The 57,671-nt window shown below is 72.1% G+C and carries 47 protein-coding genes (1 of these 47 running past the window's edge); 13 read left to right on the forward strand and 34 right to left on the reverse strand.

Annotated elements, in window-relative coordinates:
• Positions 1 to 43: 43 nt before the first annotated feature.
• Complete coding sequence (locus tag IT293_00085) at positions 44 to 1,105, forward strand: sulfatase (protein ID MCC6763035.1); 1,062 nt, start codon at positions 44 to 46, stop codon at positions 1,103 to 1,105.
• Here the strand turns inward: IT293_00085 and IT293_00090 are convergent.
• The 8 genes from IT293_00090 to IT293_00125 all read right to left on the reverse strand — a co-directional run bounded on the left by IT293_00090 (position 1,093) and on the right by IT293_00125 (position 14,128).
• Entirely contained in the window at positions 1,093 to 3,321 is a 2,229-nt protein-coding gene (locus IT293_00090; protein MCC6763036.1) for a hypothetical protein, read from the reverse strand. The genes IT293_00085 and IT293_00090 overlap by 13 nt on opposite strands.
• Positions 3,311 to 4,963, reverse strand: a complete 1,653-nt coding sequence (locus IT293_00095; GenBank protein MCC6763037.1) for a glycosyltransferase family 39 protein — start codon at positions 4,961 to 4,963, stop codon at positions 3,311 to 3,313. Before IT293_00095 ends, IT293_00090 begins: the two co-directional genes overlap by 11 nt.
• Positions 4,964 to 5,013: 50 nt before the next feature.
• Positions 5,014 to 5,751 (reverse strand): glycosyltransferase, encoded by a 738-nt coding sequence (locus tag IT293_00100; GenBank protein ID MCC6763038.1) that lies wholly within the window; start codon positions 5,749 to 5,751, stop codon positions 5,014 to 5,016.
• Entirely contained in the window at positions 5,748 to 6,854 is a 1,107-nt protein-coding gene (locus IT293_00105) for a hypothetical protein (GenBank protein MCC6763039.1), read from the reverse strand. Before IT293_00105 ends, IT293_00100 begins: the two co-directional genes overlap by 4 nt.
• Before the next feature lie 25 nt (positions 6,855 to 6,879).
• Positions 6,880 to 9,183: a YfhO family protein gene (locus IT293_00110; protein ID MCC6763040.1), complete on the reverse strand. Its 2,304-nt coding sequence runs from the start codon at positions 9,181 to 9,183 to the stop codon at positions 6,880 to 6,882.
• Positions 9,184 to 9,307: 124 nt separating this feature from the next.
• Positions 9,308 to 11,641, reverse strand: a complete 2,334-nt coding sequence (locus IT293_00115) for a YfhO family protein (GenBank protein MCC6763041.1) — start codon at positions 11,639 to 11,641, stop codon at positions 9,308 to 9,310.
• A 133-nt stretch (positions 11,642 to 11,774) separates the two neighbouring features.
• A complete protein-coding gene (locus IT293_00120; protein ID MCC6763042.1) occupies positions 11,775 to 12,353 on the reverse strand; it encodes a Uma2 family endonuclease in 579 nt (192 codons plus the stop codon).
• 332 nt (positions 12,354 to 12,685) lie between these two features.
• Positions 12,686 to 14,128, reverse strand: a complete 1,443-nt coding sequence (locus tag IT293_00125; GenBank protein ID MCC6763043.1) for a UbiA family prenyltransferase — start codon at positions 14,126 to 14,128, stop codon at positions 12,686 to 12,688.
• A gap of 99 nt (positions 14,129 to 14,227) precedes the next feature.
• On the opposite strand from IT293_00125, the gene IT293_00130 reads away from it, so the two are divergent.
• From IT293_00130 to IT293_00145, 4 genes are all read left to right on the forward strand, one after another.
• On the forward strand, positions 14,228 to 14,815 hold the full coding sequence (locus IT293_00130) for a hypothetical protein (protein ID MCC6763044.1): 588 nt from the start codon (positions 14,228 to 14,230) through the stop codon (positions 14,813 to 14,815).
• Positions 14,812 to 17,367, forward strand: a complete 2,556-nt coding sequence (locus tag IT293_00135; GenBank protein MCC6763045.1) for a GMC family oxidoreductase N-terminal domain-containing protein — start codon at positions 14,812 to 14,814, stop codon at positions 17,365 to 17,367. Before IT293_00130 ends, IT293_00135 begins: the two co-directional genes overlap by 4 nt.
• Positions 17,364 to 18,398, forward strand: coding sequence for an NAD-dependent epimerase/dehydratase family protein (locus IT293_00140; protein ID MCC6763046.1), 1,035 nt, complete (start codon positions 17,364 to 17,366; stop codon positions 18,396 to 18,398). Before IT293_00135 ends, IT293_00140 begins: the two co-directional genes overlap by 4 nt.
• 103 nt (positions 18,399 to 18,501) lie before the next feature.
• Positions 18,502 to 19,482, forward strand: coding sequence for an acyltransferase (locus IT293_00145; GenBank protein ID MCC6763047.1), 981 nt, complete (start codon positions 18,502 to 18,504; stop codon positions 19,480 to 19,482).
• A 498-nt stretch (positions 19,483 to 19,980) separates the two neighbouring features.
• On the opposite strand, the gene IT293_00150 is transcribed toward IT293_00145, so the two are convergent.
• The 9 genes from IT293_00150 to IT293_00190 all read right to left on the reverse strand — a co-directional run bounded on the left by IT293_00150 (position 19,981) and on the right by IT293_00190 (position 30,907).
• Positions 19,981 to 23,691, reverse strand: coding sequence for a hypothetical protein (locus IT293_00150; GenBank protein MCC6763048.1), 3,711 nt, complete (start codon positions 23,689 to 23,691; stop codon positions 19,981 to 19,983).
• 245 nt (positions 23,692 to 23,936) lie between these two features.
• Positions 23,937 to 25,034 carry a glycosyltransferase family 4 protein gene (locus IT293_00155; protein MCC6763049.1) on the reverse strand — a complete coding sequence of 366 codons (1,098 nt, stop codon included), beginning with the start codon at positions 25,032 to 25,034 and terminating at the stop codon, positions 23,937 to 23,939.
• On the reverse strand, positions 25,031 to 25,972 hold the full coding sequence (locus IT293_00160; protein MCC6763050.1) for a glycosyltransferase family 2 protein: 942 nt from the start codon (positions 25,970 to 25,972) through the stop codon (positions 25,031 to 25,033). The genes IT293_00155 and IT293_00160 overlap by 4 nt, the downstream gene beginning before the upstream one ends.
• A 3-nt stretch (positions 25,973 to 25,975) precedes the next feature.
• Positions 25,976 to 27,175 carry a glycosyltransferase gene (locus tag IT293_00165; protein MCC6763051.1) on the reverse strand — a complete coding sequence of 400 codons (1,200 nt, stop codon included), beginning with the start codon at positions 27,173 to 27,175 and terminating at the stop codon, positions 25,976 to 25,978.
• Positions 27,172 to 28,194, reverse strand: a complete 1,023-nt coding sequence (locus IT293_00170) for a glycosyltransferase family 2 protein (GenBank protein MCC6763052.1) — start codon at positions 28,192 to 28,194, stop codon at positions 27,172 to 27,174. The genes IT293_00165 and IT293_00170 overlap by 4 nt, the downstream gene beginning before the upstream one ends.
• Before the next feature lie 153 nt (positions 28,195 to 28,347).
• The gene (locus IT293_00175; GenBank protein MCC6763053.1) at positions 28,348 to 29,052 is read right to left on the reverse strand and encodes an HAD family hydrolase; all 705 of its coding nucleotides are present in this window, start codon (positions 29,050 to 29,052) and stop codon (positions 28,348 to 28,350) included.
• Complete coding sequence (locus IT293_00180) at positions 29,049 to 29,648, reverse strand: hypothetical protein (protein MCC6763054.1); 600 nt, start codon at positions 29,646 to 29,648, stop codon at positions 29,049 to 29,051. The genes IT293_00175 and IT293_00180 overlap by 4 nt, the downstream gene beginning before the upstream one ends.
• An 18-nt stretch (positions 29,649 to 29,666) precedes the next feature.
• Entirely contained in the window at positions 29,667 to 30,551 is an 885-nt protein-coding gene (locus tag IT293_00185; protein ID MCC6763055.1) for a hypothetical protein, read from the reverse strand.
• The gene (locus IT293_00190) at positions 30,548 to 30,907 is read right to left on the reverse strand and encodes a hypothetical protein (protein MCC6763056.1); all 360 of its coding nucleotides are present in this window, start codon (positions 30,905 to 30,907) and stop codon (positions 30,548 to 30,550) included. The genes IT293_00185 and IT293_00190 overlap by 4 nt, the downstream gene beginning before the upstream one ends.
• 16 nt (positions 30,908 to 30,923) lie before the next feature.
• Here IT293_00190 and IT293_00195 point away from each other — a divergent pair, with 16 nt between their 5' ends.
• A complete protein-coding gene (locus IT293_00195; GenBank protein ID MCC6763057.1) occupies positions 30,924 to 31,205 on the forward strand; it encodes a hypothetical protein in 282 nt (93 codons plus the stop codon).
• Here the strand turns inward: IT293_00195 and IT293_00200 are convergent.
• On the reverse strand, positions 31,151 to 31,864 hold the full coding sequence (locus tag IT293_00200) for a hypothetical protein (GenBank protein MCC6763058.1): 714 nt from the start codon (positions 31,862 to 31,864) through the stop codon (positions 31,151 to 31,153). The genes IT293_00195 and IT293_00200 overlap by 55 nt on opposite strands.
• Complete coding sequence (locus tag IT293_00205; GenBank protein MCC6763059.1) at positions 31,857 to 32,144, reverse strand: hypothetical protein; 288 nt, start codon at positions 32,142 to 32,144, stop codon at positions 31,857 to 31,859. The genes IT293_00200 and IT293_00205 overlap by 8 nt, the downstream gene beginning before the upstream one ends.
• Positions 32,145 to 32,246: 102 nt before the next feature.
• Here IT293_00205 and IT293_00210 point away from each other — a divergent pair, with 102 nt between their 5' ends.
• Complete coding sequence (locus IT293_00210) at positions 32,247 to 35,516, forward strand: sulfatase (GenBank protein MCC6763060.1); 3,270 nt, start codon at positions 32,247 to 32,249, stop codon at positions 35,514 to 35,516.
• Between the two features lie 10 nt (positions 35,517 to 35,526).
• Here the strand turns inward: IT293_00210 and IT293_00215 are convergent, their stop codons facing one another.
• From IT293_00215 to IT293_00235, 5 genes are read right to left on the reverse strand one after another with little or no spacing between them, the layout of a single operon-like run.
• Entirely contained in the window at positions 35,527 to 36,630 is a 1,104-nt protein-coding gene (locus tag IT293_00215) for a hypothetical protein (GenBank protein MCC6763061.1), read from the reverse strand.
• Between the two features lie 9 nt (positions 36,631 to 36,639).
• Complete coding sequence (locus tag IT293_00220) at positions 36,640 to 38,199, reverse strand: leucyl aminopeptidase (GenBank protein MCC6763062.1); 1,560 nt, start codon at positions 38,197 to 38,199, stop codon at positions 36,640 to 36,642.
• Positions 38,196 to 38,489: a hypothetical protein gene (locus IT293_00225; GenBank protein MCC6763063.1), complete on the reverse strand. Its 294-nt coding sequence runs from the start codon at positions 38,487 to 38,489 to the stop codon at positions 38,196 to 38,198. The genes IT293_00220 and IT293_00225 overlap by 4 nt, the downstream gene beginning before the upstream one ends.
• A 56-nt stretch (positions 38,490 to 38,545) precedes the next feature.
• On the reverse strand, positions 38,546 to 39,034 hold the full coding sequence (locus IT293_00230) for a 6-carboxytetrahydropterin synthase (protein ID MCC6763064.1): 489 nt from the start codon (positions 39,032 to 39,034) through the stop codon (positions 38,546 to 38,548).
• Positions 39,031 to 39,747 carry a haloacid dehalogenase-like hydrolase gene (locus IT293_00235; GenBank protein MCC6763065.1) on the reverse strand — a complete coding sequence of 239 codons (717 nt, stop codon included), beginning with the start codon at positions 39,745 to 39,747 and terminating at the stop codon, positions 39,031 to 39,033. The genes IT293_00230 and IT293_00235 overlap by 4 nt, the downstream gene beginning before the upstream one ends.
• Before the next feature lie 104 nt (positions 39,748 to 39,851).
• On the opposite strand from IT293_00235, the gene IT293_00240 reads away from it, so the two are divergent.
• Together IT293_00240 and IT293_00245 are read left to right on the forward strand one after the other, a co-directional pair.
• Complete coding sequence (locus IT293_00240; protein ID MCC6763066.1) at positions 39,852 to 40,523, forward strand: alpha/beta fold hydrolase; 672 nt, start codon at positions 39,852 to 39,854, stop codon at positions 40,521 to 40,523.
• A gap of 7 nt (positions 40,524 to 40,530) precedes the next feature.
• Positions 40,531 to 40,809 carry a hypothetical protein gene (locus tag IT293_00245; protein MCC6763067.1) on the forward strand — a complete coding sequence of 93 codons (279 nt, stop codon included), beginning with the start codon at positions 40,531 to 40,533 and terminating at the stop codon, positions 40,807 to 40,809.
• A gap of 381 nt (positions 40,810 to 41,190) precedes the next feature.
• Here IT293_00245 and IT293_00250 read toward each other — a convergent pair whose 3' ends face one another.
• Together IT293_00250 and IT293_00255 are read right to left on the reverse strand one after the other, a co-directional pair.
• Positions 41,191 to 41,451, reverse strand: a complete 261-nt coding sequence (locus IT293_00250; GenBank protein MCC6763068.1) for a hypothetical protein — start codon at positions 41,449 to 41,451, stop codon at positions 41,191 to 41,193.
• Positions 41,452 to 41,460: 9 nt separating this feature from the next.
• On the reverse strand, positions 41,461 to 42,933 hold the full coding sequence (locus IT293_00255) for a glycosyltransferase family 39 protein (GenBank protein ID MCC6763069.1): 1,473 nt from the start codon (positions 42,931 to 42,933) through the stop codon (positions 41,461 to 41,463).
• 88 nt (positions 42,934 to 43,021) lie between these two features.
• On the opposite strand from IT293_00255, the gene IT293_00260 reads away from it, so the two are divergent.
• Complete coding sequence (locus tag IT293_00260) at positions 43,022 to 43,879, forward strand: hypothetical protein (protein ID MCC6763070.1); 858 nt, start codon at positions 43,022 to 43,024, stop codon at positions 43,877 to 43,879.
• On the forward strand, positions 43,876 to 44,670 hold the full coding sequence (locus IT293_00265) for a glucose 1-dehydrogenase (GenBank protein ID MCC6763071.1): 795 nt from the start codon (positions 43,876 to 43,878) through the stop codon (positions 44,668 to 44,670). Before IT293_00260 ends, IT293_00265 begins: the two co-directional genes overlap by 4 nt.
• Here the strand turns inward: IT293_00265 and IT293_00270 are convergent.
• The 5 genes from IT293_00270 to IT293_00290 all read right to left on the reverse strand — a co-directional run bounded on the left by IT293_00270 (position 44,657) and on the right by IT293_00290 (position 49,991).
• Positions 44,657 to 45,196 (reverse strand): DUF1232 domain-containing protein, encoded by a 540-nt coding sequence (locus tag IT293_00270; protein ID MCC6763072.1) that lies wholly within the window; start codon positions 45,194 to 45,196, stop codon positions 44,657 to 44,659. The two genes, IT293_00265 and IT293_00270, sit on opposite strands and share 14 nt — an antisense overlap.
• Before the next feature lie 85 nt (positions 45,197 to 45,281).
• Positions 45,282 to 47,027, reverse strand: coding sequence for a hypothetical protein (locus IT293_00275; GenBank protein ID MCC6763073.1), 1,746 nt, complete (start codon positions 47,025 to 47,027; stop codon positions 45,282 to 45,284).
• Positions 47,028 to 47,115: 88 nt separating this feature from the next.
• Entirely contained in the window at positions 47,116 to 48,129 is a 1,014-nt protein-coding gene (locus IT293_00280) for an agmatine deiminase family protein (protein MCC6763074.1), read from the reverse strand.
• 123 nt (positions 48,130 to 48,252) lie between these two features.
• On the reverse strand, positions 48,253 to 48,993 hold the full coding sequence (locus IT293_00285) for a dienelactone hydrolase family protein (protein ID MCC6763075.1): 741 nt from the start codon (positions 48,991 to 48,993) through the stop codon (positions 48,253 to 48,255).
• 5 nt (positions 48,994 to 48,998) lie between these two features.
• Entirely contained in the window at positions 48,999 to 49,991 is a 993-nt protein-coding gene (locus tag IT293_00290) for a carbon-nitrogen hydrolase (GenBank protein ID MCC6763076.1), read from the reverse strand.
• Between the two features lie 244 nt (positions 49,992 to 50,235).
• Between IT293_00290 and IT293_00295 the strand changes: the two genes are divergently transcribed.
• Both IT293_00295 and IT293_00300 read left to right on the forward strand, forming a co-directional pair.
• On the forward strand, positions 50,236 to 51,831 hold the full coding sequence (locus IT293_00295) for a glycosyltransferase (protein MCC6763077.1): 1,596 nt from the start codon (positions 50,236 to 50,238) through the stop codon (positions 51,829 to 51,831).
• Complete coding sequence (locus IT293_00300; GenBank protein MCC6763078.1) at positions 51,828 to 53,339, forward strand: hypothetical protein; 1,512 nt, start codon at positions 51,828 to 51,830, stop codon at positions 53,337 to 53,339. The genes IT293_00295 and IT293_00300 overlap by 4 nt, the downstream gene beginning before the upstream one ends.
• A 36-nt stretch (positions 53,340 to 53,375) precedes the next feature.
• Here IT293_00300 and IT293_00305 read toward each other — a convergent pair whose 3' ends face one another.
• From IT293_00305 to IT293_00315, 3 genes are all read right to left on the reverse strand, one after another.
• Positions 53,376 to 55,670 (reverse strand): hypothetical protein, encoded by a 2,295-nt coding sequence (locus tag IT293_00305; GenBank protein MCC6763079.1) that lies wholly within the window; start codon positions 55,668 to 55,670, stop codon positions 53,376 to 53,378.
• Complete coding sequence (locus IT293_00310) at positions 55,667 to 56,566, reverse strand: class I SAM-dependent methyltransferase (protein MCC6763080.1); 900 nt, start codon at positions 56,564 to 56,566, stop codon at positions 55,667 to 55,669. Before IT293_00310 ends, IT293_00305 begins: the two co-directional genes overlap by 4 nt.
• A gap of 182 nt (positions 56,567 to 56,748) precedes the next feature.
• Positions 56,749 to 57,671 carry part of the coding region annotated (locus tag IT293_00315; GenBank protein MCC6763081.1) for a hypothetical protein on the reverse strand (this coding region is incomplete at its 5' end). The annotated region continues 145 nt past the right edge of the window, so 923 of the 1,068 annotated nt are shown.

Here is a 57,671-nt window from a genome sequence, read left to right on the forward strand (position 1 = left end):
AATCACGGCCGGCGTGGAGGTTCTCGATCCGGCGATCCTCACGGTGACCGAGCAGGTCCGCACCGCGGGCGTAGCGACGGGCGCCGTGACCGAAGACGGCTGGCTCGCCGCGGGGACCGGCTTCGAGAGAGGTTTCGACGAGTACAAGGAAGACAAGAGCGCGGACATCATGGTTCCCGCAGGCCAAGTCGCCAAAACGTTCGCCGCAGCGAAGGCATGGCTGAAGCGTCACGCGGACCAACGGTTCTTCTTGTTCCTGCATACCTTCCAGGTCCACGATCCCTATGCGCCGCCCACGAAGTACGCGAGCCTGTTTCCCGCGGACGACCACGGCAACGTGATCGGCGCGGCCGCACCGTCGCATGTCCGAGAAGCCAGGGACTACGATCGCGAGATTCGCTACGTGGACGACGAGCTCGGCTCATTGCTGGGCGCGATGGATGATCTCGGCCTCGGCGACAACACCGTATTCGTCGTCGTATCCGATCACGGAGAGGCATTTCTGGAGCACGGCTTCCTCCGTCACAGCTCATTCGTCTTCGAAGAGGTCAGCCACGTGCCCTTGCTGATGCGGGGCCCCGGCATTCCGCGCGGGGTGCGCGTCACCGCGCCCGTCGGTCACGTCGATCTCGCGAACACGATCGCATCGTTCTTCGGTGTCGAGCCGCCGCGTGGCTCGCGTGGCGTCGACCTGCGACGAACGTTTCGCGAGGGGAACTCCGCCGTCGACGGCGCCTTCTACTTCACCGAGTCATGGGGCAGCGTCGTTACCGGCCCGAGCGGCACGCTGACCGCATTCTTTGCACCCGCATTCTCCGTTCGCCAAGGCTCGCGCAAGACTGCGCGCTACAACGGCAACGGTGGATCACGGTGGTCCGAATGCTACGACCTCGCCAAGGACCCCGACGAACGAGTGAATCTATGCGCGGGCACGACGCCGGAGCCGGCGGATCTCGCGGCGACGCTCGACGCCTACCGGGAGGTGGCAGCACGACACCGCGCCCATCTCCTCCCCGCCGACGATGCGCAACCCGAAGGGCCGCGAAAGGCGCCCCTGGATCCCGCGCAGGAGGAAAAACTGCGCGCGCTCGGCTACATCCGGTGAGCTACGATCGAGTGGCGACCGGTGAGGTCGGGCTCCTCCCCGATTCGGGACGCTGCGAGCGGCGGCGACTCGATCACCGGCCCATCCCATCCGACGGCGAAGCCCCCGGGCGCGAATGGGTTCATCGTCACCTCACCTCCGAGAAGCCGTGACCGAAACACCAAGACCACCTGCTGACCGGCATAACGACGCAGATCGACCGTGTCTTCGGTCGCAGGCCGACCCACCCAACCACTGATCGGTACCACGGGTTGGTCGGCCTCGAACACGCGCGTGGCCGGCAGCGCCGTGCCGGTTTCCGGGAGGATCCAGATCTCCGCGACGACGTGCGCATCGGACGACGCCGCATCCGGCGTCCGCATCCCGAGAGCGAAACGGAGCTCGCCGTCCTCCGGTACGGTCGTTCTACATAACGTGTCGGCGAAGGGCTCCGCCGACGAGATGCTCTGGTAGAGCGAACGCAGCAGCACGTGCTCGGCGACGAATCCCGCTTCTGCCGGGACGGTCGCCGTCCAACAATCCGCCAGCAGATGGGACCGCCGCCGGACCGGCAACGGCTCCTGCCGCCGGACGAGAAACGACTGCTGCCGGGGGGGCGCCGAGAAGACCTCGTGGAAGTTCGTTCGAACGTACTCCGTCAGCAACGGGGCGTAGGTCAGCATACCGACCGGATCGGAGAAGAAGTTGCCGTAGCCGCTCACGACGAGCTTCGTGTGGTCGACCTCGGCCTCCGCTGCGGCCCGTGCGCCGGCATCGTGGCCGATGTGCACCGCGTAGTAGTTGTAGTAGCCCGTCGCCATCGGCCGCTCCGCCAGAAACGGGAGCGTCGCCAGCCCCGGCATCGCGAGCACCGAATCCCCCGCGGCCGTGAGGGCGCGGATGGCGCCGACCTGGTAGTTCACCAGCGACGCCGTCAGGGGATCGACGAATACGCCGCCACGCTCGGAGGCGAGGGGAGCCGAGAGCATCCGGCGAACGTCGCGCAGCCACACCGCACCGAATGCGCAGTAACAGCCGAAGAGCAGCACCACCGGCGCGATCACGGCCGATCGCATCGGCCAGTCGACCCGCGCCACGAGCCGCTGGACCAACACGACGGACAGAATCAGGAAGGGCTGATACACGTTGGCGAGGTGATTGAAGTCGGCGCGAGGAAAGACACCCAAAAAGAGAAACGCGGCGAAGACGACGATCACGAGCAGGGACCAATCGGGCTCCTCACCACGATGGCGCCTGAGCCCCACCATGACGCCGCCAGCCAGAAGCGCCACGGGCAACCAATACAGCAGGACGTCCAGGGCCTTGACGACCGTGAGGACCCACGCCGGCCATGCCAGCAGGCCTCCCGTCACGAAGAGCAGCGGGGGGAGGTACACGAGCCCTCCTGCCGCCATGATCTGCCGCTGGCGCCAGAGCTCACCGAAAGGCGGGTAGGCGATCGCGTGATGCTCGGCAAAGCCGTGGAAGGGGCGGATCAGGAGCGAGTCGATCATCGCCGGCCCCGCTCCCGCTGCAGAAAGGTACGCCACCAGCGGCAGGACGACACAGAGACCGCCCAGCGCCACGACGACGAGGCGACTCACGACGCGGCGGCTCGCCTCGCGCATCGTGCCGGCGTGCGCGATCGTCACCGCGGCGACGACCACGGTCGCGGCGGCTCCACCATAGACGCCGTAGTTCTGTTTGAAGGCGACGCCGAAGCCGACGGCCACTCCCGTCGCGAAGAGCTTTCCCGCGGTCGGACGTCGCACCCACGCGAGCTGCAGCGCCAGCGCGACCACCACAGACAAGGCGGCGAAGGGCGAGTAGAACGAGAACGACCAGGCCGGGAACGCCCAGAGGAGGAACGCGACGAACAGCGCCACCACCGCAAGCGCCCACGTTCGTCCGCTCGTGGTTCGTACGATCCAGTACGCCGTCGCGATGGTGAGCAGGTAGCACACGGCGACCGGAACGCGCGACAGCAGCACCGACGGACCGAGCGCCTTGAAGAGCGCCGCGTTCAGCAACCAGATGCCCGGCGCGACGAACATGTCGAGATCCCGGTACGGGACCTTCCCGCCGGCGACCGCAAGCGACTGACCGAGAATGTAGCCCTCGTCGCCCAGCAGAAGGCCACGGCGGAATACGATCACCGAAACGGCCAGGACGACCAGCCCCGTGGCGGGCAATGTCGCGAAACGCCAGAGCCTGCTCACACGCGCCTCACGCACCATCGCGCGCTTCCTTGCGCTCCAGGCCCAACCACCCACCGGGTCCCGAGCCTATATGCCGCTTCACCTCGAACGCGGTCGTGAAATAGGCCGCCGTTTCGGGAAACAGCCGGTCGAAGGAATCGAACTGCGCGTACATCCGCGGGTTGTAGACCACGCACCGCGTCCCCGCCGCCCGCATCCTCGCCACGATGACGTCATCCTCGACGTTTCCCGGAATGATGAGGTCGAACGGCGTCGGGTTCCGCTTCCCCGTCACCACGTAGAGGAGCGGCATGTCCGGCGCGACGAATATCGTCGCGTCACCGTGCGCGCAGGTACCCAGGAAGTCCGCGGCATCGCGCCAGAGATCGGCCTGATACGGATCGACCCGAACGGAAGCGCCGGCGAGATTCATCGGTTCGGAGTGCCATTCGCGGAGGTTCTTCGATCCTTTGATCACGATGGCCAGCGCGCCACATGCGATGGCGACGATCGCCGCACGGCGCACCCAAACGCTCCCTCCGCCGATACGGTCCGTGCAATCGCCGACACGCTTGGCCAAAAGAGCGAGAACGATCAGCAATGGGACCAAGACGACGGCGAGATGCGACCAGATCGCCGACGGAAAGAGGCCGACGAAGAACAGGCAAGCAAACGGAAGCACGACGCGCGCGGCATTGCGCGTGTCGGGATCGAACGACCGGAGTCGATCTACGAGCAACACCGGGGCCGCGGCCAAAGCCAGGAGCGCGGCCCCATAGCCGACGCGGATGCTCCCGCCAATCAGCTCGAGGATGGTTTCGGGCTTGGCGTAGGACGTCCCCCGGAGGAGGTAGTTGAAGAGCAATGGCGGCGAGTACAAGAAGATGAAGCGGCCGTCCTCCATGGGAAGAAGACCGAAAATCGAAGGAATCGGCTGGTGATATGCGTCGAGCTGCGAACGCGCGATGACGAGCAGCGTATCGAAGAGGAATGCGCCGAAGGTGCCGGCCCAGGCCAGATATCCGATGACGGGCAAACCGACGACGAGCCCGGCGGCCACCGGCACCGCCAACACGCCGCCGATGGACCGCCGTCCGAGCACGCTGTCCCGCCGGCTCCACAACAACGAGACGAGACCGGAGACCAACACGAGGCCGCCGTAGTTCTGTTTGAAGACACCACACGACACCACGAGCGCCCCGACCGCGGCGCCGTCGCGGACCCGCCCGAGCTCGAGATAGCGAAGCAGGAACAGCAAGGCGGCGAGCGCGCAGAGCAGCGAGACGGAGGAATACGCCAGCATCGTGAACGCGGGGAAGCTCATGATGGCGAGGGCGAGGTACAGCAGCGTCGTCATCCAGGCCCAGCTCCTCCCCGCGAGCCTACGCGCGAGATCCCATACGACCACCGTCGTCGCCGTATTGACGCCGACCGCGGCCCACCTCGTGACGACGACGTCCGCTCCGAACACGCGCAGGAGGCCGGCTGCCATCCAATAGATGCCGGGAAAGATCCCGGTGTAGATGTCGCTGTAGAGGCGGTCGCCGTTCAGAAGGCGGTAGCCGATCTGAACGATCTGTCCCTCGTCGAGAGCGACGTGGCTCAAGGCATACGTCGGAAGCTGTGCTGCGGTGGCGACGACGGCCACCAGCACGACTTCAGCCCGCGATCGAGAGAGCATGCCGATCGCTAAATCTATTGGGTTCCGTGGCCGCCTCACAACAACCGAAATCAGGAACGATCCCGCCAGAGTCGCAGCAGGTCGCGCAGCGCCACGAGCATGTGGCGCGGGCCGAGCTTCGAACCGGGGACGTCTCTCCAGGCGGCCAGCGGCTGCTCGTAGAACAGTCGCTCCGCCTGAGCGTCTCCGATTCCCGACCGGAGGCGGGCAATCACCTCGACGTCGAATGCCCAGCGACTCGCAAACGCGGAGGCGAACGCATCGCGGACACGCGCATCCGCGCGGAAGAGCTTCGCGCCGCATTGTGTGTCGTAGACCGGCAGCCGGAGCACGATCGACGCTCCCGTCGCGAAGACGCGCCCCAGATAGTGGCGTACGTTCCGCCGGCGCACGTCGGCTCCCAGACGCCGGACCCGACATCCGAGGACGGCGAGGACCGCCGGATTCGTCCGTAAGACCTCGCGGAGGCGCGTGATCTCGTCGAGCGGCGTGGAGAGGTCGGCGTCCCAATAACCGACGGATTCACAACCCAAGCTCAGCGCCACGAGCATACCGGTGCGTACCGCCTCGGCCTTGCCGGCGTTCTCCGCCATGTGATGGACTGCAATCGCGCCCGGCTCACTCGACCGAAGCTCGTCCAGCCGCTCGGCGGTGCGATCCCGGCTGCCGTCATCGACGAAAAGGAAACCCACGTCGGGATGCCGGCGCGCATGGTCGAGGAACGCCGCGCCATCCAAACGCGCTTCCTCGTTGAAGCACGGCACGACGATGACGGTCGGGCGGGTCATGATGGCCCGCCTGGACTTCGAGGCAGCCGTGGAACATCCCGTCCGCCCGACCGAGCGGCGACGACGCGAATGGCCTCCTCCGCCAGCCGGGCAGCCAGCAGGTCGCTTCCGTGATCGTTGAGATGCAATCCGTCACACGCGCGATACACGCCCGGCAGAAAGCTCTCTGGACCGAGTTCGTTCGTCAGATCGACGAGTGGGACGCGTTCACCGACGACGCGCGCCAGATACGCCTTGGTATCGTCGACGATCCCCGGCTCGAATTGCACGGGACATTCTGGGTTCAAGGGCGTCTCGTAGAAGAGGCAGCGGCCGGTCTCGCGGCAAAGCCCCACCAGCATCTCGAACGCACGCGTGTTGGCATTCGCGAGGTCGAGCTGCGTCCGATCGAAGACATATTCGCGGACGACCGGCGGAGGCTGAATGGGTGGCTGGATGACAGGCGGTCGGACGAGCTTATCGCAGAGATATGCAAGGGACATCCACGGGTGCTCCTGACAGGACTCCCACAGCAGCTCGCGTATACGCGGCGCGAATCGCGAGATCGACAGATGCGACGTTGAAAAGCTGGCCGCGATCTCTTCGAGCCCGTACCGTCGGACCAAATACGCGAGGGGAAGGTACCGCAAGCTTCCCTCGGAGCCGACCAATGGCGCGGCCCGGTTGGCGGTGAGTAGGGCTCCACCATCCATTCTGCCAAAAATTCTCGGATTGACCGCATAGATGACCAGGGCCGGCGAGTACGTCATCGCCGCGGCGACGAGAACGAGCGCATCCTCGGCATGCAACCCGATGTGACTGAGGTCGACGACCTCGGCCGAAGGCAATCCCGCGCGGCGGAGCGCCCGCTGCAATTGAAACGGGAGGTTCGCCCCCGGCTTCGGCATGGCGTGGGCCACGGTCGAGTCGCCGACGATGAAGAAGTACGGTGCATCCGACCGGTGCGCCACATCGAGAATGTCGAATACGTAATGCATGTGCTGTCCGCCCGTCCGATCTCGCAGCGGATCGCTCGGGTGTTCGTATGTCGGTCGAAGCAGCTCGGTGGTGAGTCGGGGCGCAACGATCCCGTTGCTGGCTACCAAGATGATCGCCACCAGCATCCAAGCTTCGATCGATCTCGAGCGTTCATGCCTCATCGCGTTGCACGCCCATCCATCGGTCGGTGACCGCCAACGCGCCGATCGCGCAGAGGGCCGCGAGGCTGATGAGAAGCCCCGTTCTCACGCTCGCCGGCTCATAGCGAAAGGTCACGACATGGTGGCCCGCCGTGACGCGCACGGCGCGGACGACGTGGTTCGCCGCATAGATCGGTGTCGCCATGCCGTCGACGGTCGCCTGCCAACCCGGATAGTAGGTGTCCGTCAACACGAGGTATCCCGGCGCGTCGACGTCCGCCTCGATCTGCACCTCTCGCGGTTCGTAGCGCACGACGCGCGCCGGCGTGACGGCCGTCGCGATCGTCCCCCTGGGGTCAGACTCCATCGGATCGGGCTCTCGTTCGACGACCACGGTACTTCGCGGATCGAACGTGGGCATGAGAACGGCCGCGAGGCTGGCCGCTGCGTCGGCGACATGCACGAAATGCGTGGCCACGTAGGCGCGCGGGAGCGGCGCCGCGTGCTCGTACAAGAGATAGTCCAGGCCCGCCACGTCGGGCACGAGACGCCACGGCGAGGCAGGTGCGCCGAGCGCCAGATGCCCGCCGCTCGCCCGGTGTTCGACCCAGTACCTCAGGCTCAACACGTCGAGCGCCTTGCGCATCGGACTCGACGGCTCGACGTTCAGGAATCCCGTGAAAGGCACGATCCTTTGCGTCTGCGCGATGGAATCGAAGAGATCCTCGAAGCGCACGAGACTCAGTGGCTCGTAATCGGTGATCGCGTAGACTTTGCGTAGCGTGCCCTGCTTCGCCGTCACCGAGTAGTCGAACCCTATGGGGTCGTGAAGATAGGTTCGACCGAGCCCCTGGTTGGCGCGGATGTAGTCGAAGATCGGATCTTGCCGGTGGAGTATCTCGACGCCATGGAACGGGTGCCGAAACACGTTGGTGGAGCCGTGCACGAGGTCGGCAACCGCGCAGCCTACGGCGATCATCACGAAAGCGCGGCGCCGGCGAACGTCCGGCGCGAAGAAAGCCGCGCCGATCGCACATGCCGCACCGATGGCCAAGACGAGATCCACCGTCGCCAGGGACGATCGACGCCACAAGAGTGTTGCTCCGAGGCCGAGCAATCCCCATCCCAACATGAGCCTCGGAACACGGCGCGTGGGCCGATCTCCGGAGAGCGCATCCATCCCGAAGGCCGCGAGGAGGGCGGCCGAGAACGCGACGAGAAAGGAGATCCGCCGCGGCTCGCGAAACAGGCGCGCGCCGGGCAAATGCAAATACACGTGCTCGAAGAACGGAGTGTGCGGCCCGAGGGCGATCAGCAAGCTCGCGACGAGAACGACCCAGAAGACGGCGCGCGGCATCAGCCGCCGGCTCGCGGCCAGCGACGTGGCGACGAGAGCGAGCACGATCGGCCCCAGGAAGAAGGGGCCGATGAACGGTTTGGTGGTGCGCCAATCGAGCATCTCGTCGACCAATCGCTGCGGCGACAACGACATGAATGGGATGAGCTGCTGCATCGTGAGCCCGCCGACCCGCCGGGGTCCGAGCATCTGAAGCTCGCGCGCCGGTAGGAGCTGCACCGCCGCCGCGGCGACGCCGAGGCCGAGGCCGAGCCCGAGTAGGACGACCATCCTCACGAGCGCCGCTCTCGTCACGCCCGTCCACGCGAGAGCGGCGATCCGCAGGCCCGCGTAGAGCACCACGACGTACGTCGTATAAAGCCAGAAATGCGTCCACCCGCTGAGCAGCGCCAGCGCGATCGGCACCGCAAGCAGCGCCGCATGCGACGCACGACCCGACACGACGATCCGTTCGACGGCGATCAACGCGAGCGGCAGCCAGGCCGCCGAGGCGATCGCTGGCGTGAACCAGCTTGCCAGGCCCGCCATGAAGCCGCAAAACATATAGACGGCCGCCGCGCCGAAGCACGCGACGGGCGCGAGCCCGATCTCGGCCGCGTAGCGATGGGTAAACCATCCCGCGAGCGTCAAGTGCAGCACGATGACAGCCTCGATCGCGACCGCCGTCGGCAGGAAGAGGTACAGAACGTTCGGCGGGTAGCAGACACCGTACAGGGTCGTTGCGAGGAAGGGATGACCCGCGAACTGGTACGGATTCCAGAGCGGGAAAACACCGTCGCGGATCCACGCCGCCGCCCGAAAAGACATCGGGTAGATCTGCATGAAGAAGTCGGCATTGCCGAACCCCGGGGCGAACGGATGGTCCCACGCGGGACGGATGATGCGAAAGTACCAGAACATTGCCGCGCCGGCGGTAATCAGCGCGGCGCCGCCGGCGCGTCGCCACCGCCCTGCCACGGCTTTCATTGCCGCCCCACGAACGAGGCAGCCGCAATCAGGGCGCTCACGATTCGCATCGCGGTGCTCGTATGCGTTGGATTCGCCTTCTCGACATCGATCTCGCTCCCTGGGGCGACAAGCTCTAAGGTCGCGGGGTCGCCTTCTCCGCGGGGCATGATGGCGCGCGCGGCCGGACGCCTACCACGAGAGTCGCGAGCACCAGCAGCGCGAGGCCGCTGACGAGCGCCCCGCGCTGCACGCTCGCGGGCTCGTAGCGGAACGCGACGACGTGATGGCCGGCCCCGACCGGCACGGCCCGTACCAGGTGATTCGCGGGATGGATCGCAGCCGGCGCCTCATCCACCGTGGCGCGCCACCCGGGATACCAGGTGTCGGTCAGCACGAGCACGCCGGCCGCTGGTGCGTCCACCTCGACTCGGACCATTCGCGGCTCGTAGCGCGTGATGCGCGCCGGAACCACGGGGGACGGAGCGGCGCTCGACCCACGCGGCGCCGCCAGATCCGGCACGTCCTCGACGATCACGCTCCGGCGCGGATCGAATCCGGGCGCGAGCAGCGCGCCGAGACTCGCGGCGGCGTCGGCGACGCCCACGACGTGCGTCGCCACGTACGCGCGCGGCAGCGGCGACGCGTGCTCGAAGAGCTGGTACCTCTGGGTCGCGACCGCTGGCACGGGCCGCCAGGGTGATCCCGGCGCGCCCAGCATCCGTCGCATGTCGGCGTTCGCGTTGGCCACGACCCAATATTTCAGGCTCAGCACGTCCAGCACGCCGAGGTGCGGACTCGCCGGGTCGACCTTCAGCCACCCCGTGAACGGCGCGATACCGCGCGGCATGCCGATCGCGTCGTAGACCTCCTCGAACCGCAAGAGATTCAACGGCTCGTAGTCGGTGATCGAGTAGATCTCGTTGAGCGTGCCCTGCTTGTTCATCACCGAGTAGTCGAAGCCGATCGCGTCGTGCAGATACGTGCGCCCGAGTCCCTGGCGTGCACGCACGTAGTCGAGGATGCGGTCCTGCTCGTGCAGGATCGCGACGCCGTGGAACGGGTGGCGAAAGACGTTTCGCGTCGCGTACGCGAAGTTCGCGACGACGAGGACGGTGACCACCGCCGCCACGTTCGCACGCAAGCGCGCGCCGCGCGCGCGGACCGTCGCGACGAAGAGGCAGGAAGCGATGCCGATGAGCCCGAGCTCGACGCCCGCGAGCGGTGCTCGTAGCGCGAGGCCCGCCGCTCCGCCCGCGAGGACGATGATGCCGACCGCGGCCGCGAGCGCGCGGCGAGCGGCCGAGCCGCTCCGCAGCACGTCCACGCCGAATCCGGCCAGTGCCGCCGCCGAGAACGCCACCAAGAACGCGATCCGCTGCGGCAGCCGGAACAGTCGCGCGAACGGCAGACGCAGGTAGACGTGCTCGAAGAACGGCGTATTGAGCGCGACGGCGACGAGAGCACTCGCCACGAGCATGATCCACATCGCGGCGGCGGCGACGCGGCTCCGCAGCGCGCAGAGCGACATGCCGACGAGCGCCAGGACGATCGGACCGAAATAGAAGACGCTGATGAACGGTCGGGTCGCCCGCCAGTCGATCGCTTCGAACGCGAGACGGGCAGGCGGCAGCGACATGAACGGCACGAGCTGCGCCATCGTGACCCCGCCGAGTCGCCGCGGACCGAGCGCCTGGAGCTCGCGCGTCGGGAGCAGCTGCACCGCGGTGAGCGCCGTGCCGACGCCGACCGCGGCCACGAGCAGCGCAATGACGCCCGCGAGCACCGTAGGCGGTGTCCCGTGCCAGGCCAGCGCCACCAGCCGCACGCCGGCATACAACCCGACGGCGTACACGGTGTAGAGCCAGAACTGCGTCCACCCACCGAGAAGCGCAAGCGCGAGCGCCGTCGCGAGGAGGGCCGCGCTCCGCGCGTCGCGGCGCGCGAGCAGGCGCTCGACGGCGATCAGCGCGAGCGGCAGCCACGTCGACGACGCGACCGCGGGCGTGAACCAGTTCGCCTGGCTCGTCATGAAGCCGCAGAACATGTACACGGCGGCGGCCGCGAGGCGCGCGATCGGCGCGAGACCGATGATTTCCGCGTAGCGGTACGTAAACCATCCCGAGAGGATGAGGTGGAGCACGACCACGGCTTCGATGGCCGCGGCCGTCGGCAAGAGCAGGTACAGGACGTTCGGCGGGTAGCACAGGCCATAGAGCGCCGCCGCGTGGAACGGATGACCCGCCAGCTGGTAAGGATTCCAGAGCGGGAAGACGCCGTCTGCGATCCACGCCGCGGCGCGGAACGACATCGGGTAGATCTGGGCGAAGAAGTCGACGTTCCCGAGACCGGCGGCGAACGCTACGTCCGCGGCGGGGCGGATGAAGCGGAACCACCAGAACGCGACCGCGCCGACGGCGATCAGCGCGAAGGCCGCGACACGCGGGAGGCCCCGCTCGCCGCCGCTCATGGGAGGCGCGCGAGCAGCAACACCGCGATGAGCGAGCCCATCTCACCGAAGAGCGGAACGAAGGCGGGTGAACTCTTCGCCCACGACGCGCCGCCAGTCATGCGGCCGCCTGCGCTCGTCCGATCCCGCGTGGTCAACCTTGCGGACCTTCGTCGGCTGCCGGCAGGCCGAGCCGGTCGATCTCTGTCCACAGCGCGTCGAGGTCGAGCACGAGCCCATCGCAACCGGGGATCGTCGAAAGGCGTCCTTCGCCGGCGGCGAGCGCCCGTACGTATCGCCCGTCCGCGCCGAGCTCGAGCAGCTCGACGGTGCGCTCCACCGGATCGACGATCCAGTAGAACCGGATACCGAACGTTGCGTAGTCGGAGACCTTCTCGACGCGGTCGCGACGCGCGTCCCGGGGCGTCGGCGAGACGATTTCGACCGCGAGATCGGGAGGGGTGTACACGGCGCCGCGAGCTTCCGGCACCGCGCCGCCGGGCACGTACACGCTGACGTCGGGTTTCCGCCCACGTCGCGCGGCCACGGCGAACTTCGCCTCCGAGCCGATGACGAATCCGCCCCGGTCCGCCAGCCACGAGCGGAAGGTCCAGACGAGCCACGTCACCACGATCTCGTGCACGACATCGGGCACTTCTTCCTCCACGAGGCGTCCGTCGACGAGCTCGCCCGATTCGTCCTCGGGGAGAGCTGCCCACTCGGCGATCGACAGCAGGCGTTCGTCCGGATCGTGCCCGCGCAGTTCCTGGCCCACGATCTCGGACGGTACCACGGCGTTCCAGGTACGAGCCAGGCCGTTCGCGCGCTACGCTACGAGTAGGGGTATGCCCATTCGGCTGGCGGTATCGCCAATGGCTCGTTGCTCGAGGTCCGTGAGAGGGGCCGCGGATCCAGCTGCAACACTCGCGAAATCATTGGTTTCGATTGTCATGATTATCGAAAGCTACCCCTCTCACGATTTGCTTCGCCCACCCGGCCCGAGCGTCGCCGTCGGCGCGCCGATCGACCCCGAGGAACGCCAGCGCGGCGCCCCTCGCCGCCCGTTCACAAGAGGCGCGCGAGCAGCAACACCGCCGCGATCAGCGATCCCACGATCCAGCTCTCGCGGTCCGTGATCGCGAACAACACCGGGTCGTCGTGCAGCTGGCCGCGGAACGCGAGCATCCAGATGCGGCTGATCCAGTAGAGGAGCAGCGGGCAGATCAGCCAGAGGAGCTCCGGACGGGCGTAGACACCGACGACGCGGTCGCTGTTGATGTAGAGCGCCGCGACCAGCACCGCGATGTAGCCGCTCACCGCGCCGTTGACGGCGACGAGCTGGAGGTCGGTCGGGTAGTAGCCCCGCACGCGGAGCTCCGGCGGCTCGCCGCGCAGCACGTAGAGCTCGGCGTAGCGCTTCACGAAGGCCAGGCTCAGGAAGAAGAACAACGAGAAGCCGAGGATCCACGGCGACGGCCAGACGTGCGTCGCCGCGGCGCCCGCGATCACCCGGCCGGTGTAGAGCAACGCGAGCACGATGACGTCGACGAGCGGCACGTGCTTCAAGCGGAACGAGTACGCGGTGGTGACCGCCAGATAGACCGTCAGCACGCCGAGGAACGCGGGCGGCAGGAAGAGCCACGCGATCCCGAATCCCGCGACGAGACACGCCGGAATGAGCGCGAGCCCCGCCGCGAGCGGCAGATCGCCCGCGGCGAACGGCCGGCGGCTCTTGGTGCGGTGGCGGCGGTCGGCGGCGAGGTCGAGGAGGTCGTTGGCGACGTACACGGCCGACGCGCAGACGCTGAAGGCGGCGAAGGCCAGGGCGGCGTCGAGGAAGAGCGGCAGCTCGCGCGCCTCGGGCGCCATGAGCAGCGGGACGAAGACGAGGAAGTTCTTGACCCACTGCGGCACGCGGAGCGCCCGGGCGAGCGCCGACACCCGCCGCGCCGGAGAGGTGAAGATCCGGTCCACACGCGGTCCGGCGCGGCGCGCGAGGTCCGCATCGTTGCTGACGACGATCGCCCGCCGCGCGGCCTCCCAGACGGGCACGTCGGCCGGGCTGTCGCCGGCGTAGTCGAAGCCGCCCGTTCCGAAGCGCTCGACGAGCGCGGCCCGCTTGGCGGCTCCCTTCAGGTTCGTCGCGGCGTCGGTCGCGATCACGTCGTCGAAAAGGCCGAGGTGGCGGGCGACCGCGCGCACGATCGACTCGTGGGCAGCCGAGACCAGGAGGAGCGACCGCCCCTTGGCGCGCTCCACGCGCAGGAACTCGAGTAGCTCGTCGCGGTAGGGCAGCGCCGCGGGATCGAGCGTGACCCGCTTGGCGACCTCGTCCTTCAGCACCGCCTTGCCGCGCAGCAGCCAGATCGGCAGCAGTAGAACCGCGGACGGGGCGCCCTTGAGGAGCAGCAGCGTCGCCTCGACCAGGGAATCGGTACGCAGCAGCGTGCCGTCGAGGTCGACGCAGAGCGGTACGTCGTCGGCCGGCACGCGCGTTCCCGAGACCATCTGCACCTTCGGTGCGTCGTAGCATGGCCCTTCGGGGGCCTACCAGCCGCAATCAGGCCCCGGGGTTCATTGTCGTCGCCCTCACGTCGACGTGCTACGGTGGCGCCTCGGTTCGAGGCCGTCCCGGCCCGCCAGAGCCACCACGGCATCGTGACGCACACCGACCCCCAAACGATCGTCCCGGATCTTCCGGCGCCCACCCTGCGGCGGAAGCTCGGCCACATCGCCGCGCTCGCCACCGATCGGACGGTCGCGGCCATCGCCGAGTGTCTCGCGCCCGACTTCCCCCGGCTCGACGCCGCGACCCGCGCCGCCGTGCTGTCCGACGTGACCGCCTTCACGGCGTCCCAGGTCGGCGCCCTGCCCGACTTCCTCCGCTATCCGTATCGCCTGGTACTCATGGCCTTCGAATGGCTCGCCGTGCCGCGCTACGGACGGCCGTTCGTCGCGCTCGATGCCGAGCGCCGCCGGGCGTGGGTCGACCTCTGGGCCGAGTCGCCGCTCGGCGCGACCCGCAACTTCGTGAAGCTCGTCCGCAGCTGCGCGCTCCTCGCGTTCTACGACCATCCCGCGCTGCAGGACGCCTTGCGCCTCCAGGCGGGCCAGGACGCCGAGCCTCCGAAGGACGCGCCGTCCGCGATCGACGCGCTCGCCGCGCCGGCCCCGCGCGTGGGAGCCGCCTCGTGACGCGCGGCATCGTCCGCGACGCGGCATGCACGCTCACGACCGAGATCCTCGTCATCGGCTCCGGCGCGGGCGGCTCCGTCACCGCCGCCGCCCTCGCGGAGGCCGGCCACGACGTGCTCCTCCTCGAGGAGGGACCCGCGGCCGACACCTCGCACATCACGAGCAACTCGGTCGACGCGATCACGACCCTCTACCGGAACGGCGGCATGACGCCGATCCTCGGGCGCCAGACCGTCGCCTACGTCGAAGGTCGCTGCGTCGGCGGCTCGACCGAGATCAACAGCGGTCTCTGGCACCGGCTCCCGGACGACGCGTACCACCGCTGGCGATCCGACGTGCTGCTCGCGGACTTCTCGCCGGAGCGGATGGCGCCCTATTTCGAGCGTATCGAGCGTGATCTCTCGGTGTCGCTCATCCCCGACGACGAGATTCCGAAGAGCTCGCGCCTCTTCCGCAAGGGCATCGAGAGCCTCGGCTGGGCCTACCAGCAGGTGCCGCGCTGCCAGAAGAACGGCGGCAGCCAGTTCGCGCCGGGCGCGAAACAATCGATGCAGCGCACCTACATCCCGCGCGCCGTCGCGGCGGGCGCGCGCCTCGTCGCCGACTCGAAGGCGACGAAGCTCGTGACCGAAGGCGACCGGGTCGTCGGCGTCGAGGTGCTGCAGCGGCCGGCCACCGAGCGGCGCCGCTGCGAGATCCGCGCCGACACGGTCTTCCTCTGCGGCGGCGCCATCCAGACCCCGGCGCTGCTGCGCCGCAGCGGCATCAAGCGCAACATCGGCAACAGCCTCCGCATCCACCCGATGATCAAGGCGGCCGCGCTCTTCGACGAGGAGGTCGAGGCGCACGAGGACGCCCTCCCCGTCTATCAGGTGAAGGAGTTCTGGCCGACGATCACGATGGGCGGCGCGGTCTTCACGCCGGGCTTCCTCGCGATGATCCTCGCCGACAGCTGGAAGGCCTACCGGCACGCGATGCGCGACTGGCCCCGCATGGGCCTCTACTACGCCGGCACGCGCGCCATGGTGCGCGGCTCCGTGCGCGCGATCCGCGGGCTCGATGACGGGGTCGTGATCCGTTACCGGCTCTCGGAGGCCGACCGCCGGAACCTGAGCACCGGGCTCGGCCTCCTCGGCGAGCTACTGTTCGCGGCGGGCGCGCGTGCCGTTTATCCCTCGCTCACGGGGGCGCCGATCCTGCGCTCCGCCGATCAGTGCCGCGGCATGGTGCAGGCGCCGATCCCCCTCGGCTCGATGGCGCTCTCGAACGTGCACGCGTTCAGCACGTGCCCGATGGGCGAGAACCGCGATGTCTGCGCGACCGACTCCTTCGGCAAAGTGCACGGCTTCCGCAACCTCTACATCAACGACGCGAGCCTCGTCCCCGACGCCCCGGGCGTGAACCCGCAGGGCACGACGATGGCGATCGCGTTCCGCAACGCGGAGCACTTCATGGACGAGCGACGTTCGCTTCCGGCGCGCCGGCGCGCCGCGACGACGGAGCGCCCCGCGCTCCTCCTGACCGGCGCGCCGGGCTGGCTCGGCACGCGGCTCGCCGAAGTCTTGATCCAGGGGCTGCCGAGCGTGCCGTCGCTCGCGACGCCGCGGGCCGGCGTGCTGCGCTGCCTCGTCCGCCCCGCCGACGACGCGCGCGGCCTCGAGCGGCTCTCGGAGCGCCTCGCGCTCTCGCCCGGCGACCTCACCGACGCGCCGTCGCTTCGCGACCTCTGCCGCGACGCCGAGGGTGCGACGCTCTTCCACGTCGCGGGCCTCATCCATCCGCGGCTCTGGACGAGCGACTTCGACCGCGTCAACGTCGAGGGCACGCGCGCGCTGCTCGCCGCCGCCGAGGAGGCGGGGGTGCGGCGCGTCGTCGTCGTCTCGTCCAACTCGCCGCTCGGCTGCAATCCGCCGATCCCGGGCCACGTCTTCGACGAGTCGTCGCCTTCCAACCCGTACATGGGCTACGGCCGCTCGAAGGCGCGCATGGAGGCGCTCGTCCGCGAGGTGCAGGCGCGCGGCCGCCTCGAGACCGTCCTCGTCCGCCCGCCGTGGTTCTACGGACCGCACCAGCCGCCGCGCCAGACGCTCTTCTTCACCATGATCAAGGACGGCAAGTTCCCGGTGCTCGGCGATGGCACGCAGCGGCGGTCGATGGCCTACGTCGACAACATCTGCCAGGGACTGCTGCTCGCCGCCGCCGCCCCGCGGGCGAACGGCGAGACCTACTGGATCGCCGACGCCCGCCCCTACACGATCACCGAGATCGTCGAGACCGTCACCGAGGTGCTGGAATCGTTCGGCTTCGCGTGCAAGCGGAAGCAGACGCGGCTGCCGCGCGCGGTCGGGGAGGTCGCGCGCGTCGTCGACGGCGCGCTCCAGGGCCTCGGCCTCTATCAGCAGAAGATCCACGTGCTCGGCGAGATGCACCAGTCGATCGCCTGCTCGATCGCGAAGGCCGAGCGCGACCTCGGCTACGCGCCGACGGTCGCGCTCCGCGACGGCATGCGGGCGTCGATCGAGTGGTGCCTCGCGAACGGACACCACATCTGATGCGCGCGCTCATCACCGGCGGATCCGGGTATTTCGGCTGTCTGCTGCGCGACCGGCTCGTCGCCCGCGGCGACGCGGTGCGCGTCTTCGATCTCGTCGACGTCGACGACCGCCCCGCGAGCGTCGCGTACGTCGCCGGCGACATCCGCGACGCCGCCGCCGTGCGACGCGCCTGCGAGGGCATCGACGTGGCTTACCACAACGTCGCGCAGGTCCCGCTCGCGAAGGACCGGGCGCTCTTCTGGGCCGTGAACCACGGCGGCACCGAGAATCTGCTGAGCGCGGCGCGCGACGCGCGCGTCCGCAAGGTCGTCCACACCTCGACGAGCGCGGTCTTCGGCGTCCCGAAGAAGAACCCGGTCGACGAGACCACCGAGCCGACCCCCATGGAGGAGTACGGCAGGGCGAAGCTCGCCGGCGAGCAGCTCGTCGCCCGCTTCGCCGCCGAGCACGGCCTCGACGTCACCATCATCCGGCCGCGCACGATCGTCGGCCACGGCCGCCTCGGCATCTTCCAGATCCTCTTCAACTGGGTCGAGGAGGGCCGGAACATCCCCGTGCTCGGCGCGGGTGACAACCGCTACCAGTTCGTCCACGCCGACGACCTCGCCGACGCCTGCGTCCGTGCGGCCGACCGGCCGGGAAGCACCACCTACAACATCGGCGCCGAGAAGTTCGGGACGATGCGCGAGGTGCTGGAGGCGCTCTGCCGCCACGCCGGCACCGGCAGCCGCGTGTACGCGGTGCCGATGGGCCTCGCGACCGCCGCCATGCGGCTCACGAGCGCGCTCGGCCTCTCGCCGCTCGGCCCGTACCATTCGCTCATGTACGGACGGAGCCTCTACTTCGACGTCGGCAAGGCGAAGCGCGAGCTCGCCTGGAGCTCGCGCTGGTCGAACGACGAGATGCTCTGCCAGTCCTACGACTGGTACCGCGCCCACAAGACGGAGATCCTGAGCGCGAAGGACGCCTCGCCCCACCGCTCGGCGCTGAAGCAGGGCGTGCTGGCGCTGGTGCGCCGGCTGTCCTGACGCCGCCCCGACCCGGCCGCCGAGTGTTCTCGGCAGCCGGGCGGCGCCCTGTCGGCCTCCGGCCTCGACGATCCGGGCGAGACGTGCGATTCGGTCCGGCGCAATGACGCCGTCCGATCGGCTGCCCGCTATCGACGTCATCAAGGCCGCCTCGATCGTCGCGGTCCTTCTGACCCACGGCGTACCGGGGTTCTTCGACCGCCCCCTCACGCCGAGCGAGCTCGCCGCGCTGCTCCTCACGGGGTTCCACGTGCCGGCGTTCCTCTTCGTCGCCGGCCTCTCCTCGCACGCGGACTCGCCGGTCGGCTGGAGGCGCGTCGCCGATCGCTGGCGGCGCCTGCTGCCTCCCTACTTCGTCGTCACGGCAGTCACGTGGTTGGCTGGGCTCGTCGAGTTCCCGACGCCCCGTCGCTTCGTCTTCAAGATCGTGACCGGCGCGACCTTCGGGCATTTCTACTTCGTTCCCGTCCTCGCATTCTGCTTTCTCTGTCTGCCCGTCTTGTCACGCCTGAGCACCAGGGGATTGCTCGTACTCGCGGGAGCGATCGCCATCGGCGCGGAGATGCTGTGGGCGCATCCGGCATGGCGCCTGAGCGACATGCTGTTCTGGCAGGTCCGGAACCCGATCCTGCAGTTCCATCTCGGCTATTTCGTGCTCGGCGTGGCAGCCGACCGGCACCGGAGGCGGATCGCTCGGATCGATAGGCACGCGCGGCCGGCAGTGCTGGCCGGCAGCATCGTCGGGATCTCGCTCTTCGTGTGGCTCGCGGCGACGACCCCGGAATCCGTGTCGCACCCCACGGTGCGCGTGGCGTACAACCTCACGGCAATCGCGTTCCTCGCGTCGGTTGCACGCCCACGAATCGTTCCGGCGGCCGTCCGCTTCTTGAGCGACGCCACATTGACGTTCTACCTGTACCATTGGTTCGCCTACCTCGCGCTCATGCCGTCGCTGGAGGAATCCCTCCCGCTCGTCGCGCGGATGCTCATCCTGACCGGCACTGGTCTCGCATTCAGCACCGTGGTCACGCTCGTCGGCCGGTGGACGTTGGGTCGATACAGCCGGGTGCTCTTGGGTGTATGAGGTAGCGGACCCCACCCGGCAAAAAGGTCGTCTGGGGCGATGACTGGGACGACCTCCTCGCCCGCGACACCGACGGTCTCCTCGTGCGCCGCATGGGCGAGGTCGTCGACGGCGACTACCAGAAGTACACGGTCGAGTCGGGGGCCTACATCCGCGAACATTTCTTCGGCATCGATCCCCGCCTCGCGGCGCTCGTCGCGAGCCTCACCGACGCGAAGCTGAAGCGCCTGCGGCGCGGCGGTCACGACCCGGAAAAGGTCTATGCCGCCTACGCGGCCGTGACCGCGCATCGCGGCGAACCGACCGTGATCCTGGCCAAGACGATCAAGGCGCTTCTTCGAGGTCGATGCCGAGAGCGTCTGCGTCGCCGCCCTCGCGGAGCTCGTCCGCCGGGGCCGGGTCGAGGCCGGACGGCTCCGGGAGGCGATCGCCGCGTTCGGAATCGCGACCGACGGGGCCGACCCGTCGGCCCTCTGATCCCGACGCCGATCGCTCGCGCTACTTGCAGGCGAGCCTCTTGCCCTTGCTCTTCAACGCGCAGGTCTCCTTGCCGACGGCGAAGTGCGTTGCGCCGCACGTGCCGATCGCCGGGAGATCGAGGATGACCGCGACCGGTGCGGTCGCGGCGAACGTTCCGGCTGTGCCCTTGACCGACACCGCGAGCGTCGCCTGCCTGACGTGCACTGCGAGCGTCGCCTTGACGATTCCCGCCGGCGCGCCGGCCTTGGGGTGGCTCCAGGTCCATCTGGTCCGCTTCTTGTCGACCTTCCAGCCGATCTTGGTCGCCTTGTCGTACGCTCCCGGCGGGAGCGTCACGTCGACGACGGAGCCCGCGCCGTCGTCGAGGCGGAACGCGATCCCCGCCACGTCGGCGTCGGGCGGGCTCGGCGGTGCCGGTAGGATCCCCACGAACGCGAGCGTGTCGTCGCCGCCGGGCGCGAGCATCTTGCCGAGCGTCAGCCGGGGTTTGGCGAACGTGGCGCAGACCGGCGGCGGCGACCCCGCGAGCGCGAGCTCGCTGAACGACAGCACGTGGAAGCTCCACTGGTTCAGGGTGCGGTCGCAGCCGGCGTCGGTCGCGCAGGCGCCGATCGGAACGCCGTCGTGGCGGAGCGTCATGCCGCGTTCCGCGACGTTCGTCCCGTCGACGATGCCGTCGCCGTCGGCGTCGGGCCAGCGGAGCGTGATGGTGACGCCCGGCAGCGCGAACGCCGCCGAAGGCTCGAAGCGCGCGGCGAAGACGAGCGTCGTCGCGTCGCCGATGCCGAACGCGCTCGTCGCGAGGTGAGAAGCGATGGCGTAGTTGCCGCTCGGCGCGACCCCGGGCGGCACGGTGAGCGATGCCGAGCCGTCGGGTGTCGTGATCGCGCCGCCGGCGGCGCCGTCGATCCAGCCGTTCGTCGAGGTCGCGGCGCTGCAGCCGGTCGTGTCCACCGGATCGAGGCGGCACTGGGTGCCGCCCGCGCCGTTCGCTTCGCATGCGCCGCCGCTGCACGCGTCGGAGCACGCGCCGAACGTGGTGTGCCGGCACGTCGGCGTGCAGCAGAGCGACTGCGCGTTCGGCCCGTCGCATTCTTCGAGGTCGGAATCCAGAGCGTCGTCGCCGCAGGTGTCGGAGACGCACTCGTGCGCGGCGTTGCACGTGCCGGGTCCGGGATCGTGGTAGCAGGCGGCGCCGGGCGGGTCGTACGTGCAGTCGAGGTTGCAACACGCGTCGCGGTACGGATCGTACGGCGAGGGGCGGGTCTCGCATTCCTCGCCGGGGTCGAGGACGCCGTTCCCGCAGTTCGTGTACATGCACTGGCCGGCGTGATCGCACCGCCCGCCGAAACCGCACGGGGTGAAGTAGGAGACGAAGCGGCATTCGGAGCAGCACAGGCCGTCGTCCGTGCTGAACGGGTCGCAGTCCTCACCCGGATCGACGGCGCCATCGCCGCAGACCGTGACGCCGCAGAGCGGGTCGCCTTCGAAGGTGAGCTCGCTGGTCTCGCCGATCTCGTCGCCGTTCGTGAGGTTCCGCCCGCCGTGCGTGACCTCGCGCTGGCGGGCCGTGTCGTAGACCAAGGGCATGGACGAGCGCGGGGGGAAGAGCTGGGCGACGTTCATGCGGCGGAAGCTGCCGGGCGATTCGAGGATCCAGGTCTCGTGCTCGCGCGTCCCGCTCTGGAGCTGGTGGAAGCCGATCCCGACCGGATGGCCGCGGGCCGCGTCGAAGACGAGCGCGAGCGTGCCGTTGCTGAGCGAGGTCTCGCTCGTCGTGCCGCGCAGCGTCCAGGCGTCGTCGATCAGATCCCAGGTCTCACCGGTCGGGTCGGCGCCCAGGGTGTACGTGTGGACGACGAGCGCCTTCCGCACCGGGTCGTAGGCCGCCGTAGCGTTCTCGTTCGCGGTCGGCGGCCCGCCGCTCGTCACGCGCGGCGTCCAGGTCGTGCCGTCCCACTCCCAGAGGTCGTTCGCTTGGGTCGAGCTTCCGGTGCGGCCGCCGTAGAGCTCGAGCCGCTGCCGGTCGCCGTCCCAGACCATCTGCCCCTTGACGCGCGGTCCCGGACCGTTCGCCTTCTCGGTCCAGGTCGCGCCGTTCCACTCCCAGGTGTCGGAGAGCACGCCGTCGTGCTGGTGGGTGTTGTCGGCATAGTTGCCGCCGTACATGACGGTGACCTGGCGCAGCGGGTCGTACCCCATGGACGCGAGCTGCCGCCCGGGGATGGCGCCCGGCAGCACGCTCGTCTTCTGGATCCGCGTCCACGTGCCGCCGTCGTACTCCCAGGTGTCGTTCTCGGTCGCGAACCCGAAGCCGTCCTCGCCGGGGGACTGGAAGCCGCCGAAGAGCACGACCTTGCCGCGCACGCCGTCGTAGGCCATCTGCGGGTTCTCGCGCGGCGGGCCGAGCGTCGTCTGGATCCAGGCGCCCTCTTGCACGGTGACGCTGAATGATCCGGTCGGCGTCGCGCCGCAGTCGTTCGACGCCACGACCCGGTAGAGGCCACTGTCGCTCGCGCGAAGGGGATCGATCTCGAGCTGCGTCGTCGTCGTGCCGGCCATCCGCGCGTTGTCATGCAGGTCGACCGGGACGCCGTTCACGAGCCGCTGCCATTGGAGCGCGAACGGCCCGATGCCCTCGGGGGTGAAGCTGAAGGTGTTGTCCGTGCACGGCGGCGCCTCGCGCGACGTCGGGCTCACCGTGTAGGTCGGCGGGCGGCCGCCGAACGTCCAGGTGCCGCTGTAGATCGTGTCGCCGCCCTTCCCGCCGAACATGACGGCGACACGGTGCGCCTGGTCCCACGCGAACCCCATGCGGCCGCGGGGCGCCGGCGAGCCGGTCGTGTCGTGCCTCGTCGTCGGCCCGTCGCCGGCGCGGAAGAGCACGTCCGCGGTGGTCGTGCCGTCCACGTCGACGCCGCCGAAGAGGATGAGCTTGTCGAAGAACGCGTCCCATACCGCGCCGTGGTCGTAGCGGGTCGGCCCGCTCGCCAGGAGCTGCCAATCCGTGCCGTCCCAGAGCCAGACGTCGCCGAAGACGGCGCCGAACTGACGATCGTCGAAGCTCTGGCCGCCGTACAGCAAAACGCCGCCGAGCGACGACGACCACACCATCGTGTGCCCGACGCGCGCCGCGGGGCTGTGCGCGGGGTGCACGAGACTGCCGCGGACGACCGTCGAGGCGTACGCCTGGTCGTCGTCACGTCCGCCGAAGACCACCCAGTCCTGGCGGATCGGATCGTAGGCCATCGCGGCCTGGACGACGCCGCGATCCGCCGAGATCGTGCCGATCAGGTCGAAGTGATCGGCCGCGGGATCGTAGGCCCAGACGTTGCGCTGGAGATCGTCGGTCGGCCCGGGGAGATCGGGGCGGAGGCCGCCGTAGATCACCAGGAGCTTGTTCTTCGCGTCGTACGCGGCGGCGTAGCCGGAACGTCCGTCGGGGCCGTCCGCACTGGAGACTTCCCGCCACGTCGCGCTCGGGAGATCGAGCTCCCAGAGGTCGTCCAGGTACGTCGGCAGGGTGAGGACATCGCGCGATTCGCCGCCGAACATGAGGATCTTCTGGCGGTCGCTGTCATAGACGAGCTGATGCGCGAAGCGCTTCGGCGGGTCGTTGGTGGTCGCGACCGCGAGCCACTGCTCGCAGTCGTACTGCGCGTGTGCCGGAGAGACGAGCGCGAGGATCGCGACAACGACGGCGAGACCGTAACGGCAGCCGGAGCCCATACGTGAACCTTCGACAGGACGCTCGAGCAACGCGATCGTGCCACCGTCGAACGTCGGATCCAATCGGGGGTCGGCGCAATCGGCGGGCCGGAGAACCGGGCGGCGTACTACTGCTCGTAAGCCTCCGCCGCCGCTGTGATCGGCGCGCGCGACACCTCCCCGCGCGCGGGAGTCCCGCTGACGGCCGATCGCATCGTCCGGCTGCGCGCGGCGGAGCCCCGCCACCGGACTCCGCTCCGGCTCCGCTACGGCGCGGGGTCGAGAGCGCCCAGGTAGACCGCCTCCACCGCCGCGGCGGCGCGGGCCCACGAGAACTCGGTCGCGCGCTCGAGACCGAGCGCGCGGTGCGCGGCGGCCGTCGCGGGCGTCCCGACCATGGCGACGAGCGCCTGCGCGAGCGCCGCTTCCGCGGGCTCGTCGATCAGGAGCGCGGCGTCGCCCGTGACCTCGGGCACGGCGCTCCGGCGGAGCGCGATCACCGGGCAACCGCACGCCATCGCTTCCACGAGCGTCAGACCGAATCCCTCGTAGAGCGACGGATTCACCAGCACGTCGGCGTTGCCGTAGAAGAGCGGCAGCTCGGCGTCGGCGAGCGGACCGATGAGCCGCACGCGCTCGCGCGGGAGGTCGGGCCGATACCCCGGCCGGATGCGGCCGGCGAGCACGAGCTCTGCGCCGGGAAGCGCCGGAGCAGCACGCCTGAACGCGGCCGCCAGGAGCTCGACGTTCTTCCGCGGCTGCAGCGTGCCGAGGTAGGCGATCAACGGCCCGGCGCCGAGCCCGTGACGCGCGCGGAACGCGCGCAGCGCCCCCGCGTCGTCCAGCGGCCGGAAGCGCGGGCTCACGCCGTTCGGCACCACGCGGACCTTGGCGGCGAAGCGGGGGAAGCGGGCGCGGAGGTCGGCCGCCGCATGCTCCGACACGGTGAGGACGGTGCGCGCGACACGGACCGCGTGCGGCGTCTCTGCGCGCAGGTGCCAGCGCTGGGCAAGCGCGAAGGTCTCCGGGTGGTGGTAGACGGCGAGGTCGTGGATCGTCACGACCGCCGGACACGGGCAGCGGACCGGTACGGCGTTCTTGGTGCCGTGGTAGAGATCGGCGCCGATCCTGCGGAGCGCGTGCGGCACGCGCCCGTGGTCCCAGAGCGGCTGCGCCCACGGCGTCCGGAGCGGCAGGTGCTCGACGGCGACCGGGATGCCGTCGAACGCCTCCGGTCCGTCGGTGAGCACGACGTATTCGAGGCCCGGCGTACGGCGCGCGGCGAGCGCACGGACGAGCTCGATCGCGTAGGTCGCGGGCCCGCCGAGCGTGCGCGCGACCGCGCCGATCGCGACGCGTCTCACGCGGTCCCCGGCGCCGGCGCGGCGAGGACGGGCGGCGGGCCGCCGCGCGCGCGCAGGCCGTCTGCGACGCCGCGGCCGAGCGCGGGGACGACGCGCGCCGCGTCGCCGCGCAGCGCGTAGCCGGCAGCGCTCGCCGCGAGCATCGCCGCGTAGGTCGGCGCGAAGACGAGCCACGCGAAGGCGCCGCCGTGGCGGCGGACGAGGAGGGGGAGGTTGCGCGCCTTCAGGTAGGCGGCGAGCGGCGTGAAGCCGCCGGCGAAGCCGCGGAAGCCGGCGTGCCGCACGCTCGTCGCCGGCGCCACGACCACCCGCAAGCCGGCCGCGCGCGCGCGCAGGCAGTAGTCGACCTCCTCGTAGTAGGCGAAGAAGCTCTCCTCGAGCCCGCCGATCCGCTCGAAGCACGCGCGGGTCACGAGAAGCGCGACGCCGATGACGCTCGACACCTCGACGGGCGCCGCGCCGGCGCCGCGGACGCGGAGCCACGTCCGGGGCAGGCAGACGAGCGGCAGCCACACGCGCTCGCCGCGCGACACCTCGCGTCCGCTCCCGGCGTCGACGACCCGCGGCGCGACGATGCCGACCCGCGGGTCGCGCGCGACGACCGCGCCGAGCGTCGCGAGGAGATCGGGCGCGACCTCCGCGTCGTCGTTCAGCACGAGGACCGCCGCGGCGCCGCGCGCGAAGGCCGCCGCGAGACCGACGTTCACCGCGCCCGCGAAGCCCCGATTCTCGGGGAGCGCGATCACCTCGACGCCGCTCCGGCCGGCGAGCGCCGCGGCGAGCGCGTCGCGCTCAGGCGGCCGCGAGCCGTTGTCGACGACGAACGTGAGCACCGGCCCCGCGGCGTCGAGGCGCGCGACCGACGCGACGGCCGCGACCGCCGCCGCCGCGCGGTTCCACGTCGGCACGACGACGCCGATGGAGGCGGGCGCCGCCATGCCTCAGGCGACCGGAGCGCCGGCGAGCGCGGGCGCGAGCGGCGCCGCTTCACTCGCGGCGAGGCGCGCGCCGAGATCGGGGAACGCGGCCGCGAGCACCGTGGCGAGACGGGCCCCCTGCGCGCCGGCATCGAGGTGCTCCGCGAGCAGCCGTCCCGCCGCGGCGCCGATGCGCGGCGCGAGGTCCGGCGTGTCGCGCAGCCGCCGCAGCATCGCGGCGAGCGCTCCGGCGTCGCCGGGCCGCACCGTCAGCACGTCCTCGCCCGGCGTGAAGACCTCGCGGAGCGCCGGCGTGTCGGCGGTCACGACGGCGCGTCCGCACGCGGCCGCCTGGTACACCTTGGTCGGGATCACCATGCGCGCCTTGCTCGTCGTCCCGAAGATGCCGAGCGCGACGTCGCACGCGGCGAGCCGCGCGGGCAGCTCCGCGTACTCGATCCAGTCGACGATCTCGAGGGCGCCGACGCCGCGCACGGCGGCGAGGCGCATGGCCGCCGCGCGCTCCGGACCGCTGCCGATCATGGTGAGCGCGACGCCGCCCTCGCGGCCGAGGCGCGCCGCCGCCTCGACGATCACCTGGGTGCCGTGCAGCGGCACGTACTGCCCGTAGAAGAGGACGCGCAGCGGCTCGCCGGGCCCACGCGCGCGCGCCGGGGTCGGCCGGAAGGCGGGCTCCGCTCCGAGATAGAGCGTCGCGGTGCGCGCGCGGGGCGCGAGGCGCTCGGCGATCCAGGTCCGGTGCGTCTCGGTGTCCATCAGAACGAGGTCCGGCCGCTCGAGCGTCCAGCGGTCCAGGCGGCGCGCCGCCCGGCTCTTCAGGCCGCCGCGCCGGTAGACGCGGCGGTCGTCGACCAGCGTCTCCGTGAGGGTCACGAGCGGCGCGAACACCAGGCGCGCCCGTCGTCCCGCGACCACGCGCGCCAACAGCACGTCGAGCTGCCCGTTGAACCCCGTCACCACGAGGTCGGGCGGCGGCATGGCGCGGAAGCGGCGACGTAGCCGCACGGCGGCGCCGACGTACGCGAGCCCGAGGCGAGCCAGGCTCCGCGCCCCGAAGAAGCGCGCGTGCTTGTCGCGCGTCCGTTCCCAGAGCGGCTCGTGGCACACGTCGAGAGCGATGCCGGCCGCCCGGAAGGCGGCGGCGAGGAGACGATTGGCGGGGTGGACGGCGGTGTAGGTTCCGAACAGAACGGCGCGAATCATCGCGGCCGTCGCTCCGCGACGCGGCGCGGAGCCGCCTCGTCCTCGCGCAGCGGCGCACGGCGCGGCGCGGGGTCGCCGCCGACGTGCAGCTCGAGGCGGCGCATGCGCAGCAGGATCTCCTCGGAAAGCTGCCGATTGCGCCCGATGAGGTCCGCGAGCACGCCGAAGAGCCAGGTGACCACGCCGATCATCAAAAGCGCGCCCGCGAGGATCAACGACTGGATGTGCCCGGCGCCGCCCTCGGTGAAGTAGTCGTGGAGGAAGCGGACGCCGATCAGGGTCGAGGCCGTGATCAGCATGCCGCCGAGCAGGAAGAAGAACTTGAAGGGCTCGTAGAAGGCGTACATGCGAAGCAGCGTCGCGACCGAGCGCCGGATGTAGTGCGACGCGCCCGAGAAGAGCCGTGACGGCCGCTCGGTCGGCCGCGCGCGCACCGGCACGTGCGTCACCGCGATCTGTTTCTTTCCCGCCTGGATGATCGTCTCGAGGGTGTACGTGAAGTCGGAGAGGACGTTGAGCTTGAGCGCGGCGGTCCGGCTGAGCGCCCGGAACCCGCTCGTCGCGTCGGGGATCGTGGTGTTGGAGAGCTGCCGCACCGCCCAGCTGCCGAGCCCCTGAAGCACGCGCTTGGTGATGCTGAAGTGCTCGAGGCGCGCGGGATCGCGGTCGCCGATCACCATGTCGGCCTCGCCGTGGAGGATCGGCTGCACGAGCGCCTCGATGTCGCGCGCGTCGTACTGGTTGTCGGCGTCGGTGTTGACGATGACGTCGGCGCCGCGCCGGAGGGCGTGGTCGAGCCCGGCCGCGAAGGCGCGCGCGAGCCCCTGGTGATTCGGGAAGCGCACCACCTCGTGCACGCCGTGCGCGAGCGCGACGTCCGCGGTCGCGTCGCGGCTGCCGTCGTCGATCACGATCACCTCGACCTCGTCGAACCCGCGGACCTGGCGCGGCAGCGCCGCGAGCGTCTGGGGGAGGGCCTCCTCCTCGTCCAGACAGGGGATCTGGATCACCAACTTCATGGTCGATCCGTCGAGCGTGACACAGCGTCCGCCGGGGTGTCAAAGCCCTATTTTTCGCTGAGATACAGCGCGGTATCCATGATCGCCGGCATCCGCGTCACGCCGCTCCGTGATGCCCTGCCGGCGCTGCCGACGCTCCTCGCCTGAGCGGCTTCACACCGCGGACGTCCAGAGCTCCAGGATCGCGGGTAGGACGGTGAGGTCGGCAACGACCCACGAGGCGCCGGCCTCGAAGAGGCGCTCTTCGCTGCCCTCGCCGCCGAGGACGCCGATGGTCAGGATGTCCGCGGCGCGGGCGGCGCGCATGTCGTTCGGACTGTCGCCGATGCCGAGCGCGCTCGCCGGGTCGACGCCGAGCCGGCGGAGCGCCTCGCGGTGCATGTCGGGCGCCGGCTTCGGCGGGAAGCGCGTCGAGCGTCCGAGCACGGCGCCGAAGCGGTCGGCGGCGCCGAGGCGCGCGAGCGCGGCCCGGATCGGCGCCTCGCCGTTCGCGCTCACGATGCCGAGCGCGATGCCGCGGGCGCTCGCGAGGTCGAGGAGCTCCGCGGCGCCGCGCAGCCAGTTGGCCTGTGACGCACCGGCGTGCTCGTGGCGCTCGAGGACGGCGAGCGCGTGGTCGCGGATGCCGTCGGCGTGGGCGCGCGAGGTGCGTGCGGCGAGCGCCTCGTCGAGCGCGACGAAGAGGCCGAAGGCGTAGCTCCGGCGCGTCACGTGCTCGGGGTCGAGGCCTTCGCCGCGATAGAGCTCCATCACGTCGCTCCGCGCGGCCGCCCAGTCGACCCACCGGCCGAAGTCGGTGAGGGTGTGGTCGAAATCGAAGACGAGCGCGCGGAGCGCGCGCGGAGCGGGGACGCTCACGCGCCCCGGCTCCGCCCGAGCGTCACGAGCAGGTCCTCGTGGAGCTCGAACCAGATCTGGTGCAGCGAGTCGACACGCGGGCTCGCGACGAAGCGCGGGTCGCCGGTCGCGATCGCGGCCGCCGCATCGGCGATGCGGCGCGCGTACGGCGCGAGGCGCGGTGCCACCGCCGCGAGCGCGGCCGCGACGCCGCCGACGGTCGCGGCGGCCGCCATCACGGCGGACTGCGCCGCGGGCTTGGCGGCGTCCGCGGCGAGCTGCCACGCGGTGATCGTCCCCTTGAGCCCGCGATCCGCAGCGGCGAAACGCGCGTCGTAGAGGGTCGCGAGCGCGGCGCGATCGATCGGCTCCCCGGCGACGAGACGCGTGAGCAGCGCCCGCCCGTCGTCGGAGAGCGCGACGAGCGGCGCGGGAGCGGCGCGCGACGCCGTGGACGGAGCGCCCGGCACGGGAACCGTCGCGCCGCGCGCCGCGAGCGCCGCGAGCCGCTCCGCCGCCGCGGCCACGTCGCCGCCGGCCGCGCGCGCGACCCGCGCCGCGTCGCCGCGTCCGTGCACGCGGAGCGCCATCAAGACCGCGAGCTCCGAGGTCGCCATCCGCGGACCGTTGTCCCGTCAGCGCTCGGAGCTGTCAACCGCGCCCGCCGCCGGCAGGTACGGCCACATCCACCATTGCTCCGGATGCGCGCGCACGAACGGAGCCAGCGCGTCCAGCACGACCGGCATGTCGACGGCGCCGGCCGGAACTCGGGGACCCGCGTGCACGGCGAACCCGCGCGCGTCGCGGGTGATCGCGAGCGTCTGTACCGCGCTGTCGGCGATGCGCGCAAGCGTCGGCAGGCCCGCGGCGAGCCGCACGCGCTCGCCGAAGAGCGTGCACGCGGCCGCGCGTCCGACCGCGTCTCCCGGCACGTCCGCCAGGAGATAGAGCGGCTTCCCGGCGCGCAGGTGCCGGCGCACGCCGAGCATCGACGCCCCGTCGGTCGCGAAGAACGGCCGCCCCGCCGTCACCTCGGTCCAGGCGACCTTGCGCTCGGCGAAGCGGCGCTTCGCGGCGGCCATGGGATTCGCCGGGTCGATGCCGCGGGCGACGAGGGCAAGCTCCGGCGCGAGCCGCCGGCAGAGATCGAGGTAGCCGAGCACCGGGCTCCCGAGATGCAGGCCGACGTAGACGACGGGTCCGTCCTCGGGCGCCAACGGCAGCGGACGAGCGCCGAAGGCCGCCGCGAGCGCGTCCGGCCGCCGCATGAAGAACGCGGCGTCGGCCTCCTCGCGCGCCTCGGACGCGAGGCTCGCGCGGTGGATGCGCCCGGCGTCGGCGGATGTCGCGGCGAGCCACCGGGCGATGCGATCGGTCGCGGCGGCGCGGCGACCCGGATCGCGCCGCCACTCCACGGCCGCGACGAACGCCGCGTACGCGCCGCCCCAGTGCGGATCGCGCGCGGCGAGCGGCAGGAGGCGCCCGTAGCGGCAGCGGTCCCACGCCGCCCCGGCAGTCACTTCTTCTCGACCGGACGCGCGCCCGAGCGCTCGCGCATGACCTCGCTCGTACGCCGCATCTCGCCGGTCTCGCCGCGCAGCATCGCGGCGCCGAACCGCTCGGCGGCGGCGCGCATGAGGCCCGCCTCGACCGGATCGAGCGCCGCCGCGATCGCCGCGAGCTCGCGCATCGCGCCGCCGATCGCCCGCATCGCGCCGGGCACGTCGCCCCGGGTCCTGAGGCCGAGCGCACGCGTCAACCCGTCGCGGACGACCTCGAGCCGCGGCGCCGCCGCCGGCCCGACGACGACGGCCAGCTCGCCGAGCCGCGTGATCAGGGCCTCGAGGACCGGCGGGGGATCGTGCTCGTGCGCCATGTGCTATGGGCCGCCCATGCCACTTTTCGTGATGATCGGCCACGACGCCCCGGACTCCAAGGAGAAGCGCCCGCTCCACCGTCCGGCCCACCTCGCCCATCTCGAGCCCCTCGCGGCGGCCGGGCGCGTCCCCCTCGCGGGACCGTTCACCGACGGCAGCGGCAGCCTGATCGTGCTCGAGGCCGACTCGCTCGCCGACGCGTGGGCGATCGTCACGCGCGATCCTTTCGTCGTGAACGGCATCTACAACCGCGTCGAGCTGAAGCCGTTCCTCAAGGTGTTCCCGGCGAGCCAGTAGCGCCGCGCTTCGATCGTGAGGTCGGCGATCAGGCGGTCGAGATCGAGCTGCTCGAGCGCGGAGGCCTGCCACCGGCGCACGTGCGGCAGCGCGTAGTCGCAGCAGACGCCCTCGAGCTCCCAGGCGAGGAACGCGAGCAGGTCGTCGACGGCCTCGGGCGACGCCGACACGTCAGCGATCGGCACGACCCGCGCGCCGCGCGCGCGGCGCATCTCGTCCCAGTCGGCGAAGAAGTCCTCGTCGGCCTGGTCGCCGTTCTCGATCTGGAAGAACGACGCGGTGGCGTACCCGACCGCGCGCGGCAGCGAAAGTCCGAGCGTCGCACCGGAATCGCAGAGGTAGCAGAGCGTCGGGTCGTGGTGCGCCTCGTCCTCGGAGGTCCGCTCCTCGATGAGGAAGGCCTCGGTGTACTCGATCGCCGCCCAGGCGCGGCGAAAGCGCGGCCGCCCGAGGATCTCGGCGGCGGCCGCCCGCGCGTCGCCGAGACCGGCCCGGGCGCGCTTGGCCGCGAGCTCGTCGCCGAGCCGGAGCGCCCGCAGATACTGCCGCCGCCAGGCCTGGAAGGCGTCGAGCAGCGCCGCCGTCTCGCTCGCCGGCGCCGATCCCGCCCAGACCGGAGGCTGCAGGGTCGCGATCGGCGCGAGCGGCCGTCTACTCATTCTGCCCGGCGGGCGCGCGGCGGATCGGGCCGTCACCGACCGGTCGCTGCGACGCGAGCGGCAGCTTGCCGGCGGGGTTCGCCATCGGCGGCTCGTCGACGGCGTCGGCGAGACAGGCCTGGACGTCGGGGGTGGTGAGGCCGAGGGTCCGCGCGATCTCGACCGCGCTCGCGCCCTGCTGCTTCATCTCCTTCACGCGGGCGCAATCGAGACCCGCCCCCGCCGGGGACATGGTGAGCACGAGCCCCGCCGCCGCCATCGCCATCGTCGTCGTTCGCATGATCGCACCTCCGATGGGCCCACCCTATCCGGTGCGATCGCCGCGATGAAGCCGTCAGCGTCTATTGGTCGCGGGAACCATCGTGCTACAACGCCAGCCCGTATGCCCGCGCTGTGCGCCCGGACCGTCGACGCGCGTCCGGCGCTTGCGATCGCGCTGCTCGCGTTCGGCATCCGCCTGGCGTGGGGGCTCGCGGCCGGCGTAACGCCCGGCGCCGCGTTCGACGACGCGTTCTGGTACCACGCAACGGCGACGACGCTCGCGAACGGCGGCGGCTACACGAGTCCGCTCACCGGCCAGCCGACCGCGGCCTGGCCGCCCGGCTATCCGCTGGTGCTGGCGCTCGGCTATCGCCTCGCCGGGCCGGCGCCCGCGACGGCGATCGTGCTGAACGCCTTCTTCGGCGGCCTCACCTGCCTCTTCGTCGCGGGTCTCGGCGGCCGACTCGGCGGATCCCGCGTGGGGCTCGTCGCGGCGGCCCTCCTCGCCGCCTATCCCGGCCACGTCTTCTTCGCGGCGCTCGTCCTGTCGGAGACGCTCTTCACGTGCCTCGTCTGCGGCCTCCTCCTCGCGGCGGTCGCGTGGCTCGCCGGCGCGGGCGGAACGCGGCCGCTCCGCTGGGTGGCGTGGGGCCTCGGCGTCGGCGCGACCACGCTCGTGCGCGCCGAGAGCGTCGTGCTCGTGCTGGTGCCGGCGGCGAGCCTCGCCGCCGCCGGGGAGCGCCGCGCCGCCGCGCGCGTCTTCGCCGCGGCGCTCGCCGGCACGCTCCTCGCGCTCGCGCCGTGGACGGCGCGGAACGCCCGCGTGTTCGGGGCGTTCGTCCCGACCAGCACGGGCTTCGGACGCACGCTCTGGATCGGCCACAACCCCGACGCGACCGGCGGCATGACGCAAACGATCCAGGACGCGATGGCGCGCGCGATCGAGACCGCCGGCGTCTCGCCCGCGACGCCGGCCGGGGAGCTCGCGGTCGACCGTCTGCTGCGCACGCAGGCGATCGCCTTCGCGCTCGCGCATCCGGGTCGCGAGCTCGCGCTCACGCCGCGGCGCGCGGCGCACCTCTTCCGCGGCGATCACGTCTGGCAGGCGTGGTACGGCCCCGGCACGCCCCGCATCGCCCCCTCGGCCGAGGCGCGGCGGCTCCTCGGCGTCGGCAGCAATGTCGCCTACGCGGCGCTCGGCGTGCTCGCGGTCGCGGGGTGGTTCCTGCGGGCGCGCGAGACGCGCTCCGCCTGGCGTCCGGTGACGGCGTTCGTCGTCGTCTGGATCGCGCTCTTCACCGCGATCTACGGCGACCCCCGCTTCCACCACGTCCTGATCCCGATCGCGTGCCTGCTCGCTGCCAACGGGCTGCTCGCGGCCGTGCGGCCCGTGCGCGCGCGCTCCGAGCGCCGCGACGCGCTCCCGTCCGCGACCGGGCGCGGCCCGGCGACGACGCTCTTCGCGTGCAGCGGCGCCGCCGCGGTGATCGTCGCGCTCGCGAACGTGGCCTCGCTGGCGCTCGCCCGCGACGTCGCGCGGATTCGCGATCTCCGGCCGCTCGCCGCGCTGCGGGTCGCGCTCGACGCGATCGACGTCCCGTTCCTCGCGAGACTGCCGACGCTGGTGCACGCGCCCTTCGACCTCCACGGCGCGCCCGCGCTCGCGACCTTCACCGCGCTCGCGCTCCTGACCTACCTCGCGTGCGGATGGGCCGTCGCGACGCTCGTGGCCCCGGCCGTCGTGCCGCTCGCGCGCCGCGCCGCCGGAGCACCGCGGCGAACGCCGCGCGGGCTCCCCACCGCCGTCCTGGCGGCGCCGCTCGTGCCGATCGCGGCGCACCGTCTGGGGCTCTGGACCGACGCCGACGGCCGCCTCGTCGCCGCCGCGAGCCTCGCGCTCACCGTCGCGGCATGGCTGGCCATACGCCCGTTCGCCTCCGACGCGGGCGCGCGCCGGCTCGTCGCCGCGTGCCGCGGCGTCACGCTCGCGGGTGTCGCCTGGGCGCTCGTGGGCACGCCGTTCGCCGTCCGTGCCGCCCGGCCCCACGACGCCCGCCCCGCGGCGCCGTCCGGCGCGCCGAACGTGGTGCTCGTCTCGATCGACACGTTACGGCCCGATCACCTCGGCTGCTACGGCTACGCGCGCGACACGAGCCCGACCATCGACGCGCTCGCCGCCGCCGGCGCCCGCTTCACGACCGTCGTCTCGCCGACCTCGTGGACGCTCCCCGCGCACGTGTCGCTCCTCACGGCGCTCCCGCCCGAGATCCACGGCGTCAGCGAGGACCGCTTCCGGCTCGGCCCGAGCGTCGTCACGCTCGCGCAGGTCTTGCAGCGCCAGGGCTACGCGACCGCCGGGTTCGTCTCCGGACCGTACCTCGACGCGGGCTACGGCTTCGCGCGCGGCTTCGACCACTATGACGACTACAGCGCGGTGCGCGTGGCGGCGGCGAAGACCCACAGCGGCCATACCTCCCCCGCCCTGTACGCGGCGGTGACGGGCTGGCTCGCCGACCGGAAGGCGGCCGCTCCGGCGCGCCCCTTCTTCGTCTTCCTGCACATGTGGGACGCGCACTACGACTTCAACCCGCCACCGCCCTACGACACGCTCTTCGACCCCGGCTATCGCGGCCGCGTGACCGGCGACGACTTCGAGACCGGCACCCAGGTGCACTCCGGCATGGATCCGCGCGACCTGGCGCACGTCGTCGCGCTCTACGACGGCGAGATCCGCTTCACCGACGAGTGGCTCGGGCGCATCCTCGCCGAGGTCGAGCGCGCCGCGCCCCGCGGCGACACGCTCGTGATCGTCACCTCGGATCACGGCGAGGAGTTCTTCGAGCACGGCCGCAAGGGCCATCACAAGGCGCTCTTCGACGAGAGCATACGGGTGCCGCTCGTCGTGCGGTATCCGCCGCGCGTCGCGGCCGGCACGACGGTGGACGCGCAGGTGCGGCTCGTCGACGTCGCGCCGACGCTCCTGGCGCTCGCCGGTCTTCCAACGCCGCCCGGCTTCGGCGCCGGCGCGCTCGCGGCCGACTATGCCGGCCGCGACGTCTCGCCGCTGCTCGCGCGCGGCGCACCGGCCGTCCTGCCCGCCGTCCCGGCGTTCGCGGGCTTGCAGCCGTTCGACTTCGCCGCCGTGCGCACCGAAACGCACAAGCTCATGACCGGCTTCTTCGACGCCCCGGCCGAGCGCGTGTTCGACCTGCGCGTCGACGCAGGCGAGCGCCACGACGTCGCGTCGCGCGAGCGGGCAACCGCCGACGCGCTCAGGAGCATGCTCGCGACCTGGCGGCGCGGCGCCGCCGACGCGGCGCGCGCTGCCGAGGCGTCGGCGATGAGCGCGGAGCACGAGGCCGCGCTCCGCGCGCTCGGCTACGTCGAGTAGCGCGACGTCGTCAGCGCGCCGCCGCGTCGAGCACGGGCGCGAGCTCGCGGCGGAGCGCCTCGGCGACGAACCGATTGCCGGCCGCCGTGTAGTGACCGGCCGCCGCGTAGAACCGCACGACGCCCTCCGGAAAGAAGAGAGCGTCCTGCTCGGCGGCGGGCAACCGCCGGCAGGTGGGCGAGAGATCGACGATCCGGAACCCCGCGGCCGCCGCGCGCGGACCGATCGTCGGCCACCACGCGAGGCCGCTCGGCGCCGCCACCGGCAACCGGCAGTCGAAGGCCGTCGGCAGGTAGACGAGGACGAGCGTACCGCCGCGCTTCTCCGCCGTCGCGCGCAGCTCCGCGAAGACCGCGAGCGCGGCGTCGACGACGCGGTCGCGCTCCGCCGGATCGACCGCCGGTGGCGCGGTCTGCGGGGAGAGGCGGCGGCCGATGCGATCCACGAGCTCGTAGGTCTTCGTCCGCTTCACGATCTCGCGGACGCGCACGGTCGGCATCCAGAACGGACGCCGCCACGCCGGCACGTGCTCGACGACGAGCGCGCCGTCGCGCACGGCGAGCGTCGGCTTGCCGTAGTCGCCGAGGAAGCGGGTGCTTCGCATACGCTCGAAATCGGCGTCGATGAACGCGAAGAGGTGCACGGCCGGCGCGAGTGCGGCGCCGTCGCGGCGATACCAGAGGAAAGCCTGGTCGACGCCGTACCCGCCCTGCCCCATGTTCACCGTCTCGAGCCGCGGGTCGAGCGACGCGAGGAGCGCGCACCAGGTCGCGTCGTCGGCGACGCCCGGACCGAGCGTGAAGGAATCGCCGCTGCAGACCACACGCGTCTTGCCGGGCGGCGGCGCGGGCGCCGGGTCCACGCGGCCGCGGAATCCGTGCGTGTTCGTGTGGAAGCCGACGCCCGGACCGTACAGGTCGGGCAGCGCGACGTTCGGAACGCTCGCCCAGCCGAGCGCGGGGTCGTAGCGCGCGAAGCGGTCGAGCGCGACGTGTCCGCTCGACCCGAAGAAGAGGCCGGCCGAGATCGCGAGGCTCGCGAGCCCTTCGACGAGGGCCACGGCGGCGAGCGCCGCCACGAACGCGACGACGACGACCAGGAGACGCTGGACCATCGGAGCGGGCTAGGAGCGCGGCGGCGCGCCGCGGCCGCCCGGCGCCGCGGCGGCGAGCGCGTAGCGGGCGAGCAAGCGCACGCCGAAACCCACCCCGCCGCGCGGCGCGTTCGGGATGTCGCGGTCCGTGAATCCGACGCCGGCGATGTCGAGGTGCGCCCACGGCAGCGCGCCCACGAACTCCCGCAGGAAGAGCCCGGCGTGGATCGCGCCGCCGTGGCCGGCCTCGGCGACGTTGGCGAGATCGGCGACCGCGCTCTCGAGATCCGCTAGGTAGTCGGCGACGAGCGGCAGCTCCCAGAGCCGCTCGCCGCCCTCAGCGCCGGCGGCGATCAGCGCCGCCACGAGCGCGCGATCGTTCCCCATGATGCCGGCGATGCGGTTGCCGAGCGCGCTCCGCACGGCGCCCGTCAGCGTGGCGACGTCGACGATCGCGTCGGGCCGGTCGCCGGCGGCGATCGCCAGCGCGTCGGCGAGCACGAGCCGGCCCTCGGCGTCGGTGTTCAGCACCTCGACGGTCTTGCCGGCCGGAGTCCGCAGCACGTCGCCGGGCTTGAGCGCGGAGCCCCCCGGCATGTTCTCGCTCGCCGGCACGTAGGCGCGCACCTCGATCGCGGGCTTCAGCGCCGCGATGGCGAGCATCGCGCCGAGCACCGCCGCGCCGCCCGCCATGTCGCGCTTCATGTGCTCCATGCCGTCCGGGCGCTTCAACGAAAGCCCGCCGCTGTCGAAGGTGATGCCCTTGCCGACGAAGGCGAGGCGGCGCGACGGCGGCGGCGCGGCGGCGGGCGACGGCGCCGCGGCCTTGTCCGCGCCCGGCGGCCGATAGACCACGCGGACGAAACGCGGCTCCTCGGCGCTCCCGCGCGCGACCCCGAGGAGCGCGCCCATGCCGAGCTTGCGGATGCCGGCCGGCCCGTCGACTCGCACCTCCAGCCCGGCGCTTCGCAGAACGCGCTCCGCGTCCGCCGCGAACGCGGCCGGCGTCATCACCGCCGCCGGCTCGTTGATCCAGTCGCGCGCCTGGTTGGTGGCGCCGGCGAGGATCTCGCCGGCGCGGACCGCGCGCCGGAGCGCCGGGTCGCGCGGTCCGACGAGCCCCGCGAGGGTGAGCGTCGCGAGCTCGACCCGATCGCGGTCGTGCCTGTAGCGCGTGAAGCCGTAGCCGGTGAGGAGCGCGCCCTCGACGAACGCCGCCAACGTCTCGGGACGCTCGAGCGGGAGCCGCGTCGGCTCCGCGAGGAACCCCACGGCGACCGTGCGCGCTCGCGCCTCGCGCCCCCGCGCGACGGTCTGGTCGCCGGCGCGCCGGTAGGCGTCGGCGAGATTCGTCTGCGTGCTCGCGCCGACACCGACGATCGCGAGCGGCTTCGCGCTCCGTCCGACCGTCCGGAGCAACGCCGACGTCCCCTCCGCGCCCGTGAAGCGCTGGCGCTCGAGCATCCGCACCACGGCCGGACCGGCCGCCTTGGCGGAGCGCAGACGGGCGAGCGTGTCGCTCGCGACGACGAGCACGACGAGGTCCGCGTCGACGCGCTCGGGTGCCGCCTCGCCGAGTCGGATCTTCACGAGGGCCCCCCCGCGTCGGTGGCATGCGCCCGCAGATACGAGAGCAGCACCGCTTCCTCGTCCTCGGTGAGCGGCTCCGCCCCCCGGCGACGCATCGTCTCCCGCATCTTCCGCACCTGGATCTCCCACATCGCGGCCGTCAGCGACCTCGGCTCGTGCAACGGATGACACGTCCCGCAGCGGGCCTGGTAGAGCCGCGCGCCCGGCGAGTCGGCGTCGGGGAGCGCGCGCACGCAGCCGGCCGCCACCGCCATCGAGCCGAGCACCACCAACCGACGCGCCCTCCGCATCGCGGACCGGCTATCCGGATCGGTGTGCGTTGACAAGCTTGCGCCGCCCGCGGGAGTCAGATCGCGGCGCGACAGTAGGCTGCCTGCCCCGGGGCCTCGCTGACGCCGACCTCGATCTCGGTGAGCCCCCGCATCGCGTGCGGGTCGAGTCCCTCGCGCAGACGCGCGAGCACGTACGCGGCGAGCTCCTCCGCCGACGCGTGGACGATCGGGAGCAGCGCGCAGTCGGTCGCCGGGAAGAGGAATCGCGCCCCGTCCTCGTAGGTCAGCGCGACGCTCGGCCCCTCGTGCGCCACGGTCAGGCAGTCGCTGCGTACCGGCACCAGCACGCGCTCGTCGAGCTCCTCGCACACGGCCCGGGTCACGCGCTTCACGATGCCGAAGTCGAGTACGTAGCCGTCCGCGCCGACGGTGCCGGAGATCGCGACCGATACCTGGTAGTTGTGCCCGTGGAGCGGCTCGCGAAAGCCCTTGTACGCGATGAAATGCGCGGCGGAGAACTTGAGATAGTCCTTCTGCACGACGACGCGATAGCCTGCCCTCACGCGGTCTCCTTTCGTTCGGCGAGCGCCGCGAGCGCGGCGTGGATCGCGGCGCCGTCGCTCCAGTCGGCGAATACGGCCGCCGGCCGGAGCGCCGCGAGCTCCGCGAGCGGCGTGCGTCCGGTCGCGACCAGCACCGCCGGCATCCCGTTCGCCGCGGCCGCGGCGTGGTCGAGCGGCGTGTCGCCGAGGATGACGCAGTCCGCGCGCCGCACCGCCCGCCCGCTGTGCGCGCGGAAGCGCTCGCGCGCCACGTCGGGCAGGGCGGCGCGCAGCGCGTGGTCGCTCCCGAAGGCGCCGACCGCGAAGAAGTCGGCGAGCCCGGCCGCGCGCAGCTTCAGCTCCGCCGCGCCGGCGAGGTTGCCGGTGAGGACCGCGCTCGCGAAGCGCGGGTCGGCGGCGACCGCTTCGAGCAGCGTGCGCGCGCCCGCCACGGGCTCGACCGTCGTCGCGCCGTCCGCGATCGCCTCGGCGAGCCGCGCGCCGAGCGCGCGCTCCATCGCCGCGAGCGCGGCCGCGTCGACCTCGGGCGCGGTCCCCGTCATCGCGAGCAGCTCGGCGACGATCGCCGGGTCCGTCTTGCCGTCGGGGCGCATCGCGCCGATCGACACGTCGACACCGAAGACGTCGCGCATCGCCAGGTCGAACGGGATCCGTCCGGGCGTGTGACGCGCGTCCAGGATGGTTCCGTCGAGATCGAAGAGCAGGAGCTTCACGACACCGCCTTGCGGACGTGCACCGTGAAAGGCTAGTGCACCGCCATCGAGATGGCGATGCACTAGCAGAGGCCGTCCGCGTCACCAACGTCAGGAGAGCATTCGTGGATCTCGCGCACACGCTGTACGAGCCGGAGGGCGACGGCCCGCACCCGACGATCGTCGCCCTCCACGGATGGGGCGCCGGCGCTTTCGACCTGATGGGGCTCGCGCCGTACCTCGGCGGCGGCCGCTTCCAGGTGATCTGTCCGCAGGGGCCCCTCGAGGTGCCGCTCGGCACGACGGGGGCCGTCGGCTTCGGATGGTTCCCGCTGAGCGCGGTGCAGCCCGCGATCGAGGGCCCGATCGAGGACGCGACCGCGCGCCTCGAACGATTCCTCGAGACCGCGCTCGCGCGCTACGCGGTCGACCGGCGCAAGCTCGTGCTCCTCGGTTTCAGCCAGGGCGGCGTGCTCGCGTACCGTCTGGCGCTCGCGGCGCCGCGGCGCTTCGCGGGACTCGCGGCGTTGAGCTCGTGGCTCCCGCCGCAGATGGTCGCGACCCTGCCCGACGTCGACGGCCGCGACGAGCTCCCGACCCTCGTCCAACACGGCACCGCCGACGAGATCATCGCCGTCGCACGCGCCCAGCAGTCGCTCGAGGCGCTGCGCGCGCTGCGCGTACCGGCCGTCTACCGCGAGTACGACGGCATGGGGCACGAGATCAGCGCCGAGAGCCTCGCCGACCTGTCGCAGTGGCTCGAGGACAAGGTGCGCTCGCCGATCATCCTGGCGTGAGCCCCGCGTGACGACGCGCCGCGAGCTCGCGGGCCCCTCGCATCTGCACGGCTCCGAGATCATCCGCCGGCGGCTCGTCGAGTGGTACGTCGCGCAAGGACGCGAGCCGCCGGCCGCGCTCGCGAAGGTCGCCGACCTGGCCTTCGCCCTCCTCCGCCAGGGCGCGGTGAGCGTATGGCGCCACGCCGACGGCAGCCTGCGCTGCCGCCTCGTGAGCGCCGGCAGCCGCGACCCGAACGAAGAGCGTCTCGCGACGTTCCGTCCGCCGCGCGCAGCAGGTTGCTGAAAAAGGGCCATCTGCGTCGTTGCTCGGTCGCTCGCTTGTGCGGCGTAGCTTCCGCTACGCCTCCGCGCTCACTTCCTCGCGCCTAGCAGCTGACCCTTTTTGAGCAACCTGCTGGGGCTACCACGTGCGCTCGGTGGGGCTTCGCTTCGCTCGCCCTTCATCTCACAAAGGATCTCGCCTTCGTCGAAACGTGATCGGTGGGGCTTCGCTTCGCTCGCCCTTCATCTCACAAAGGATCTCGCCTTCGTCGAAACGTGAGATGGATGAGCGGCGCGGAGCGAAGCGGCGCTCACACCACCGCACGTGGTACCCCCCGCAGGTTGCTCAAAAAGGGGCAGCTGCTCGGCGACGACGCAGATGGCCCTTTTTCAGCAACCTGCGTCAGCGGCTCGCGAGAGCGAAGATGGGATACGGGTCGGTGCTGCGGACCGTCACCGGCCGGCCGGGATGGCGGAGGATCACGCGCGCTTCCGCGAGGGTGATCGGACGCCCGAAGAGGCAGTGGCGCTGGCGGCCCTCGCCCTGGGTGTTCGCCCACGCCATGAGCTCCTCGGGCGACGGACGGTGGCCGAGGGCGACCGCGCATTGGCGGACGACGAAGCCAAGCATGATCTTCGGCGGCGCGGTCTTCGCGGTCGGCATGGTCGATGGTTATCCATCGTCCCCACGCACCGGAGCAAGCGGGCACGTCGCCTCCGTGTCCAGGACGAGCGCGACCGGGACGCCGCGCCGCCGCGACACGACGAGCGGCTCGACGACGGGCGCGGCCGGGCGCGGCGTCACGAGCCGGTGCGCTCCCGCTACGCAGGCGGCGCGCGGGAGCGTCCGGCGGAGACGGTACGCGAGGACGAGCAGATCGCTCTCGTCGAGATCGTCGTCGGCGACGAGCGGTGACGCCTCCGGCACGCGCGCCGCGACCTCGCGCGCGAAAGGCACGAGCGAGCCGCGCGCGCCGCGGCGCACCCGGACGCCCTGCCCGATCACGAGGACGCCGAGGTCGATCGCGACGACCAGGGCGGCGAGCGCGCGCGCCGGCGGCGCCGTCGTCACCCGTCGGAGCGCCGCGAGGGCCGGCGCCGGGACGCGCGCCGGCTCGCGCCACGCCGCGAGCACCGAGGCGAGCGCGCGTGCCGCGAGGAGGGCCACCGCGGGATAGAGCGGTAGCAGATAGACGCCGCGCTTTCCGTACGCCGCCGTGAAGACGGCGACGATCGTGATCCACCAGACGTGCAGGAACCGCCCGAGCTCGTCCTCGCGCGCGCCGCGCCACCACCGTGCCGCCGCCGCGACCAGGACGAGGTTCCACGGCAGCAGGTCGGTCGCGAGGTTCGCGACCATCGTGAGCCGCGAGCGACCTCCGTGCATGCCGAAGACGCCGCGCCCGACGAAGCGATCGACGTTCTCGTGCAGGATCTGCCGCGCCAGGAAGTCGCGGCCACCGACCCACGTCGCGGCCGCGTACCACCCGACGTCGACGACGAGCACGAGCGCGGCGAGCCGCCACGACCAGAGCGCGCGCAGGCGATCGAGCCGACGCTCGACGGCGAGGAACGCGGTGACGACGAGACCGACGAGTACCGCGCCGGCCGGCCCTTTGGTCAGCACCGCCGCGGCGACGGCGCCGTAGCAGAGGGCGCGCGCCCACGGGTCCCCGGACCGGTACCAGCGCAGGAACGCGACGAGCGCGGACGTCACGGCGGCCGTGAACACCATGTCGACACGGGCCTCGCTCGCGGCCTCGACGAACCCGTGCATGCCGGCGAGCGCCCCGACCGCGAGCCAGCCGCACGCGCGCCCGCCGGCGCGCACGCCGACGAGGTACACCGCGACCAGCACCGTCCAGGCCGCGAGCGCCGACGGGAAGCGCACCACGGCGTCGGAGAGCCCGACGAGCGCGGCCGTCGCGGCCGCGACCCAATGGAAGAGCGGCGGCTTCGACGGCATCTCGCCGTTCCGGCTCGGCAGCACCCAGTGGCCGCGCGCGACGACGTCCTGCACGACGAGCCCCTCGCGCGCCTCGCCGTGCGTGCCGATCGGCGGCGCGGCGAGCGGCCACGCGAGCGCGAGCGCGGCCATCAACGTCAGCGCCGCGAGGTCGGCGACGCGCGGACGGTCCTCGTGCATGGCCGGCGCTCATAGCGCGGCGCCCCCATGCCGGGAAGCCGCCGCGCCCTCGACGCCCCGGAGGGCTTGAGGCATAGTCGCGGCTTCGATGACGCGCAGGCGGAGGGGACGCCGTCCCGAGGACTCACGTGAGGGAGCCGAGCACGACGTTCAACCGCGCGTCGGACCGGACGGACGCCCCGACGACCGTCGCTCCCAGCAACCGGACTTCTACACGCCTCCACCGTCGCCGCTGACGCGCTGGCAGCACCACCGCCCGCACGGCGGAGCGCCACAGGGGCGGCGCGGGCCGGACGCGGGTCGGATCCGGCCGTACGGCCCCGCGCCGCGCTTCGGGCAAGATTCGCGAGGCGGCGCGCCGCGCGGAGACGCCCAGGGCGGAGGCGAGCGCGGACGCCGGTCGCCCGACCCGACGGGCGGCGCGCGCTACGACCGTCGCGGCGCGCCGCCGCCGCAGCGCCCGCGCCGCTTCGGCGCGAACGAGCATCCGCGCCCGCGAGCGGACCCGGCGCGCACGCCCCCACCGCGGGCCGCGGCGTCCGTCGCCGGTACGATCGAACCGTTCGACCTCTTCTGCGCCTATCACCTCGGCATCACGCCCGACGGAGCCTACCGCATCCAGAACATCCACGAGGTCGCGCGTCGTTTCGGCACCAATGCCGCCGAGTTGCGCCAGATCCTCGTCGCTCTCGGGATGGCGGCCGACGACATCGTGCACAGCGGCTTCGACCTTCCGAGCGCGCAGGTCGACATCATGGTCGCGCCGGAAGGCATCAGCCGTCGCGAGCTGGCGCGCCCGCTCTACGAGGAGTTCCGCAACGCCCCGAAGAAGACCCGCGACTGGGCGCGCGAAATGGAAGACGCGCAACGCCAGATCGACCAGACGATCGGACGCGACGGCCGCTGGTCGCCGGCGCCGCGCGATCCGGCAGGAAAGCAATCATGACGACGACCCCCGTCCACGACCCTTTCAGCGTCGCCGGCAAGTCCGTGATCGTGACCGGCGGCGGCACCGGCATCGGCGCCGCCATCGCGCGCGTCTTCAGCGAGCGCGGCGCGAAAGTCCTGATCGCGAGCCGCAACGGCGAGCACCTCGGTCCGGTCGCGAAGGCGCTCCGCGACGGCGGCGGCGTCGTCGAGAGCATCACCTGCGACGTCCGCGATCCGGATCAGGTCGAGGCCATGGTCGACCGGGCGGAGCAGGAGTTCGGGGGCGTCGACGTCATGATCAACAACCACGGCGCGAGCTTCTACGCGCGCGCCGAGGAGCTCAGCCCGAACGGATTCGCCACCATCGTCGCGATCAACCTGAACGGCACCTTTCTCTGCGCGCGGGCCGTCGCGCGGCGCTGGATCGAGAAGAAGCAGGGCGGCCGCATCATCAGCATGTCGTCGGAGGCCGGCATCTACGGCGCGCCCGGCATGTCGCACTACGCCGCCGCCAAGGCCGGCGTGCAGCAGTTGACCCGCACGCTCGCCATGGAGTGGGCGCAGTACGGCATCCTGGTGAACTGCATCGCGCCCGGCCCGATCGACACGCCGGAGGCGGCGACGCGCAGCTGGGGCACGCCGGAGATGAAGAAGCAGGTCGAAGCCTCCACCGCGCTCAATCGCCTCGGCCGCGTCGAGGAGATCGCCTGGCCGTGCGTCTTCCTCGCCTCCGAGGCGGCGGGCTTCGTGACCGGTCAGACCTTCTCGGTCGACGGCGGCCCGACCTCGCCGCTCACGATTCCTTAGCGGCGGCGTGACGCTGCGCCCGCCGCGCGAGCGCCGGCGCGATACCCTTCCACACGCAGTAGCGCTTGAGGCCGTCGCGGCCGAGGTCGCACGCGACCGCCATCACGAGCGCGTCGTCGATCATCCCGATGCGCGGCAGGAAGTCGGGCACGAAATCGAGCTGATCGGCGAGGTAGGCGACGCCCGCCGCGAGCAGGCTGATCGCGAAGTACGGAATCTGCGGACACCGGCCCGCCGCGTGATCCTTAAGGCAGAGGATCGCGAGATCGAGCTGCGCGCGGAGCCTCCGCCCCGGCATGCCCGGGAGCTTCGTGGCGCGCTCGCGGATCGACGATTCGGCGACGAGCAGATCGCCGACGTCGGCCGGCGCGAGCTTGTTGGCGAGCTCGACGACGGCTCGCACGACCTCGGCGCGGGTGAGGAGCGCGGACGCCGCGGGCTTGCTGCGCCGGGCGGCCGATCGGCTCGCCGCCCGACGCGAAACGCGCCCGGGACGCGCCCTGCCCGGCTTCGCCGCTCGACCCATGCCCGGTCCATAGCGCCGCAGGCGTCCGAGTTTCAACGCCCCCGGGGTCGGCGCGCGGACGCGCCCGCGCCGAAAGCCGCCGCCCCTATTGCTCGAGGCAGTAGACCGCGAGCGTCGTCGCGCAGTTGCCGGTCGTCGCGTGCGCCCACCAGGTCGAGTCGGCGAACGCCGACGCGCCGAGCGCCGCCGACGTCGACGTCTGCGCGCTCCAATCGTCGCACGTCGAGGCGAGCGTTCCCGTCGCCGACGGCAACGGCGCGCCGGTATACGCCAGGTCGCCGGCCGACGGCACGTAGGTTCCATCGGCCCGCTGCCAGATCCCGCTGTCGAGCGGACTCCCCGCGGCGACGGTCGCCCCGGTCGCGATCGGCGTCCCGTCGGGCCGCACGTAGAGCGGCGCCAGCGTCACCCGCGACGCCGCGGTGGCCGTCGAGGTCGCAAGCAGCGCCTTGTAGGTTCCCGCGAGGCCCGCGGCGGTCGCGTTGCTGGCGCAGAGCGTGTCCGCGGCCGCCACGTCGACGCCCGGACCCGGCAGGAACGCTTTGGTGCTGACGAACGCGATCTTGCCGCTCGTGGCCGGCGGCACGAGGTTCGAGGCGTGGTCGATCTGGAAGCAGTAGAGGCGGCGCGCCGTGTCGCAGCCGGCGTTGCTGCGCGCCGTCCACGCGACCGGGCCTCCCGTCGAGCGGCCGACGTTGCCATCGGCCGCGCCGTCCATCGACGTCCAATCGGCGCACGTCGTCGCGGCGACGACGCCGTCCTTGGTGGTTCCGGTCCACACGGTGAGCCCGCTCGACGTCGGCGCCGCGTTGGTCGACACGTCGGCGCCGCTCTCGTCGAGGCGCAGCGGATGGAAGATCTTGTTGGCGAGAATGTCCGCGACGGTGTTCGCGAACGGCTTGCCGTCGACGCGCACGAAGCCCTGCGCCGCGCCGAGGCGGGTCATGGCGTTCACGCCGGCCGTGGAGAGCCACGCGACCCAGGTCCCCGGCAACGCGGCGGCGGCGGCGCGCTCGGCGCAGATGGTGTCGGCGGCGGCGATCCCGCCGAAGTCGCCCTTCTGCAGCGTCGACGTGACGAATGCGCGGTTGAACAGCGGGGTCGCCGTCGCGGTCGGCGTCGGCGTCGCCGTGGCCGTCGGGGTCGCGGCGGTGGCGCTCGGCGTGAGCGTCGGCGCGGGCGTGAACGTCGGCGGCGGGCCACCGGGCGTCGCCGTACGGGTGGGCGTCGCCGTGCGGGTGCGCGTCGCGGTCGGCGTACGCGTCGGGGTCGCGCTCGTCGAGCCGGGCGTCGGCGTCGGGCACGCGACCAGGCTCCGCTGCACGAGGTCGAGCATCTCGCCCGCGCGCGGCGCGCCGAACCGCAGCAGCTCGCCGACGCGACATTGGTAGGCGAGCCGGAGGCAATCCTTGTAGTCGTCGAGCGAGCCGAGGGTCGCGACGTACGGCCGGCAATCGGTGAAGAGCGCGTCGATGTTGGCGGCGAGCTCGGTCCGGAGCGTCGCGAACGGGATCAGCTCTTCCGCGCACTTCTTGTCGACGGCGAGCTCGAGCTTGAGCGCCTGCCCGTCGAGGCTCGCGAACTGCTTGTCGCAGGTGGCCTGCGCCTTCAAGAGGCAGTTCGGGTCGCCGGGCTTCAGCTGCACGCAGGCGAACACGGCATCGACGCACTTCTTGAGCGCCTTGTAGCCGTTCGCGAGGTAGGTGCGGCCGGCCGCGGAGACGTTCTTCTCGCAGGCAACGACCGCTTTCGCCTGGGCCGGATCCACGAGCTGGGCGCGCGCGGGCGCCGGCCGGCTCACGCACGCTCCCGCGAGCAGAAGGGCGAGCACGGCGGCGGTGATGGGACGGGTGTGCGGAGCGGCGAGCGTGGCGGGGATCCTCGTGTCCCGTCGACCCTAGGCGCGGGTCATGTATGGGTCAAGCTGGTTTCTCGGGCTGTTGCTGCGTTGCGCAGTGGAACGCCCCGAGACCCCACACGAGGTCGCGGCTGTCGACGCCGACCACGCGCCGCGACGGAAAGCAGCGCCGCAGAAGCGCGAGCGCGGCCTCGTCGTTCGGGTCGGCGAACGTCGGCGCGAGGACGACCGCGTTCCCGACGTAGAAGTTGGCATAGCTCGCGGGCAGGCGCTGGCCGTCGCGCACCACCGGCCGCGGCATGGGCAGCTCGAGGATCGTGAACGGCCGCCCGTCCTGATCGCGGGCGGCCCGCAGCCGTTCGAGGTTCTCCCGCAGCGGACGGTGGTTCTCGTCGGCGGGATCGGGCTCCACGACGGTCACGATCGTGTCGGGCGCGACGAAGCGCGTGATGTCGTCGACGTGCCCGTCCGTATCGTCGCCCGCGATGCCGTCGCCGAGCCAGATCACGTGCCGCGCGCCGAGGAACTCGCGGAGGTGGGTCTCGATCGCGGCGCGGTCGAGGGCCGGGTTGCGGTTCGGATTCAAGAGGCAGGACTCGGTCGTGAGGAGCGTCCCCCGTCCGTTCACGTCGAGCGAGCCGCCCTCCATCACGATGCCGGGACGGAACGCGCGGAGACCGAGGATCTCGGCCACCCGCGAGGGAACCGCGTCGTCGCGGTCGAAGGGCGGGTACTTTCCGCCCCACGCGTTGTAACCCCAGTCGACGACGGCGACCTCGCCCGGCCGGGTCACGAAGATCGGACCGTGATCGCGGCACCACGGCTCGTTCGTGGGGATGCGGTGCAGGTGGACGCGCGCGCGCGCGACGCGCCGCGACGCGTCGAGCAGCGCCGCGACGCGCGCCTCGTCGTCGGCGTCGAGCACGTTCACCTGCACGTCCTCACCCGCCGAGAGCTCTTCGATCATGCGGAGCCAGAGCGGCGGCACCCGTTCGTAGAGCCCGGGGAAGCTGATGCCCTCCGGGCGCGGGAACGAGAGCCAGGTGCCCGCGTGCGGCTCCCACTCGGCAGGCATGCGGAACCCGAGCGCGCGCGGCGTGGGCTCGGTCACGAGACCTCCGGCGCCGCCGCGATCACGCCCATACGATCGCCGGCCGGCATGCGCCGAGCGCCCGATCGTTGGTGACGATGGTCCCCGTCACGTCCCAGCCAGGTGCTTGCGCAGGAACCCGATCGCGCGCGGCCACGCGACCGCCGCCACCGCCGGTCGATAGGCGTCGGGCCGGGTGTCGTTGAAGAACGCGTGGCCGGCGCCGGCGTAGCTCTCGATCTCGAACGTCTTCCCCTCGCGTTCGAGGATCGCGCGCAGCTCGTCGACGTCGGGGTTCGGGATGAGCGCGTCCTCCGCGCCGAAGAGGCCGAGGTACGGGCACGCGAGGCGCGGCGCGAGCTCGAGGGGGCTCGCCGGCTTGCGCGCGTTGCGCTCGGCGTAGCGCAGCATGCCGTACCACGAAACGCAGGCCGCGAGCCCGGGAACGCTGCACGCCGCCATGAGCGCGTATTGCCCGCCCATGCAGTAGCCGGTGATGCCGACGCGCTCGCGCCGTACCTCGGAACGGCTCGCGAGGCAGCGGACCGCCGCGCCGAGGTCGGCGAGGATGCGCGGATCGGGCAAGGATTCGATCCACGCGAAGACCGACGGCATGTCGGGCAGGTCGGGCGCGCCCTCGCGGCTGTAGAGATCGACGGCGAGCGCGAAGAAGCCCTCGCGCGCCAAGCGGCGCGCGATGTCGCGGTAGTGGTCGGTGAGGCCGCGCACGTCGGGAATCACGACGAGGCCGGAGAGCGCCGTGCCGCCGGTCGGCCAGGCGCCGTAGCCGTTGATCGTGGCGCCGTCGCCGGGAAACCGGAGGTCCGCGTCGGAGATCGCGTCGGTCATGGCGGTCAATCCGCGTAGCGCCGGGTGATGTCGCCGTAGGCGTCGATCCGCCGGTCGCGCAGGAACGGCCAGTGCGTGCGCGCGGTCTCGATCGCGCCGAGGTCGCAGGGCACGACCAAGATCTCCTCGCGATCGGCGCGGGCGCGCGCGAGGATCCGGCCGGCGGGATCGACGAGGAAGCTCTGCCCCCAGAACTCGAGGCCGTCGCCACCGGGATGCGGCTCGTGGCCGACCCGGTTCGGCACCGCGACGAAGACGCCGTTGGCGATCGCGTGGCCGCGCTGCACCGTCTCCCACGCCGTATGTTGCGCCTCGCCGTGCTCTTTCTTCTCCGAGGGGTGCCAGCCGATCGCGGTCGGGTAGAAGAGCACCTCGGCGCCGGCGAGGGCCGTGAGTCGCGCCGCTTCCGGGTACCACTGGTCCCAGCAGATCAGCGTGCCGACGCGCGCCGCGCCGACGTCGAAAGCGCGGAAGCCGAGGTCGCCAGGCGCGAAGTAGAACTTCTCGTGGAAGAGCGGGTCGTCAGGGACGTGCATCTTGCGATACGTCCCGATCACCGCGCCCGTGGCGCCGAGCACGACGACGGTGTTGTGATAGACGCCCGCCGCCCGCCGCTCGAAGAGCGAGGCCACGATCACGATCCCGAGCTCGCGGGCGAGCTTCCCGAGCTTGGTCGTCGACGGACCCGGGATCGTCTCGGCGAGCGCGAAGTTCGCGTGGTCCTCGGATTGGCAGAAGTAGCGCGAGCGAAAGAGCTCCGGCAGGCAGACGATCTCGGCGCCGCGCTTCGCGGCCGCGCGCACGTGCTTCACGGCGGCCGCGAGGTTCACGCCGGGGTCGACCGCGCACCGCATCTGCACGAGGCCGACGGTGACAACACGCTTGTCGTTGCGTTTCACGCCGCGACTATTCCTGCCGAGATCGCCCCTTGCAACCACGCGCCCGATCCGGAGCCGCACACCACCAGCGAGTCGGCAGGAGCCCGCGCGACATTTCATCGCCGACGCCGGTGGTGGTGCGGGTCGCGATGCGAGCGACGCCAGGCGGTGCGGCGGCGGCGGCGGTGGGTGACTTTGCGAGCGACAGACAGCTCGCTTGACCCCGACACATGGAGCCACCGGCGGGTAGTAGGCGCTCGGCTCCAGGAACCGGGAGCCGCAAAGCCACCCACCACCGCCGCCACCGCACCCGCAGCGCCGGCGCCTTGATTGTCGCCCACGCCCATGTGCAAACACCCCGGCGATGCGCGTGCTCATCGGGAGCGGGATCGACGGCTTCTGCCACCGCTATGGCCCGCTGCACTGGGCCGAGCAGCTGGCGACGCAGGGGATCGCGTCGACCGTATGGGCGCACACCGATCCGCGTCTCGCCGCCGACCTCGAGTCGCACGACGTCCTCCTCCTGTATCGCGTGCCGGACGGCGACTGGATCCGGCACCTTCTCGGTCGCGCGGCAGCGCTCGGCCGACCGACGGTCTTCGCGGTCGACGACCTGATCGTCGTTCCGGACCTCGGCGACCCGCCGCTCCTCGACCACCGGAGCGACGTCGAGCGCCGCCTCTGGCACGACGGCATCCGGCGCTACCGCCGGACGCTCGACGCCTGCGACGCGCTGCTCGCGACGACCGCGCCGATCGCCGCCGTCGGGAGCGGGCTCGCTCTGCCGACCGCGCTCCATCGCCAGGGCGTCTCCGCCGTCGAGCTCGCGCTCGGTGCCGCCGCGCGGACGGCGCGACCCGCCGCTGCCGCGGATCGTCCGCGCCTCGGGTATTTCAGCGGCACCGCGACGCACGACGACGACTTCGCGACCGTCGCGGCGCCGCTCGCCGCCGTGCTCGCGCGCCGCGCCGACCTCGAGCTGCTCGTCGTCGGGCCGGTGACGCTGCCCGCCGCGCTCGCACCCTACGCGGACCGCGTCGTGCGCCACGGCCTCGTCGGATGGGCGGAGCTGCCGGCCCTGGTCGCGACGTGCGCCGCCAGTCTCGCGCCGCTCGCCTGGCGCAGCCCCTTCGTCGCCGCCAAGGGCGCGGTGAAGTATCTCGAGGCGGCGACCGTCTCGGTGCCGGTGATCGCGAGCCCGACCGACGCCTTCCGCGACGCCGTCCGCGACGGCGTGACGGGCTGGATCGCCGCCGACGACGCGGCCTGGGAGCACGCCCTCGACGCCGTGGTGACGCATCCGGAGCGCGCGGCGCACGTCGGGGCGACGGCGCGCGCCGACGTCGCGCTGCGCTTCGCGCCCGCGGCCCAGGGCCGGCCCTTGGCGGCGTTCCTCAGCACGGTCGTCGCCGGACTCCGCGGCGCGCGGGGCGCGAATCTCGGACGGGTCGCGCGCTCCGAGCGCGAGCTCGTCGCGATGCATCCCGGCGAGGTCGCATACGCGGCGCGCGAGCCCGCGGCGCGATCCGACGCGACCGTCGCGCCCGGCACGGGTGTGTCGGCGCCGCTCGGCGACGGCCGGGTCTTCGCGCAGCGTTTCGCGTGCCGCCACGCCGGACTCCTGCGTGTCGACGTCCGCACCGTCACCTACGGGCTTGCGCTCGATCACGTGCTCGAGGCGACGGTCCGCCGCGCCGACGGCGGCGTGGTGGCGACGCGCGAGCTTTGGGCCGGGGTCGCGCCCGACCACGACTGGCTCGCGATCGACCTGCCGACGGACGCCGACTCGGCGGGTCGTACGTACGTGCTCGAGCTCCGCGCGCGCGGCACGGGCGAGCGGAACGCGCTCTCCTTCGCGCTCGCCGACACCCCGAACGCGCGCGCTCCGCTCGCGATCGACGGCGTCGCCGGGGCTGAGGCGCTGGCGCTCCGAACGTTCACGGCGTGGCCGGTCACGTGAGCCGCCGACGAGCGGTGAGCGGGGTGGCGAACGCGCCCGCACCCGCGCCGCTCGCGGCCGGCGAGACCGCCCTCGCCACGATCGGCGGCGCGGCGCTTGTCCTCCTCCTCTGCCGGCCGGCCTTCCACGCGTGGTTCTTCGGCGAGGCCTTCCTCTACCTCGGGCAGTACTGGGGGGCGCGCGAGCGGTTCTGGGCGGCCCTCTTCAGTCCGAGCGACGTCTCGTTCTTCAAACCCGTCTGCTTCGCCGCGAGCCTCCCCTGGTACTTCCTGCTGCCGCCCGATCCGTTCGGCTACCACGTGCGGAATTTCGTCCTCACGGTCGTCGCGCTGGCGCTTCTCCATCGCGTGCTGCTGCGAGTCGCGCCGGTGCGCGCGGCACGCCTGCTCGCGCTCGGCTTCTTCGCGGCCTCCAAGGTGCACCTCACGACGCTCGGCTACCTGATGATCTTCGACTCGATCCTCATGCTGTCGCTCCTGCTCGCGGCGGTGCTCTGCGCGCTCCGCTGGAACGCGACGGGCGCGGCGCGCGATCGCGCCCTCGCGCTCGCGTTCACGCTCCTGTGCGCCTTCACGAAGGACTACGGCGTCGTCGCGGTCGCCGTGGTGGCCGCGATCGTCGGGGTCCACGCCCCGGCGCGCCGCCGCGCGCTCGCCACCTGGTTGCCGCCGCTCGCGCTCGTGGCCGTCCTGCGGGTCGCCCTCCGCTGGGCGGTCGTCGGCGCGATGCCGTGGTCGCATCCCACGTACGCGCCCCACTTCTCCATCGACGAGGTCGGCCGTAAGGCGCTCGTCCTCCTCTCGGCGCTCACCAACGCGTCCTTCGGCTGGCACGACAAGACGGGTGCGAGCGGCGTCGGCGCGCTCGTCGTGCGCCTCGCGCCCGGCGTCTTCGGCAGCGGCGCCGCGGACGCGATCGACGCGGCGGTCGGCGCCGCGGTCGTGGCGGCGCTCGCGGCGAGCGTCGTCGCGGCGCGCGGCCGCGTACGGGTCTCGGCGCTCGCCGCGCCCGCCGTATGGATCGCGGCGTTCTTCGTGCCGCCGCTCTTCGTCCGCAATCTCCAGATCTACTACGCGTACGAGCCGCTCGCGGGGGTGGCGGTCGCGCTCGCGGTCGCGTGGAGCGCGGTCGGCGCGCGCTGGCGGCGCGTCGCGGCGGTCGTGCTCGCCACCGTCGTCGTCGGCGGCGCCGCGAGCAACCGCTACGCGACCTACGACTGGCAGTACGCCGCCGTCCGGGCGCGCGAGCTCGCGCCGGTCGTCGACGCCTACCGCGGCAGCGCGCTCCGCTCCCTCTCGCTCGTCACGAGCGACGTGCCGTTCTGGCGCTGGACCCTCAGCGCCGACGACAAGGCGCCGATGCTCGAGTTCCTGTTGCGGCGCCCGGGCCTCCCCGTCCGGATCTACGACCGCGCCGTGCTCGCCGAGGCGATCCCGCCGCTCGATCCGGCGCACGTCGTTCTCGATGCCGACGCGCGCTTCGCGCCCGTCGCGGTGCCGCGGCCGTGACGGCGGCGGCCTCGCGCCGATCCTCCCGCGGCGCGGCTATTCGATCTCGACGAGGTAGAGGTCGCCGGGCGCGACGGTGAGCGCAAGCCGGTCGCGCGCCTCGCGCTCGCGGAGCGCGAAGGGCGGCAGGCCACCGAAGGCCGCGACCCGGAGCGCCCGCGTCGCGACGTCGTCATCGCGCGCGAACGGCCGCGCGTCGTCGTAGGCGAGGATGCGGACCTTCCACGCTCCGCCCGGCCGCGGCGGCAGCAGGATCTCGACGCGCGCGCGCGCGGCGACGCGCTCGAGCCGGGCGTCGAGCGCGGCGAAGCGCGGATAGCTCCAGAGCGCGAGCCGGCGCGGTCCGCCGCTCGCGTCGGGCGTCGGCGCCGCGAGCACGCCGATGCGGTCGGCGTGGCGGCTCGCGAGCCGCACGGCGAGCTCGGCCGGACGCGCCGCGTCCGGCGGGCGGGGCGCCGCCGCGAGCGTGCCGCCGCTCGCCGACCAGTCGACCGCGCCCGCGACGATGCTCGCGAAGAGGTACGCGGCGTAGGCGCGCAGCGACTGGTTCGGCGGGTAGATCATCAGGACGGGGTACCAGGACGCCGCCTCGACGACCCCCTGCTCGAGGAGCAGCGCCGCCGTCTCGGCGTGCCACGCCATCTCCCAGCGCGTCGTGCCGAGCGGCGTTCCGGTCGCTTCCTCGAAGGCGCGCATGACCAGCGGATGGATCCCGAGCTCCTCGATGCGGAGCGGCAGCTCCTTCCCCAGGACCTCGCGGAGCACGCGCCGCGCGGCCGCGATCTTGTCGCTCGCGAAGTTGTCGAGGGTGAGCTGCGGAGTCTCATAGAGGTTGAACGAGAAGTCCCGCCACGGCGGCAGCGGGGCGCCCGCCTCGCCGAACGCGCGCAGGATCGCGCCGAGGTACTCGCCGAGGTTGTCGGCGGCGGCCCCGACGCGCTCGGTCTCGACGACCCAGGGGCCGAGCGAGACCGGCGCGGCGCCGATCACGGGCGCCATCGCCTGCCAGGTCCAGAGGTACTGGCGCGCGTAGGTCGCGGCATCGCCCTGGAAGCCCACCTTCCGGACGGCGCCGTCGGGCTCGACCCACACGCAGTTCGCCTCGCTGAAGAAGGAGAAGGACGCGCGCGGGTACCAGGGCTCGGCCGCCAGGTGGCCGAAGAGCGCGCCCACGTAGCGCCGCCAGCCGTCGCGGTCGACCACCGGGAGCTCGTTGAAACGATACGTCGGATAGCTGCCCTTCCCGCCGGTGAATCGCTCCGGCGCGGCCGCGAGGTTCAGATGGAGGTCGAGGCCGGCGGAGGCCGCGCTCGCGTTCAACGCGTCGAACGCCGTCCAGTCGAGCGCGAGCGGCGCGTCCGCCGCGCCCGCGTCGTCGCGCGCGATCTCGTAGCGGTCGGCGACGCCGACCTCGAAGCTCGCGGGCGCCTCGCCGGCGCGCGCGCGCTCGGCGTCCTCGCGGGCGAGCGTCGGTCCGTAGTTGCCACCGAGCGCCGAGAGGATCCGCAGCGACGCGAGCCAGGGGAACGACGCGCGCAGCCACTCCGGCCGCCCGTAGTGCGGACCGTCGGCCCCGAACAGCGAGTACGTCTTGAAGACCGTGCCCGCGCGCCAGGGCTCCGCACGCGGGCGGAGCGGCAGCGCGTCCGCCGCCCGGAGGTCGATGACGACGGGCGCGTCGGCGTGCTTGGCGTGGACGCGCGGGTCGCCGAAGAGCACCCAGTCGTGGCGGCGGCTCTCGCCCGCGCGCGAGGCGAGCACGACCCACACCGTCTTGCCGCGCCACGGCGCGAGGTCGACGCGCACCTCGCGCCAGTCGTCCGCCGGTCGCCCGCCCGGGAGGTGCTCGAACGCGAGCGGCAGCGTCGCCGGGTCGGCGGCGTCCCCGACCGCCCAGGCGACGTCGACTCCGTCGCTCTCGGGCGCGAACTTGGCGAGAAGCGCGACCGACAGGGAGAGCTCCAGGTCGCTCCCGGCCGGGACGTCGATCCGGAAGCTCGCCCGGCTCGTCTTCCCGTACAGCGACGGCAGGAGCAAGAGCGCGCGGTGCGCGACGCCGTTCACCACCGCGAGCTCGGAGAAGGGACGGTAGGGCCAGTCGTGATGGCGCGGGTCGACGCGTTGGCGCACCTCGGCGGCGCGCCACTCGTGGTGCAGGTCGAGGTCGGGAGCGTCGGGGCCTGCCGGAGCGCGCAGTGTGACCGCGGGCCCCTGCACGACGGGCGGCTCGCCCTCGGCGAGCCCGCGCAGGCGGTCGCAGCCGCCGGCGAATCCGAGGAGCGCCGCAGCCGCCGCCGCGACCAGGAGCGAACGCGCGAGCCGCGCCGTCACGCCTTACCCGCGAGCACGCAGAACTGCAGCCCGAGATAGCCGCGGTCGTAGCCCCAGTAGAGCTCGAGCACCGGATCGACGAGACCCGCGTCGCGGAGGTCGCCGAGGACGTCCCACCCGAAATCGGTGTAGACGAGCGCGCCCTCGGACGACAGGGGATTCCCGTGGTGGATCGGCGGCAGGAGGTGGCGCACCTCGCCGTCGATGCGCTCCGCGCGCCGCCGATGGTGCTCGACGTCGAGATCCACCGGGAACGTGAGCACGGCCCGGCCGCTCGTACGCAACACCCGCGCGACCTCCGCGAACGCCCGCCGCGGGTCGTTCACGTGCTCGAAGACGTCGCAGCTGACGAGCACGTCGAGGCTCGCGTCGGCGAAGCTCAGCCGCTCGGCGTCCTCGTGGCGGACGCTCCGCGGACGCGTCCCGCCCGGCGCGTCGTCCGCCAGGTACTCGCTGCCGACGACGGTCGCGCCGAGCAGGCGCCGCGACAGCGAACGATAGAGCGGCGAGAGCGCCTCCATGAGATACACCGCCACCGGATCGCGGCCGCGCCGATCGTCGACCGCCGCGACGACGAGCTCGCTCACGCGGCGCTGGCGCGCCGCCAGCCCGCAGCGCGGGCAGCGCATCGACTCGCGCCAGTTCGGAATGCGCAGCCCGTCGTCTGCCTCCCACGCGCCGTCGAAGTCGACCGCGAAGTCGACCGCGCGGCGGCACACCGCGCAGACTCCCGCCACCACGAAACACGTCTCGTATTGATGGAGCTCCGCCAGGTGCCGCTCCAACGACCAGCGCGGCGCGAACACGGGATCGTTCACCAGCGCGAGAAACTCGTGGCGGCTCCTGAGACGATGCGCTTCCACGGTATCGGCGACGCTCCCGGCCGGGGGCGCCACGACTAGCGCGCGTCGCCGGGTGGCGCAACCGCGCGGGCGCGACGGCGCGCCCGGAGCGCGAAAGGCAACGCGACGGGGGCTCGGCGCCGACGACGCGGCGATCACGCCGCGCGCGCCGCGCCGGGTCTCACCCGGCCACACGGGCGGTGACGCGCCCCACGCGCGTCACCGCCCTCCCCCCCTCAGTCGGCCTTGGCGCGGAACTGTTCCGCGAGGTTCTTCTGCGTGGCCGAGTAGCGCGCCTCCCAGCAGACGCCGCTCTCGCTCTTCAACTGCACCGTGACCATCGTCGTGAGCGGCAGAGTCGGCATCGGAAGGTCGATGCCCTTCCCCTTCACCAGGATCTTGGTCTTGGTCGCCGCGCCCGACTTGAGCAGGATCTGCTGCAGGCCGTCGGGCGTGTAGAGCTTGTCGTTGTACTTGAAGCCGCCCTTGATCGCCTTCCAGCACGGCTTCGTGCCGCACGTTCCGCCCGCCGGCGCGTGCGCCAGGAGGATCGGCTGCGGGCGGGCCGACGAGTCGTACACGCAGAACGTATAGTCGGTCGTCGTCAGCGGATCGCCGAAGTCGGCGACCGTCGTCGCCGCGCCCTTCACGTACTTCCAGTTGAGCTGATCTTTCTTGTCGGGCGTCTTGTCGGCGAGCTTGACCGTCCCCTTGCCGGCGAGCGCGGGGCCGCGGCAGCCCGCCTGCGGCGTCGGGCCGCAGAGGAAGCGGCAGCCCGGCGTGCAGTTCGGCCCGCCGCCCGGAACGTCGCAATCTTCGCCGCAGGCCCCCTGCACGATGCCGTCGCCGCAGGTGATCGAGTTCCCGTCGCAGGTGCCGCCCGTGCAGGCGTCGCCGATCGTGCAGACGTTGCCGTCGTCGCAGGTCGTCCCGTTCATGGTCGGCGGGTCGGAGCAGACCCCGGTGCCGCTGTCGCACGTTCCGGCGTCGTGACACTGATCGAGCGGCGTACACACGACGGGGTTCTCCCCGGCGCACGTGCCGGCGCCGTCGCACTCGTCGGTCTGCGTGCACAGGTCGCCGTCGTCGCACGAGGCGCCGTCGGCGCGCGGCGGATCCGAGCAGACGCCGGTGCCGGGGTTGCAGGTGCCGGCGTCGT

It is taken from the genome of Deltaproteobacteria bacterium (genome assembly GCA_020848745.1).
Lineage (GTDB): Bacteria > Desulfobacterota > Binatia > UTPRO1 > UTPRO1 > UTPRO1.

What these genes read in the sequence shown, in the direction of transcription:
- IT293_00090 (MCC6763036.1), bottom strand. Translation starts at nt 3,321, where the DNA reads ATGGTGCGTGAGGCGCGTGTGAGCAGGCTCTGGCGTTTCGCGACATTG.
- IT293_00095 (MCC6763037.1), bottom strand. Translation starts at nt 4,963, where the DNA reads ATGCTCTCTCGATCGCGGGCTGAAGTCGTGCTGGTGGCCGTCGTCGCC.
- IT293_00100 (MCC6763038.1), bottom strand. Translation starts at nt 5,751, where the DNA reads ATGACCCGCCCGACCGTCATCGTCGTGCCGTGCTTCAACGAGGAAGCG.
- IT293_00105 (MCC6763039.1), bottom strand. Translation starts at nt 6,854, where the DNA reads ATGCTGGTGGCGATCATCTTGGTAGCCAGCAACGGGATCGTTGCGCCC.
- IT293_00115 (MCC6763041.1), bottom strand. Translation starts at nt 11,641, where the DNA reads ATGAGCGGCGGCGAGCGGGGCCTCCCGCGTGTCGCGGCCTTCGCGCTG.
- IT293_00125 (MCC6763043.1), bottom strand. Translation starts at nt 14,128, where the DNA reads ATGGTCTCGGGAACGCGCGTGCCGGCCGACGACGTACCGCTCTGCGTC.
- IT293_00145 (MCC6763047.1), top strand. Translation starts at nt 18,502, where the DNA reads ATGACGCCGTCCGATCGGCTGCCCGCTATCGACGTCATCAAGGCCGCC.
- IT293_00150 (MCC6763048.1), bottom strand. Translation starts at nt 23,691, where the DNA reads ATGGGCTCCGGCTGCCGTTACGGTCTCGCCGTCGTTGTCGCGATCCTC.
- IT293_00160 (MCC6763050.1), bottom strand. Translation starts at nt 25,972, where the DNA reads ATGGCGGCGCCCGCCTCCATCGGCGTCGTCGTGCCGACGTGGAACCGC.
- IT293_00165 (MCC6763051.1), bottom strand. Translation starts at nt 27,175, where the DNA reads ATGATTCGCGCCGTTCTGTTCGGAACCTACACCGCCGTCCACCCCGCC.
- IT293_00170 (MCC6763052.1), bottom strand. Translation starts at nt 28,194, where the DNA reads ATGAAGTTGGTGATCCAGATCCCCTGTCTGGACGAGGAGGAGGCCCTC.
- IT293_00180 (MCC6763054.1), bottom strand. Translation starts at nt 29,648, where the DNA reads ATGGCGACCTCGGAGCTCGCGGTCTTGATGGCGCTCCGCGTGCACGGA.
- IT293_00190 (MCC6763056.1), bottom strand. Translation starts at nt 30,907, where the DNA reads ATGGCGCACGAGCACGATCCCCCGCCGGTCCTCGAGGCCCTGATCACG.
- IT293_00195 (MCC6763057.1), top strand. Translation starts at nt 30,924, where the DNA reads ATGCCACTTTTCGTGATGATCGGCCACGACGCCCCGGACTCCAAGGAG.
- IT293_00200 (MCC6763058.1), bottom strand. Translation starts at nt 31,864, where the DNA reads ATGAGTAGACGGCCGCTCGCGCCGATCGCGACCCTGCAGCCTCCGGTC.
- IT293_00205 (MCC6763059.1), bottom strand. Translation starts at nt 32,144, where the DNA reads ATGCGAACGACGACGATGGCGATGGCGGCGGCGGGGCTCGTGCTCACC.
- IT293_00210 (MCC6763060.1), top strand. Translation starts at nt 32,247, where the DNA reads ATGCCCGCGCTGTGCGCCCGGACCGTCGACGCGCGTCCGGCGCTTGCG.
- IT293_00215 (MCC6763061.1), bottom strand. Translation starts at nt 36,630, where the DNA reads ATGGTCCAGCGTCTCCTGGTCGTCGTCGTCGCGTTCGTGGCGGCGCTC.
- IT293_00225 (MCC6763063.1), bottom strand. Translation starts at nt 38,489, where the DNA reads ATGCGGAGGGCGCGTCGGTTGGTGGTGCTCGGCTCGATGGCGGTGGCG.
- IT293_00250 (MCC6763068.1), bottom strand. Translation starts at nt 41,451, where the DNA reads ATGCCGACCGCGAAGACCGCGCCGCCGAAGATCATGCTTGGCTTCGTC.
- IT293_00255 (MCC6763069.1), bottom strand. Translation starts at nt 42,933, where the DNA reads ATGCACGAGGACCGTCCGCGCGTCGCCGACCTCGCGGCGCTGACGTTG.
- IT293_00260 (MCC6763070.1), top strand. Translation starts at nt 43,022, where the DNA reads ATGACGCGCAGGCGGAGGGGACGCCGTCCCGAGGACTCACGTGAGGGA.
- IT293_00265 (MCC6763071.1), top strand. Translation starts at nt 43,876, where the DNA reads ATGACGACGACCCCCGTCCACGACCCTTTCAGCGTCGCCGGCAAGTCC.
- IT293_00270 (MCC6763072.1), bottom strand. Translation starts at nt 45,196, where the DNA reads ATGGGTCGAGCGGCGAAGCCGGGCAGGGCGCGTCCCGGGCGCGTTTCG.
- IT293_00280 (MCC6763074.1), bottom strand. Translation starts at nt 48,129, where the DNA reads ATGCCTGCCGAGTGGGAGCCGCACGCGGGCACCTGGCTCTCGTTCCCG.
- IT293_00285 (MCC6763075.1), bottom strand. Translation starts at nt 48,993, where the DNA reads ATGACCGACGCGATCTCCGACGCGGACCTCCGGTTTCCCGGCGACGGC.
- IT293_00290 (MCC6763076.1), bottom strand. Translation starts at nt 49,991, where the DNA reads ATGAAATGTCGCGCGGGCTCCTGCCGACTCGCTGGTGGTGTGCGGCTC.
- IT293_00295 (MCC6763077.1), top strand. Translation starts at nt 50,236, where the DNA reads ATGCGCGTGCTCATCGGGAGCGGGATCGACGGCTTCTGCCACCGCTAT.